The 57,671-nt window shown below is 69.4% G+C and carries 35 protein-coding genes, 2 pseudogenes and 2 CRISPR repeat arrays (1 of these 39 running past the window's edge); of the genes and pseudogenes, 10 read left to right on the top strand and 27 right to left on the bottom strand.

The window, feature by feature from the left end; translation table 11 throughout:
* Window positions 1–111 precede the first annotated feature (111 nt).
* Window positions 112–1,737 (bottom strand): ISAzo13 family transposase, encoded by a 1,626-nt coding sequence (locus ACH4VO_RS27375; protein WP_360993635.1) that lies wholly within the window; start codon window positions 1,735–1,737, stop codon window positions 112–114.
* 521 nt (window positions 1,738–2,258) lie between these two features.
* Window positions 2,259–2,471 (bottom strand): hypothetical protein, encoded by a 213-nt coding sequence (locus tag ACH4VO_RS27380; RefSeq protein ID WP_360993632.1) that lies wholly within the window; start codon window positions 2,469–2,471, stop codon window positions 2,259–2,261.
* Between the two features lie 184 nt (window positions 2,472–2,655).
* Here ACH4VO_RS27380 and ACH4VO_RS27385 point away from each other — a divergent pair, with 184 nt between their 5' ends.
* On the top strand, window positions 2,656–2,904 hold the full coding sequence (locus tag ACH4VO_RS27385) for a hypothetical protein (RefSeq protein ID WP_360993630.1): 249 nt from the start codon (window positions 2,656–2,658) through the stop codon (window positions 2,902–2,904).
* 22 nt (window positions 2,905–2,926) lie between these two features.
* Here ACH4VO_RS27385 and ACH4VO_RS27390 read toward each other — a convergent pair.
* Window positions 2,927–3,133 (bottom strand): annotated as a pseudogene (locus ACH4VO_RS27390) (transcriptional regulator); the annotation flags it as partial.
* Window positions 3,134–3,918: 785 nt separating this feature from the next.
* On the opposite strand from ACH4VO_RS27390, the gene ACH4VO_RS27395 reads away from it, so the two are divergent.
* Together ACH4VO_RS27395 and ACH4VO_RS27400 are read left to right on the top strand one after the other, a co-directional pair.
* Window positions 3,919–7,479 (top strand): LamG-like jellyroll fold domain-containing protein, encoded by a 3,561-nt coding sequence (locus ACH4VO_RS27395; RefSeq protein WP_360993628.1) that lies wholly within the window; start codon window positions 3,919–3,921, stop codon window positions 7,477–7,479.
* Window positions 7,480–7,738: 259 nt separating this feature from the next.
* The gene (locus tag ACH4VO_RS27400; RefSeq protein ID WP_360993647.1) at window positions 7,739–14,173 is read left to right on the top strand and encodes an RHS repeat-associated core domain-containing protein; all 6,435 of its coding nucleotides are present in this window, start codon (window positions 7,739–7,741) and stop codon (window positions 14,171–14,173) included.
* 410 nt (window positions 14,174–14,583) lie between these two features.
* Here ACH4VO_RS27400 and ACH4VO_RS27405 read toward each other — a convergent pair whose 3' ends face one another.
* Window positions 14,584–15,960, bottom strand: coding sequence for an IS1380 family transposase (locus ACH4VO_RS27405; protein WP_360993625.1), 1,377 nt, complete (start codon window positions 15,958–15,960; stop codon window positions 14,584–14,586).
* A gap of 203 nt (window positions 15,961–16,163) precedes the next feature.
* Here ACH4VO_RS27405 and ACH4VO_RS27410 point away from each other — a divergent pair, with 203 nt between their 5' ends.
* The 3 genes and pseudogenes from ACH4VO_RS27410 to ACH4VO_RS27420 all read left to right on the top strand — a co-directional run bounded on the left by ACH4VO_RS27410 (window position 16,164) and on the right by ACH4VO_RS27420 (window position 18,270).
* On the top strand, window positions 16,164–16,868 hold the full coding sequence (locus ACH4VO_RS27410; protein ID WP_360993622.1) for a DUF317 domain-containing protein: 705 nt from the start codon (window positions 16,164–16,166) through the stop codon (window positions 16,866–16,868).
* 233 nt (window positions 16,869–17,101) lie between these two features.
* A pseudogene (locus tag ACH4VO_RS27415) lies at window positions 17,102–17,266 on the top strand (hypothetical protein); the annotation flags it as partial.
* 153 nt (window positions 17,267–17,419) lie between these two features.
* A protein-coding gene (locus tag ACH4VO_RS27420) for an IS5 family transposase (protein WP_398441597.1) occupies window positions 17,420–18,270 on the top strand; the annotation gives its coding sequence in 2 pieces (ribosomal slippage) (window positions 17,420–17,759 and window positions 17,759–18,270; 852 coding nt in all).
* Window positions 18,271–18,318: 48 nt separating this feature from the next.
* Window positions 18,319–20,236: direct repeats of the CRISPR family, unit length 29 nt; unit sequence CGGAACACCCCCGCGTCGGCGGGGAGGAC.
* Window positions 20,237–20,253: 17 nt separating this feature from the next.
* Here ACH4VO_RS27420 and cas2e read toward each other — a convergent pair.
* The 11 genes from cas2e to ACH4VO_RS27475 all read right to left on the bottom strand — a co-directional run bounded on the left by cas2e (window position 20,254) and on the right by ACH4VO_RS27475 (window position 36,990).
* Entirely contained in the window at window positions 20,254–20,571 is a 318-nt protein-coding gene (cas2e, locus tag ACH4VO_RS27425; protein ID WP_360993618.1) for a type I-E CRISPR-associated endoribonuclease Cas2e, read from the bottom strand.
* On the bottom strand, window positions 20,571–21,509 hold the full coding sequence (gene cas1e / locus ACH4VO_RS27430) for a type I-E CRISPR-associated endonuclease Cas1e (RefSeq protein WP_360993615.1): 939 nt from the start codon (window positions 21,507–21,509) through the stop codon (window positions 20,571–20,573). The genes cas2e and cas1e overlap by 1 nt, the downstream gene beginning before the upstream one ends.
* Window positions 21,510–21,565: 56 nt before the next feature.
* Window positions 21,566–22,219: a type I-E CRISPR-associated protein Cas6/Cse3/CasE gene (locus ACH4VO_RS27435; RefSeq protein ID WP_360993612.1), complete on the bottom strand. Its 654-nt coding sequence runs from the start codon at window positions 22,217–22,219 to the stop codon at window positions 21,566–21,568.
* Window positions 22,216–22,992, bottom strand: a complete 777-nt coding sequence (cas5e, locus tag ACH4VO_RS27440) for a type I-E CRISPR-associated protein Cas5/CasD (RefSeq protein ID WP_360993609.1) — start codon at window positions 22,990–22,992, stop codon at window positions 22,216–22,218. The genes ACH4VO_RS27435 and cas5e overlap by 4 nt, the downstream gene beginning before the upstream one ends.
* Window positions 22,989–24,152: a type I-E CRISPR-associated protein Cas7/Cse4/CasC gene (cas7e, locus tag ACH4VO_RS27445; RefSeq protein WP_360993606.1), complete on the bottom strand. Its 1,164-nt coding sequence runs from the start codon at window positions 24,150–24,152 to the stop codon at window positions 22,989–22,991. Before cas7e ends, cas5e begins: the two co-directional genes overlap by 4 nt.
* A complete protein-coding gene (gene casB, locus ACH4VO_RS27450) occupies window positions 24,149–24,760 on the bottom strand; it encodes a type I-E CRISPR-associated protein Cse2/CasB (protein WP_360993603.1) in 612 nt (203 codons plus the stop codon). Before casB ends, cas7e begins: the two co-directional genes overlap by 4 nt.
* Window positions 24,761–24,833: 73 nt before the next feature.
* Window positions 24,834–26,420, bottom strand: a complete 1,587-nt coding sequence (gene casA / locus ACH4VO_RS27455; protein ID WP_360993600.1) for a type I-E CRISPR-associated protein Cse1/CasA — start codon at window positions 26,418–26,420, stop codon at window positions 24,834–24,836.
* 600 nt (window positions 26,421–27,020) lie between these two features.
* Window positions 27,021–29,861, bottom strand: a complete 2,841-nt coding sequence (gene cas3 / locus ACH4VO_RS27460) for a CRISPR-associated helicase Cas3' (RefSeq protein WP_360993597.1) — start codon at window positions 29,859–29,861, stop codon at window positions 27,021–27,023.
* A gap of 232 nt (window positions 29,862–30,093) precedes the next feature.
* A CRISPR array of direct repeats spans window positions 30,094–33,968; the repeat unit is 29 nt; unit sequence GTCCTCCCCGCCGACGCGGGGGTGTTCCG.
* A gap of 1,171 nt (window positions 33,969–35,139) precedes the next feature.
* On the bottom strand, window positions 35,140–35,649 hold the full coding sequence (locus ACH4VO_RS27465) for a hypothetical protein (RefSeq protein ID WP_360993594.1): 510 nt from the start codon (window positions 35,647–35,649) through the stop codon (window positions 35,140–35,142).
* A 125-nt stretch (window positions 35,650–35,774) separates the two neighbouring features.
* Window positions 35,775–36,368, bottom strand: a complete 594-nt coding sequence (locus tag ACH4VO_RS27470; protein WP_360993591.1) for a hypothetical protein — start codon at window positions 36,366–36,368, stop codon at window positions 35,775–35,777.
* A gap of 460 nt (window positions 36,369–36,828) precedes the next feature.
* Window positions 36,829–36,990, bottom strand: coding sequence for a hypothetical protein (locus tag ACH4VO_RS27475; protein WP_360993588.1), 162 nt, complete (start codon window positions 36,988–36,990; stop codon window positions 36,829–36,831).
* A 301-nt stretch (window positions 36,991–37,291) separates the two neighbouring features.
* Here ACH4VO_RS27475 and ACH4VO_RS27480 point away from each other — a divergent pair, with 301 nt between their 5' ends.
* Window positions 37,292–37,549: a DNA-binding protein gene (locus ACH4VO_RS27480; RefSeq protein WP_360993586.1), complete on the top strand. Its 258-nt coding sequence runs from the start codon at window positions 37,292–37,294 to the stop codon at window positions 37,547–37,549.
* A 25-nt stretch (window positions 37,550–37,574) separates the two neighbouring features.
* Here ACH4VO_RS27480 and ACH4VO_RS27485 read toward each other — a convergent pair whose 3' ends face one another.
* The 6 genes from ACH4VO_RS27485 to ACH4VO_RS27510 all read right to left on the bottom strand — a co-directional run bounded on the left by ACH4VO_RS27485 (window position 37,575) and on the right by ACH4VO_RS27510 (window position 43,403).
* A complete protein-coding gene (locus ACH4VO_RS27485; protein ID WP_360993583.1) occupies window positions 37,575–37,916 on the bottom strand; it encodes a DUF3140 domain-containing protein in 342 nt (113 codons plus the stop codon).
* On the bottom strand, window positions 37,913–38,140 hold the full coding sequence (locus ACH4VO_RS27490; RefSeq protein ID WP_360993580.1) for a DUF2945 domain-containing protein: 228 nt from the start codon (window positions 38,138–38,140) through the stop codon (window positions 37,913–37,915). Before ACH4VO_RS27490 ends, ACH4VO_RS27485 begins: the two co-directional genes overlap by 4 nt.
* Window positions 38,141–38,268: 128 nt before the next feature.
* Entirely contained in the window at window positions 38,269–40,092 is a 1,824-nt protein-coding gene (locus ACH4VO_RS27495) for a sugar-binding domain-containing protein (RefSeq protein WP_360993577.1), read from the bottom strand.
* A gap of 66 nt (window positions 40,093–40,158) precedes the next feature.
* Window positions 40,159–41,055: a carbohydrate ABC transporter permease gene (locus ACH4VO_RS27500; protein ID WP_360993574.1), complete on the bottom strand. Its 897-nt coding sequence runs from the start codon at window positions 41,053–41,055 to the stop codon at window positions 40,159–40,161.
* A 2-nt stretch (window positions 41,056–41,057) separates the two neighbouring features.
* Complete coding sequence (locus tag ACH4VO_RS27505) at window positions 41,058–42,008, bottom strand: sugar ABC transporter permease (RefSeq protein WP_360993571.1); 951 nt, start codon at window positions 42,006–42,008, stop codon at window positions 41,058–41,060.
* 24 nt (window positions 42,009–42,032) lie between these two features.
* Entirely contained in the window at window positions 42,033–43,403 is a 1,371-nt protein-coding gene (locus tag ACH4VO_RS27510; protein ID WP_360993568.1) for an extracellular solute-binding protein, read from the bottom strand.
* Window positions 43,404–43,649: 246 nt separating this feature from the next.
* On the opposite strand from ACH4VO_RS27510, the gene ACH4VO_RS27515 reads away from it, so the two are divergent.
* From ACH4VO_RS27515 to ACH4VO_RS27525, 3 genes are all read left to right on the top strand, one after another.
* Window positions 43,650–44,708, top strand: coding sequence for a LacI family DNA-binding transcriptional regulator (locus ACH4VO_RS27515; protein WP_360993565.1), 1,059 nt, complete (start codon window positions 43,650–43,652; stop codon window positions 44,706–44,708).
* Between the two features lie 181 nt (window positions 44,709–44,889).
* Window positions 44,890–45,954 (top strand): biotin/lipoate A/B protein ligase family protein, encoded by a 1,065-nt coding sequence (locus ACH4VO_RS27520; RefSeq protein ID WP_360993562.1) that lies wholly within the window; start codon window positions 44,890–44,892, stop codon window positions 45,952–45,954.
* A gap of 220 nt (window positions 45,955–46,174) precedes the next feature.
* Window positions 46,175–48,430, top strand: a complete 2,256-nt coding sequence (locus tag ACH4VO_RS27525) for a heavy metal translocating P-type ATPase (protein WP_360993559.1) — start codon at window positions 46,175–46,177, stop codon at window positions 48,428–48,430.
* Window positions 48,431–48,563: 133 nt separating this feature from the next.
* On the opposite strand, the gene ACH4VO_RS27530 is transcribed toward ACH4VO_RS27525, so the two are convergent.
* From ACH4VO_RS27530 to ACH4VO_RS27555, 6 genes are all read right to left on the bottom strand, one after another.
* Window positions 48,564–50,786 carry an NADP-dependent isocitrate dehydrogenase gene (locus ACH4VO_RS27530; RefSeq protein WP_360993555.1) on the bottom strand — a complete coding sequence of 741 codons (2,223 nt, stop codon included), beginning with the start codon at window positions 50,784–50,786 and terminating at the stop codon, window positions 48,564–48,566.
* Between the two features lie 296 nt (window positions 50,787–51,082).
* Complete coding sequence (locus ACH4VO_RS27535) at window positions 51,083–52,564, bottom strand: amidase (protein WP_360993552.1); 1,482 nt, start codon at window positions 52,562–52,564, stop codon at window positions 51,083–51,085.
* Window positions 52,565–52,744: 180 nt separating this feature from the next.
* Window positions 52,745–53,167, bottom strand: coding sequence for a hypothetical protein (locus ACH4VO_RS27540; RefSeq protein WP_360993549.1), 423 nt, complete (start codon window positions 53,165–53,167; stop codon window positions 52,745–52,747).
* Between the two features lie 582 nt (window positions 53,168–53,749).
* Window positions 53,750–54,751 carry a TIGR03842 family LLM class F420-dependent oxidoreductase gene (locus tag ACH4VO_RS27545; RefSeq protein WP_360993547.1) on the bottom strand — a complete coding sequence of 334 codons (1,002 nt, stop codon included), beginning with the start codon at window positions 54,749–54,751 and terminating at the stop codon, window positions 53,750–53,752.
* A 233-nt stretch (window positions 54,752–54,984) separates the two neighbouring features.
* The gene (hydA, locus tag ACH4VO_RS27550) at window positions 54,985–56,373 is read right to left on the bottom strand and encodes a dihydropyrimidinase (RefSeq protein ID WP_360993545.1); all 1,389 of its coding nucleotides are present in this window, start codon (window positions 56,371–56,373) and stop codon (window positions 54,985–54,987) included.
* A gap of 64 nt (window positions 56,374–56,437) precedes the next feature.
* A protein-coding gene (locus ACH4VO_RS27555; protein WP_360993542.1) for an aspartate aminotransferase family protein crosses the window boundary here: on the bottom strand, window positions 56,438–57,671 show its 3' portion. The gene runs 50 nt beyond the window's last position; the window shows 1,234 of its 1,284 coding nt (coding positions 51–1,284); its start codon lies beyond the right edge, outside the window — the gene reads right to left on this strand; the stop codon is at window positions 56,438–56,440.

Here is a 57,671-nt window from a genome sequence, read left to right on the forward strand (position 1 = left end):
GCTGGAACAACTCCCACAACTCGTCCGGCACCAGCCGCTCAACGATCCCCACCATGACTCACAGAATACCGAGTCACCCAAATGAGATGGCCTCTAAGGAATTGCAGATCATTAACACGTTGTTTTGATCTTGTTGTCCTCGCCGGTCTGTGCCTGGACACGGTGCTGAAGGGCGGTGAGGGCCGTGGGTGGGGTTGTCGCCGGTGGGATGGTGATGCCTTGTGCCTCGAGCAGTCGCCGGTTCTTCAGGAGGGTGCGGTGCATTGCGGTGCGGCTGGTGCCGAACAGCACGGCGAGGGGTTCTGCGGCCAGGGCGGCCCGCAGGTGGAGCACGGTGGCCAGGACCTGGTCGGCGAAGGCCAGCCGAGGCGGCCGACCGCGCCGGATATCCCCGTCCGGGGCCAGGGTCTCGGTGAGGTCGTTCAGTTGTTGGCGGGTCATCCCGGTCAGTGCTGGATCGGAGAGCAAGGCATGATCCCACTCCGGATCCGGCGTCTGCGGGGCCCGGGCCGCTGGGATTACGGGTGATGGGTGGGGGTGCAGTGCATAGTTCCAGGCGCCCTGGAACGCGTGCCGGGTCAGCGGAAGGGCGGCCATTGCCGCGTCTTTGATGCGGACTCCGGTCGGGTAGGTGTTGGTGTCGAGTTCGGCTCTCACACGCAGTCCGGTGCGGGTGGTGGTCGCGGCGATCGACTGCACGATGACTTCGTGGCTGGTCAGCGGGCGGCCGCTCCAGTTCATGGTGATGTGGGAGAAGAGCCGGTGCTCGATCTTGTTCCACTTCGATGTGCCTGGTGGTAGGTGACACACGGTGATCGTCAGCCCGGTTTCGGCTGCGAGTTGGGCCAGCTCGAGCTTCCAGGACCGGGTGCGGTAGCCGTTGGATCCGCCGGCGTCGGCGATGATCAGCAGTCGTGTCGCCCGCGGGTAGGCAGCCTGGCCCTGGCCGTGCCACCAGCGGCGGATCGATTCCACTGCGAAAGCGGCGGTGTCGTGATCGGTGCCGACGTTGACCCAGCCGGTGTTCGCGGTGAGATCGTAGATCCCGTAGGGGACGGCTTTGCCCAATTGCGGATCCGCGAAGTCGTGGACGCTGACCGGGACAGGCTCGCCGGCGGGACACCATTGGCGGCCGCTGTTCTTGAAGTCGCCGACGAGCTCCTTCTTCTTGGTGTCCACGCTGATGACCGGCTGGCCGGCGTCCCGGTAGGTGCGGGCCTGCTCGTTGAGGTAGCTGAACTGGGCGTCCCGGTCCGGATGCTGACTGCCCTCGAGCGTCTTCGCGTTGGCCTGAAGACTGAAGCCTTCCTCCCTCAGCAGGTCGCCCACGGTATCGGCGCTGATCCGGTGCCCGGCCCGGGCCAGCTCCGCCGCGAGCGTACGGGTCGATTTCACCGTCCACCGCAGCGGCGACATCGGGTCGCCTCTCTCGTCGGGCTCGACCAGCGCCAGTAGTGCCGGCCGCAGCCCCGGATCCAGATCGGCGACCCGTTTACGTCCTCCCCCGGGACGCCGGACCCGCCCCAACGGCTCCTCTCCGGATTCCAGCTCGAACACGCCATTGCGGACCGTCGTCTCGCTGACCTGGGCCGCCCGAGCGACAGCGCGGATGCCACCATGCCCCAGCAGCCGGGCCTCGGTCCCCATCAGCAGCCGTCGCTGCCGCTCGTCCAGATGTGGGAACAACACCGCGAACTTCGCAGCGAGTTGATCACGGGTCTCGTCCGGGATGCGCATACCAGACCAACGAGCCCCAGGTCGGGAAGCAACACCTTGATGATCTGCAATCCCTTAGGGACAACCGGGGAGAGAAGACCGTCTTGCAGGTTATCGACAGGGGAGGCGAGGTGGTCGCCGGTACGGCTTGTATCACCGAGACGAGCGTCGAGGACGAGGGCGCCTGCGCGCTGACATGATCGAGAAGCTTGGGTGGTCGCTCGCTCTGCGGGTGCGGTGCCGAACAGGGCCGCACCCGTGCGCCCGGACTGCCGCAGCGATGGACGACCTCTTCAAGACCGATCCAGAGCGCCAGTCACGCAGATAGTCACGCACAACGACAGAGGGCAAATCCTTGATTTTTTTGGGATGTGCCCTCTGACCTGCTACTCAGCTACCAGGTTCGCCCAGGCTCGGTAACCGGGTTTCGGGACGACCGTGGTGACCGGGATCACACAGTCATGCCCCGATCGGGTGCTCCGCGATCCAGTTTCTGGTCACCCGCAGAATCTGGACCTGCCGATCGGTCGGGGCGTCGGCTCTCATGCCGCCCTCGCTGCGCGACGGTCGCCGCGGGCCTGGCGGCGCAGCTCGGTCCGGTCTGCTGGCCTGCCGGCCAGTCGAGTGTTCCAGAAGGGGTGCCACCAGATGCGGGCGGACAGGAGGAGCAGCTGGCGGCGCAGTGCGATGTTGCTGTGCTGGTGGGGTGTGGCGAGCGCGTCGTACCGCAACGCACGGGCCCGCACCGGATCCACGCACCTCACCCAGGGCGTCGGCGCAGGTCAGGAGCGAAACGTGCAGGAGCGTTTCACCGGTCGCTTTTCACTGCCACATGCTGGCGTTGCACCTGTACGGGCTGCACAGCGGGCAGGAACTCTTCGTAGTGAAGGCGCACCGATTCCTGTCCTGGTGAACCCCGTGCCGCTCCAGACTGGTCACATGACACAGGGACCGAGGGCGTACGGCAGCGAGCGTGATGACCTGGAGCCTGGGCCACAGCCCGGCCGCGACTACCGCGAACTGATCGGTGGGCCGCTGGCCCGGCAGCTGATCGAGGTGACCGGCTGGACGGAGGAGGAGATCACCACCGGCGCGTTCTTGATCGGCGGCCGGGCCTCATACGGGCCTACCTTCAGCCGTCCTGGTGGCCCGTGGGTATGGGAGGGCCGACACACCCTGATCAGCTGAGGGCGCGGCAGACTGACCGGTTGCGGAAGCGGGTGATCTGCTGCATGAGGGCGGTCGCGAACGCCGGCGTCTGGAGAAAGCCCGGCGGCACATTGGAGAGGTACACGCGGCAGTGGCGGGTCTGCTCATGGAGGGCGAGCCAGTCCTCCTGGACTTGTCGCATCCCGTTGCGGTGCAGGCGGCGCCACTCCATGTACATCGAGTCGACCGCACGGGCGGCGGCGAACAACGTCGAGATCGCCTACACCCCGACTAACAGCTCCTGGCTCGACCGGATTGGACTCTACACTCGCAGGGCAGCGCAGTCCGAGGCCTGCCAAGTTCCCGCGAGCGCCAGCAAGATCGGCTGAAAACGGTTGCCCAGCCAATGCGCGACAGCCTCCCCAGCATCGACCCTCGTCCCCGCCTGTGACTCGCGGCAATACGGCCACTGAGTTCCATGGCGACCGGGGCAAGGCCGGCCGTCACATCTACGGGGATCGATTCATATTCGCAGCTGCTCCAGCTCGCCTATGGTCGTCGCAGATGCAGACAGAGGCGGCTGCCTTGAGTCAGCGTCGCATGCGCAGCACCCATCCCGCAGGCCGTCGTGAGGCCAAGCGCAGGACGCGGCTTTCGTCGGACGTCCGCCGCCCCGGCTGAACAGCTCACAGCCGATGCTCTCGCCGAGAGAGCTGAGCGAAGGCCGAAACTAGCTCTGACCTGCAGCACGGAAAGCGCATGTGACATGCGCCACCATTGACCGCCATGCCTGATCGACACATGATCCTCACAGATTCTTGTCATGCAGAACTAAGGGGTGCGTGGAGCGTGTTGACGCGAAGACGGCGGCGCAGCTGGCGTCAGGCGGTGCGGAGTGGGGCAGTAGCCCTCACGCTCCTCGGGGGTGCGGTTCCGGTAGTCGGGGCGGGGGCGCCGCCGGCATTCGCTGCTGATGATGGGGCAGCTTCGGCAGCGGCTGACAGGACTTCGGAGTCGGAGGCGAGTGCCCTCGCGGCAGAGACCGGCGAACGGGTGGTCGTGGATGAGGCGATCACCGAGACTTCCGAGGTCTTCGCCAATCCGGACGGCACCTTTACGCAGGAGATGAACGCGGCTCCAGTGCGGGCCCGGGACGGCGATGGGCTCTGGGCCCCCATCGACACCACCCTTGTGCGCGGGGCTGATGGCTCTGTGCGGGCGAAGAACACGACGACCAATCTCACTTTGTCGGGCGGCGGCAGCGGGGACGGACTGGTCGCGCTGGAGGACGAGGGGCACGAGCTGCAGTTCGGTTGGCCCACCACGCTCCCCGAGCCCCAGCTCGACGGCGACACCGCCACCTACGCTGGAGTCCTCCCGGACGTCGATCTGAAACTGACCGCGTTGAGTTCCGGTTACACCTCGGTGCTTGTGGTCAAGACCGCGGAGGCGGCAAAGAACCCGGCGCTCTCGACGATCTCAATGACCGTCTCCAAGGGCAGCCTCGACATCGCCCCGACCGCCGACGGCGGTTTCGTCGCCCGCGACAGAAACGGCACCCCAGTTTTCGAGAGCCCGGCAGGGCGGATGTGGGACTCGGCCGGCGACATCCCCGCACCTGACACCACCCCGGCCGGAGTCACCACGCAACTCTTCCGCACTACCTCACCCTCGGCAGAAGCAAAGGCCGAGAGCGAGCTGGAGACAACGAACACCGCCCCGCTGCCCGCTGCTGGAGGCGAGCCTGTTCCTACGGAGGGCCCCAGCAGCGGTGACGCGGTGGCCGAGCTCCCGCTCAAGGTCACCGATACCACGCTGGAGATCACACCAGACCCGGCCCTGAGCCGCGGCGCGGACACTGTTTTCCCGCTCTACATCGATCCGCCGACCAAGGGCATCACGCTCGGCGACTGGACGGCGCTTTCCTCAGACGGTGACAAGTTCTGGGAGTTCAAGGGGGACAAGGGTGTGGGGCGCTGCTCCAACTACGCCGGTTACCTCTGTTCCAACAGCCCCTACACCCAGCGCCTGTACTTCGAGTACCCGCTCTCCTCGATCCACGGCAAAAAGATCCTGGACGCGACGATGGAGGTGTACCAGGAGTGGACGTTCACCTGCGATCCGCACTGGTACGACCTGAGCCGTGTGGACAAGGGCATCTCCTCCAGCACCACCTGGTCGACCCGCCCCACCGGGGTGGACCTGATGGGCGACCGGAACGTGGCATACGGGCGGGGTGACCTGTGCAGCCCCTCTCAGCCGGCGAACTGGGTGCGCTTCAGCGACAATGTGGACGAGGAGACGAATGAGAACCTGACGACGACTCTCGCGTCCTACGCCGCGAACAAGACGTCGCAGATCACCTTCTCGCTGACCGCGCACGACGAGTCCGACGCTGGCGCTTGGGCGCGGTTCCGCAACGACGCAAAACTGTCGGTCACCTACGTCTCCTACCCGAGCACGCCCAGTCCGTACGGCGTCCAGCAAGGAACGACCGGGCGGGCCTGCAACACTTCCGCCTCGTTGCCCTTCGCCACCAGCGACACCACGCCGAAGATGCTGGCCACGGTGCAGTCGGCCGACGGGTCGAACTCCCAGCTGCGTGCCTTGTTCGAGGTGTGGAAGGCTGATGGCTCCAGCCGTGCCTGGTATGCGGCCTCGCCGGACGCCGCATGGGTGGCTGACAATGCCGTCCGCGACGCGTCCACCACCGCGCTGCCGGTGCAGACGGACTACCGCATGCGGGTGATGACGCAGGCGTACTACAAGACTGACCGGGGTGTCACCGGTGTCCTGAACTCGGCCTGGTCGTCCTGGTGCTACTTCCGAATCGACACCGACTCGCCGCCGCCGCCGGTGGTGACCAGCAACGACGGTATCTACAAGCCAGCCGAGACTGATCCGGCCGCGGGCGGCGTGGGAACGTCCGGCAAGTTCACCTTCACCCCCGCGGACACCAATCCCACCACGGCCGGCATTCAGTCGGATGTCGTCAGCTACAAGTGGAAGCTGAACAGCGGGGCCGTCTCCGGTCCAATCACTGTGGCCAAGGGTGCGGCCACCACTCAAACGATCACGCCGAACCAGGCTGGTGAGAACACCATCCAGGTTTGGGGCTACGACGCGGCCGGACACAGCTCGCTCACCGGCTACTACAGCTTTTTGGTCAAGGGTGCTGAGAAGCCGTCGGGCATCTGGCACCTGGACAACAACGGCAATGACAGCACCTCCGCGGTGCAACACCCGCTGACGCTGGGTGGCACGTCCGCCTACACCACGCTGGCACGCTCTGGTGCAGGGGCGCTGAAGCTCAACGGCACCAGCGACTACGCCGCCACCAGCAGTGCCGTGCTCGACACCAGCAAGTCCTTCGCCGTCTCCGCATGGGTACGTCCGGGCGACATCTCCCGGAGCCAGACGGTTCTCTCGCAGAAGGGAACCAACCTGTCCGGCTACGCCCTGCACTACTCCGCGACCGCCGGGAAGTGGGCATTCAGCAAGTACGCCAGTGATGCCGTGGGTAGCGCCGCAGTCCGTTCGTACTCCACCGCGAAGCCGGTAGCGAATGCCTGGACGCACCTGGCGGGTGTCTACAATGCTGCGGACCAGACCATCCAGCTCTTCGTCAACGGAGTGCCGCAGGGCCAGCCGGTGATCGGCGCCCCCTCCTGGAACGCTACCGGCCCGATGCAGTTCGGACGATTCCACTCCGCCGGCAGCTACGTCGAGAACCTGAACGGCAGCGTCGACGAGGTCCACGTCTGGTCCCGTGCTGTCACGGACACTGAGATTACGCAGGACGCCCGACTGGAGGACGAGGACATCAGCGACGGCACCGCGGGCGACCCGGTCCCCGCGCTCGTCGCCAAGTGGGACGCCACGGACATGGCCAACGCGACCGGCACCACCGTGAAGGACACCAGCGGCTTCGGCCGGAACCTCACGCTCAACGGAGCCGCACTCAGCAAATTCACCACCGGTGACCCGGACATCGGCGAAGAGGTCACGACCACACAGACGATGACCCTGAACGGCACCAGCGCGTATGCGACCGCCACCGGTCCGGTCGTCGATGACTCCGGCTCGTTCACCGCGACCGCCTGGGTGACGCTGGACCCCGCCAAGCTCGCCGACACCAGCAAGTCGTATGCAGTGCAGGTGTTGGGTCAGTCGGGGACGAGTCAGTCCTCCTGGGGTGTCTGGTACGAGCAGCCTGCCGGCAGCACTCAGGGACGGTGGACGTTCGGTCGACCCGACAAGGACGGCACCGGGGCAGCCTGGACCAAGAGCGCGTCCACCGCGTTCACCACGGCACAACTAGGCGTCCCCGTCATGCTGACGGTCGTCCACGATGCCCAAGCGGCTGCCGACCCCAACGACGCCTCCAAGCTCGGCGCGCTCAAGCTCCATGTCGACAGCGCCCTGATGGGCGAGGAAGACGGCGTTCCGTACTCAGCCCCCTGGCAAGGCGGCGGGGCATTCGAGATCGGCCGGGCGAAGGTCAACGGCGCTGCCGCCCGCTACTACCCCGGGAAGATCGACAGCGTTCGCGTGTGGGCCGGAGCCACCTCCACCGACACCATCGCTAACCGGTTCAACGCCGAACAGCAGTAGAACCGAACGGCAGGGCGAGTTCGCTCCACCGCCCTGCCGTACTGCTCGAGAACACCTATGCGTCTCCATGGACGCGCGCTACCGAGATCCAGCGTTCCGGGTACCGACGCCGCTGCCCGAACGCTTCCTGCCAAATTCCGAGAACCGGGACATCATCGTGTCTTCATCACCCTTCCGCAGGCGCGTGCCAGGGGCGGCAATACACCGCTGGCTCGGCCGTGGCGGGCTTATCCTCTCCCTTTGCCTTCTTCCGCAAATCATGGTGCCCACGGGCTACGACTTCGCGGCCCAGGCCCAATCCACCGCAGCCCGTAAGCAGTTGGAGGATCGGCCCCCCGCGAAGATCGACAAGGTAGGCGTACTCAAATCCGGCACATCCAAGGCCCCAAAGGACATGGCCGCCCCCGCTGCCCACAAAACCCGTGAGCGGTTGAAGAAGGCCACGTGGCCAAAGGCAGGCAGGGCCAAAGTCGCGGTCTCGGCTTCTGGCGAGGCCGTTGTTGACGTCGGCGGACTCGGCGTGGAGCTGGCTCAAGAGCCTGTCGCCCCGGTTCCCAAGCTGGCAAAGAGTGAGACGGCGTTGAAGGCCGCGGGCCCGGCCGAGGAGGTGGCGCTCAGTGTCCACTCCCAAGGGGCTGCAAAGAAGGCGGGCGTCAACGGCGTGCTGCTCACTGTCGATCCGGGAGGTACTGCATCCGGGGAAACCACCGGTGACACCGACAAGCTCCGGATCTCCTTGGATTACTCCTCATTCAGCGACGTTTACGGCGGCAACTTCGGCCCCCGTCTGAGCCTGGTGACGCTCCCGGCGTGTGCGCTGACCACGCCGGAGAAGAAGTCCTGCCGCACTCAGAGCCCGGTGGCGGGCGCGGACAACGACACGGGATCCCAGAGCCTGACGGGCACTGTCTCCGCCCGCACCCTCGCAGCTGGCACCCCGATGCTGCTGGCGGCCGCGGCCGGCAGCTCGGGCGGCGGGGGCGACTACGGCGCCACCCCGCTGTCGCCGACCGCGACCTGGGAGGCCGGCGGCAGCACGGGTGACTTCACCTGGAACTACCCGCTGCGGGTTCCCCCTGCAACGGCCGGCCCGTCCCCGAACCTGTCTATCTCTTACAACTCTGCCTCGGTGGACGGCCGCACGGCCGGTGAGAACAACCAAACCTCGGTAATCGGGGAAGGTTTCTCGATCACCGAGTCCTACATCGAGCGCAAGTACGGCTCCTGCAAGGAAGACGGCCAGTCCGGCAAGGGCGACCAGTGCTGGAAGTACGCCAACTCCACCCTGGTCCTCAACGGCAAGGCCGTCGAGCTGGTCAACACCTGTGCCGACAAGGCGGCCTGCGACACCGCAGCCCTCTCAGAGGCGTCCGGCGGCTCCTGGAAGACGAAGACCGAGGACGGCACCCGCGTCCAGCACCTGACCGGCGCCACCGCCAATGGCGACAACAACACCGAGTACTGGAAGGTCACCGACGCATCCGGCACTCAGTACTTCTTCGGCAAGCACCGAATGCCCGGCTGGAGCGACAAGGGCACCACCGACACCACCGATGACGACCCTGTCACCAATTCCGTATGGACCGCCCCGGTCTTCGGTGACGACTCCGGAGAGCCCTGCTACAAGTCCACCGGCTTCGCCGACTCCTCCTGCAACCAGGCATGGCGCTGGAACCTCGACTACGTCGAAGACACCCACGGCAACGCCTCCACCTACTGGTACGGCCGGGAGACGAACTACTACTCCAAGAACGCCGACACCACCGTCAACGGCACCGGCTACACCCGCGGCGGATACCTCAACCGCATCGACTACGGCCTGCGCAATGACCTGATCTACACCAAGCCCGCCGCCCAGCAGGTCCGCTTCACCTACGCCGAACGCTGCATCGTCTCGGGCGGCTGCACCAGCCTGACGGCGGACACGAAGGCCAACTGGCCAGACGTCCCCTACGACATGATCTGCGCATCCAGCACCAAGTGCACCACCCAAATCGGCCCTTCCTTCTTCACCCGCAAACGCCTCACCGACGTCACCACCTCGGTGTGGACCGGCACTGCCACCACCCAACGGAACGTGGACACCTGGCACCTCGAGCAGGACTTCCCCGACACCGGTGACGCCTCCTCGGCAAGCCTGTGGCTGAAGTCCATCCAGAACACCGGCAAGGCCAACACCACCGCAGCCGTCATGCCACCGGTCGTCTTCGGCGGCGTACAACTGTCCAACCACGTCGAGGGCAGCGGCCCGGACACCCTGCGCTACATCAAGTGGCGCGTGCGCACCATCAAGTCCGAGACCGGATCGACCATCACCGCCAACTACTCAGACCCCGACTGCATCTGGGGCTCAAGCATGCCGACGGCGGTCGACAAGAACACCCGCCGCTGCTACCCGGTCAAGTGGTCCCAATCCGGAGCCACCCCAGTCACCGACTGGTTCCACAAGTACGTCATCACCTCCGTCTTCCAGGATGACCCCTACGGCCACGGCGACACCGGCGAGACGTACTACGACTATCAAGGGGGCGCCGGCTGGGCCTACGCCGACGACGAGGGCCTGACCAAGGCATCCAACCGCACCTGGTCACAGTGGCGCGGCTACGGCAAGGTCGTGGAGACATCTGGCGACTCCGAGGGCCCACGCTCCAAGAAGTCCACGCTCTACATGCGCGGCCTGAACGGCGAGAAGGAACTCGACGGCACCGCACGAGTAGAGAAGGTCACCGACTCCACCGGCACCGCCATCGACGACTCCCGGCAATACGCCAGCTTCGTCCGCGAAACCATCGCCTACAACGGCACCGAAGAAATCAGCGGCACCATCAACACACCCTGGTCCCACAAGACCGGCAGCCACACCTACACATGGGGCACCACCGAGTCGTGGATCGTCCAGGCCGGTGAGACCACCACCCGCACCAAGACTTCTACCGGCACCCGCACGGTCAAGCAGAAGACCACGTACGACACCACGTACGGCATGCCGATCACCGTGGAGGACACTGGCGACACCGCCACGACCGGCGACGAGTCCTGCGTGCGGACCACCTACGCCCGCAACACCACCGCCTGGCTGGTGGATGCGGTCTCGCGCACCGAGAGCTACTCGGTCTCCTGCACGATCACCCCTTCCATTCCGGCCGATGTCGTCTCCGACATCACCCTGGCCTACGACGATCAGGCGGTCGGGGTGGCGCCCACAAAGGGCGAGAACACAGCCTCCTACAGGGTGACAAGTTACGGCGAGCTCGACAAGAAGCCCGTCTATCAGCAAGTCTCCAGCTCCACCTACGACAAGCTGGGCCGACCACTCACCGAGACCAACGCACTCAAGAGCACGGTCAAAACCACCTATATCCCGGACGATTCGGGCTACGGGCCGCTGACTTCCAGAACCTCGACCGACCCCAAGCTCTACACCTCCACCACTGAGGTGGACCCGGCCTGGGGCACAGCCACAAAGACGACTGATGCCAACGGCAACGTCACCGAGTGGTCCTTCGACGCGCTCGGCCGCCTAACGTCGCTCTGGAAGCCGGACCGCTCCCGCACGCTCGAGGACGCCGCCAGCGTCGCCTACGCCTACAGCGTCAACAACAACAAGGAGACCTGGGTCCGCACGGACATCCTCAAGGCCGACGGGAAGACTTACAACAGCGCCTACGAAATCTTCGACAGCCTGCTGCGTTCCCGCCAGACGCAAGTTCCCGCGCCAGACGGCGGCCGGGTAATCTCAGAAACGCTTTACGACGACCGTGGCCTTGCTCACATCATCAATACGCAGGTTCACGACAACAACGCACCTACCGGCACCCTCGCGAACACCTACCCTGGCTCCGTTCCGGCCTCCACCGAGACTGTCTTCGACGCCGTCGGCCAGGCCACCGAATCGATCTTCCGCGTCTACGACCAAGAAAAATGGCGCACCAAAACCGACGACCAGGGCGATCGCATCGCGGTCACTGCCGCCGAAGGCGGCACCGGCACCCTAACGATCACCGACGCCCGCGGTAGGACCACTGAACGCCGTGAATACGGCGGCCCCGTACCAACCGGCAGCAATTACACCCGCACCCTGTACGAGTACACCCCCGGGGGACAACTCACGAAGATGACAGGGCCGGACGGGGCGGTCTGGACGAACGGCTACGACCTGCGCGGCCGCAAGACCACTTCCACCGATCCCGACAAGGGACGTGTCGACACCACCTACAACGACGCTGACCAGCCGCTGACCGTCACCACGACCCTAGACGGCGCCTCCCGCACCCTGATCACCGACTACGACGAGCTCGGCCGCACGACCGGAACTTGGGACGGAGTGAAGGACAACGCCCACCAGCTGACCAAGTTCACCTTCGACTCGCTGGCCAAGGGACAGCCGACCGCCTCGATCCGCTATGTCGGCGGCACCACCGGCAAAATCTACTCGCAGTCCGTGACAGGCTACGACGCTCTCGGCCGCCCCAAGGGCACCAAGACCGTCATCGCAGCCACCGACCCGCTAGTCGTAGCCGGCGCGCCGCAGAGCTTCACCACTTCTGCCGTCTACAACATCGACGGCACAGTGCAGTCCACCTCAATGCCCGCAGTAGCCGGCCTGCCTGCCGAAACTGTCAAGAGCAATTACAACGGCCTGGGCATGCTCACCGGCACCGACGGCATGACCGACTACGTCCAGAACATCGGCTACTCGCCGTACGGCGAGATCGAGGAGACGCGCCTGGGCACCTCCACGGGTGCCAAACAACTGCAGATCCTCAACCGCTACGAGGACGGCACCCGCCGACTGGACAACACTCACACGGTCGACCAAACCAACACCGGCTACACCAGCGACGTCGACTACGGCTACGACGCCTCCGGAAACGTCAAGTCGATCGCAGACAAGACCAACGGCAAGGACACTCAGTGCTTCGCCTACGACGGGTACCGCCGACTAACCGAGGCGTGGACGCCGTTCTCCAACGACTGTTCCACCGCTCGCTCGGCATCCACCCTCGGAGGCCCTGCCCCCTACTGGACCAGCTGGACCTATAAGCCCGGCGGCCTGCGTGACACCCAGACCGAGCACAAAGCCAGCGGCAATATCCAAACCGTTTACGGATACCCCGCTGTCAACGCCGCTGGTGCCGGCCAGCCCCACATCATGACCTCCGTCACGGTGGGCGGCGCAACCACCAAGCCCCTCACCTACGACGAGCAGGGCAATACGAGCAAGCGCTACGGCCCCACCGGGACGACGCAGAGTCTCGTGTGGGACATCGAAGGACAACTCACCCGTCTCACCGAAGGCACCAAGACCACCGACTACCTGTACGACGCAACCGGTGAACTCCTGATCCGCCGCGGCCCCGTCAAAACCGTTCTCTATATGAGCGGCCAAGAACTGCACTACGACACGGCCGCCAAGAAGTTCACCGCTCAGCGCTACTACCCGGCAGGGGACGCCACTGCCGTCCGGACCGAGACCAGCCTGTCGTGGATGGTCGACGACCACCACGGCACCGCCTCAATGACCATCGATGCCACCACCCAGGCCATAACTCACCGCTACACCAAGCCCTTCGGCGAACCGCGAGGCGCCGTAGCGCCAACCTGGCCGGACGACAAGGGTTTCCTCGGCAAACCTACTGACGCCGACACAGGGCTCACTCACGTGGGCGCCCGCGAGTACGACCCGGGCAGCGGACGCTTCCTCTCCGTTGATCCCATCCTCGCCCCCGACGACCACGAGTCCCTCAATGGTTTCGCATACGCCAACAACACCCCCGTCACGCTGTCCGACCCCACCGGACTCCGCCCCGACGGTATGTGCGGCGGCTCCTCAAGCTCATGCAACGGTGGCACCGAGACTTTCACAAAGAAGAGCAACGGCGGGTGGAGCTGGAAATACACAAAGACATACACCAAAAAGATCACATTTAAGTACAGCAACGGCTCCATCGGCAGAGGCACCTTGAGCACCACGGTCACCAAGACCTCTGGCACGACTGCCGCGAAGATCGTCTTCAAAAAGGGACCTGACCCGAAACCCAAGACTGACGACGGCTACTGCAACGCCTGCTGGGCGATGGGAACCAACCCCCACTATGACCCGCACGCCAACGACCTGCCAGATACCGGGAAGCTCGCAACCTGGCAGAAGGTTCTCCTTGGCGTCGTCACGGTGGTGGGACTGGGGGTGGCCGTCGCGCCCGTTGTTGCAGCCTTGGGGTCAGGATGCCTGGCAACCGCCCCGGTGTGCGCTGCAACGATCGCGGAAACGGTGACCGGGGGTGCGTCCGGTGGAAGCGCAGTGGTCGGCAGTGGAGTAACTCTCGGAGCTGCAACCGCCCTCAAGGGAGCAAGCAATACAGCTGCCGATTCGATAGTCCCCTATAGCAGGGGATGGGCGCTCCGGCAGCAGGGAAACCTCCACATCCCTAAGCTGGTCACTCCAAAGGGTAGGACTCTGAGCGCCCATGCTGCCGAACGGGTTGCCGGAAGTGGGCCAGGCCGGCCCCCGACATCACTGAGCGCTCTCGACCATATCCTGGAGAACGGCAACAAGGTGAAATACGATCCGGTTCGCGAAACTCTCCAAGTCAGGGCGACTCAACTTCCAGGAAAGCCGTTCGTGGTTGTCTCTGGAAGTGATCCGAATCACATAGTTACCGCCATGATCCCGAAGGCATTCGATATCCCTTGAATCCAGTAACGGACATTCTAGAAATGGCACATAAATTCATTTCAGGCGAGGACAGGTCTATGGAACTAATCGCATCCATGGAGACTGTCGCCGTGAAATACCTAGCCGAGTCAGAGGAATTCGAGTTCCTCGCAGAAGGGATTTCCCTTTATCGCCCTTGGGCTGGTGCACCTTACTGGTCGGAGAGCGATATGGTGCAACTCTTGCAAGACTTCGTGAGAGAATTTGGAGGCTCTGAGGAATCCTAACCTCGAAGTTTCGTGACGGTCCGCCGACGGAGTCGGTGGACCGTTTTCGTGCCGTGAGCTGAGGGTGGGCAGGCCGAGGGCCCGAGTGTCGTCTCGGGGTGGCGCCGGGTTCCACTGCTCCGGGTGGTGAAGGGCTGTCGTAGGGATGGGTGAATCCGCTGGTCAGCCGGGGTTCGGCAGGAGTGCGAGCCGTGCGAGTGCGGCGGTGATGTGGCCGGTGAAGGGCCAGTGCCGGGCCAGGCGGAGGATCCGTCGGCGGCCGGTGGTGACGAGTTGTCCGGCCGCGGTGAACAGGCGGAGCCGCAGGCGGCGGGGCTCCCAGAGCCTGGCCTTGCCGGTCAGCGCGAGCATGGGCATCCAGGCCAGCAGGTCGAGGGCGATCTGGACGATCTCCAGCCAGATCCGGTTCTGGGCGGTGCGGTGCAGCGGCAGGTTGCGTAGGCCGGTGGCCCGGGCGGCTCGGATGCGGTCCTCGGCCCTCGCCCTCAGCCGGTGACGGAGCTCGAGTTCGGCGATCGGCCGGTCCACGGTGTTGGTGGCGAAACAGGTGAGCCGCATGCCGTCCGCGTCCGTGAGCCGCAACTGGGCCCCGGGGTGCGGCCGTTCCTTCCGGACGATCAGCCGCATTCTCTGGGGCCAGCCGTCCAGGACGTCGCCGGTGAGTTCGGTGACCCAGGCCCCGTCGCGGATCTCGCCGTCTGCCTCGACGGCCGCCGTCCAGGCCGAGGCCGGGACCTTCAGCACATGCTGGTGGACCTGCTCGGTGATCACCATGCCGACCGAGAAGGACAGCCACCGCCCTCGCTGGGCGAGCCAGGCGACGAAGTCGTGGGTGCCGCCCGCAGAGTCGGTGCGGATCAGGGTCTGACGTCCGCGCCGGTACTTCTTCGGCAGTTGAGCCAGCGCCATGCGGGTGGCGGTGATGTGGTCGGCCGCGGTGTTCGAGCCAGCGTTCCCGGGCCTGAGCAGGGCCGCGACCGGCTCACCGGTGCCGCCCGGTCCATGGTCGACGAACCCCATCAGCGGGTGGCGACCGTAGGTCCGCTTCCAGGTCGGGGCCGCGTCCTCCTTGTCGGAGTGCGCGACCACCAGGACCCCGTCGAGGTCAACGGTCACCGTCCCGCCTGCATCGGGCGCCGCCTGGCCGGCCAGTCGCCAGACCCGCTCGCGGGCCTCGGCCCGCGCGGCACGGATGGCCCGCAGGGCCTTCTCCCCGGTGGCCGCGAGGGTGTCGATGAGGCGGGAGACCGTCGGGTCGGAGGCCACCGACCCGAACACGGCCGGCTCGGCCCGCAGCGTGCCGACATCGGCGAGGCAGTCCCCGCCCAGCGCGACCGCCAGGGCCACATCCAGCAGGATCTTGCCCGGATCATGCACCGCCCGGGCCTTCCGCCACGGCGTCAGTGCCGCGGATATCGCGGTGTCCAGGCCGGCCTTGCGGACGGTCTCGACCAGCAGTACGCCCCCGGCCTGCGAGACCACTGCCCGGCCGCCGCCCTCGATGCGGACACGCGGGTAGGACCCGATACGCTTCTTCACCTGGAGAGTGCTTCTTTTCTTGCGGCGACATGGACCCTAGACAAGTCCCATCGTTGCAGGTCAGGAGCACTCTCCGCTTATTTGATCAAGCCTCGGACAGCCCACCTCACGAAAGCGCGAGGCTAAACTGGGCCGAGTGGGCAGCCGAGCAACTGGCCGCTGACGGCATCACCGTAGAGATCACCCCGAAGCTCAGGGAAGCCATGGACGAGGAATGGGCCTGGCCCAACTACCCGATGCGCTGGTGCACCCGCAGCGAGATCCGCCAGGTCTCCAACGAGGCCCAGAAAATGCACGACGACATCCGCCACGGCCATCTCCTCATCCACGCCCACGCCCACGACGGCCACACCACCGTGGCAGTCGGCACATACCTCCACCAGAGCGGCAAGTCCGTCTACCTCCACGGCGAGGACCACCTGCGCCAGGTCGCAGACACCTTTCAATCACCCGCCACAGCCCTGGTCGCCTTCGAAAACGCCCACGGCGTCGCCATGCGGCCCGGCCCGGCTTCCCTGACCGACACCGAGCAAGACACCGCCCAAGCCCGAACCTCACTCGACCCGCCTACCGCCGGGGCTGAACCTCCGCGCCCGGAACCGGAAACCGTCCCCGCATACGCGGCCGACGCCGACGACCACGACGTCCTCCTGGACACCTTCCTCAAAGATCACCGCGACTGGCAGAAGTGGCGCACCTGGTCCGACGACACGACGCACGCCATCCACGAGGACCAGACCCTGCGCATCGAGCACGTCCACGAAACAAACGCCCCCGAAACGGCGTGGACCGTGGCCGCTTACGAAACGCCCGTCTCCGACCTCATATGGGCCCTCACCGCGACCGGCACCACCCCCGCCCCGGTAATACAGCACCTACTGATCCACCTCGCCCAGGGCGACGGGTAGTCAGCACTTCGGTAAACGAGAAGATGGTCACCGCAGCTACCCAGCCCCTCACCGCTGCCGGATGGAAGTACGCCTTGAACGGGCATGGGATCCGCTGGACATCTCCCGACGGGGGCGCGGGCGTTCAATTTGACCCGCTGACCGCGCAGCATCCCCAGAACCTGGCCACCTGGACCGTCTAGGGCGGCCCGAACCCCGACCGCCCCGCCTGGACCCTCACCGCCTCGCCGTACACGCCCAGCTCGCTGCTGGCCGACCTCTCCGAAAACCTCGCATACGGAACCGGCACCCGCCAGAAGCCGGCCACGAGCCGCCAGCGTCAAACACGCCCCGTCACCACTTCACCGGCCGTACCTATCACCACCGGAGCCTTCCACCAACCCAGTCGTACACGCTGATGCTCAGAGACCAACCGACTCAACGTAACGCGGAAAAATGCCGCCCGTACAGGCCATCGACCGGATCCGTAGCCCGACCATCCGCAGAAGCGAACACTTGCACCCACTCATACGAGGCACTCGACCAACGTGCACCGCCTCCGTCGCCCGCCACTGCCCGGCGTGCACCGAACACATCGCGTAGCGCCTCCAGCGGGGACGCGCGCAGTCGATGACCGTGCAGCTCCACGGCGGTGGCGTGATCACCGGCAGATGATCGAGGCGATCGCGTGGAAGTACCGCACGGGCTCGCCCTGGGAGGACATGCCTTCCGAGTTCGGTTCGTGGAAGGGCGTCTATACCCGCTTGCGGAAATGGGCGCACGACGGCACCTGGGAGCGGGTGTTCACCTCTCTGCACGCCCAAGCGGACGCCGAGGGGGATCTAGGTTGGGTCGTCGCGGTCGATTCAACTATCGTCCGCGCCCATCAGCACGCTGCCGGCGCCCATAAAAAGGGGCTCTGGCCAGCGAGCCAGAGGACCATGCCCTCGGCCGGTCCCGAGGCGGGCTGACCACCAAGGTCCACTTGGCGGCGGACGACCACTGTCGGCCTCTTGCTTTCGTGCTGCCCCCCGGACAGGCAGGTGACGCACCCGCATTTGAACAGGGCATGGCCGCAATCCGGGTGCCTCGCACGCTCGGGCGTCCTCGGGTGAGACCGGCCATGGTCCTGGCGGACAAAGCCTATTCTTCTCGCGCGACCCGTGAACATCTCCGCAGGCGCGGCATCCGGGCGATCATCCCCCAGCCCTCGGACCAGATCGCCAACCGGAAGCGCAGAGGCCGTCACGGCGGAAGGCCGCCCGGCTTTGACAAGGCTTCCTACAGGCAGCGGAACACCGTCGAACGGTGTATCAACAAGCTCAAACAGTGGCGCGGCCTTGCCACCCGGTATGACAAGACCGCAACCATTTACCAAGCCGGCCTCCACCTAGCGGGCATCCTTCTCTGGGCCGCGCGGTGATCCGAAAGAGACGGCCTAGGCGTGCAGCCAGCACTGGCGGCACTCGCCCGGAACACCCCCGCGTCGGCGGGGAGGACCCACGCCGCGACCGGGACCGAATCGTCCGCGCCGGAACACCCCCGCGTCGGCGGGGAGGACCGGGCGGCGTTGCCGTGGAGCTTGTCGGCTTCCGGAACACCCCCGCGTCGGCGGGGAGGACGCGTCGAGGAGGCTCAACATCATGGCCGTGGTCGGAACACCCCCGCGTCGGCGGGGAGGACGATGTCGATGACGGGCCGGATCGCGGGCAGCACGGAACACCCCCGCGTCGGCGGGGAGGACGGGAGCGGATCCCGGCCGATGTCCGCGCGCGCGGAACACCCCCGCGTCGGCGGGGAGGACGTTGGCCGACCGGGTCGACCGGGTGCTGCGGCCGGAACACCCCCGCGTCGGCGGGGAGGACAGCAGCTCGCCGACGCGGTCGCGGTCGCCAGGCGGAACACCCCCGCGTCGGCGGGGAGGACGTAGGTCCGCGGGTCCAGGAACCCGCGGGGCGCGGAACACCCCCGCGTCGGCGGGGAGGACTGTGCCCGGCGCGAGTCCGGGACCCGGGCCAGCGGAACACCCCCGCGTCGGCGGGGAGGACGGCATGAACACCTTCACCTTCGAAGGCATCGACGGAACACCCCCGCGTCGGCGGGGAGGACGCGAGCCCTGGCCGTCGGCAGTTCCGTGCCGCCGGAACACCCCCGCGTCGGCGGGGAGGACGCGCTGTAGGTCGGGGCCGCGTTCGCGGTGCCCGGAACACCCCCGCGTCGGCGGGGAGGACTCACAGAAGACCGAGCCGGACACCTCAAGCGACGGAACACCCCCGCGTCGGCGGGGAGGACGCCTCCCCGGTGGGGGCTGTGACCTTGACGTTCGGAACACCCCCGCGTCGGCGGGGAGGACCTCATACGCCCATGCCAGGACCGCGGCGGACGCGGAACACCCCCGCGTCGGCGGGGAGGACGCACTCGTGTCTCCCCATGACGCCCCCTGACCCGGAACACCCCCGCGTCGGCGGGGAGGACGTGCGCTCACTGGTACTCAGGGCGGCTGCGAACGGAACACCCCCGCGTCGGCGGGGAGGACGAGAACCGGCAGGCGTACCGGCCGAACGGCTACGGAACACCCCCGCGTCGGCGGGGAGGACGCACTGCTCCGGTGGCTCACCGGCCTGATGACCGGAACACCCCCGCGTCGGCGGGGAGGACAGCGGCTGCGGTTGCGCGGGGGAATCGGTCGTCGGAACACCCCCGCGTCGGCGGGGAGGACCTCAGCAGGCCGAACGCGCCGTCCACCCACGCCGGAACACCCCCGCGTCGGCGGGGAGGACTGATGTCGCCATCACGCGATCCCGGGCGGTTGCGGAACACCCCCGCGTCGGCGGGGAGGACCCGCTCACGAGCCGTACGACGGCTGACCTTCCTGGAACACCCCCGCGTCGGCGGGGAGGACAGACACTGTGTCTGTGACGGGGCCGGTACCGACGGAACACCCCCGCGTCGGCGGGGAGGACTCCAGGCTGTCGCCCCAGTAGTCGAACGAGACCGGAACACCCCCGCGTCGGCGGGGAGGACGCTCGGCCGCCACCCCAAACTGGAAAAGCGACGGAACACCCCCGCGTCGGCGGGGAGGACGGCAGTGACCTACCACTCGGCCAAGACAGCAGCGGAACACCCCCGCGTCGGCGGGGAGGACGCCCAGCCCCTGCCCGACGCACTCGTTGACTACGGAACACCCCCGCGTCGGCGGGGAGGACAGCCGCACATGAGCGCTGGACCCTCCGGCCGCCGGAACACCCCCGCGTCGGCGGGGAGGACTACGTGCGCTGGCTCCAGCAGATGCAGACCGACGGAACACCCCCGCGTCGGCGGGGAGGACGGCGAGGCGCTCGGTGCGGGTCATCGGTGCTCCGGAACACCCCCGCGTCGGCGGGGAGGACACTTGCTGACCTGCACCTCAGAAAGGGCTTTGCATTTCCTTTACCTTTGGTGCGGCGGTCATACGGATCAGGGTAAGCCCGTCGAAGTCGGCGGGGACGCGGCGGCGGGTGCCGGCGGTTCGGATGGCGTAGCCCTGCTCGGTGGGGGCAGGGTGAACGAGTACGGCGGCGCCGTTGCCCACGGTCTCGGTGACCGCTTGCCAGAGTCGGTCGCGGATACGGGCGGAGACGCTCCCGACGAAGATGCCGGGGACGACCTCGCTGGTCCAGCGGCTGAGTGCTCCGCGAAGGTGGTCGGGAACGGCCGTGGTGGCGATCACGAGCATCGACGGCATCATTCACCTCGGGCCGCGTAGTTGACGCCGGCGGGAAGGGCACCGGCCTTGGGGTCCCAGAGGCGGACCAGCTGGACGTCGCGCTTCTCCTGTGGCTCGTCTTCATCGGTGGCGTCCTTGGAGCGTGGCGTCAGGAGGCTCTGGACGTCGTGAACGATGCGCGGGAGGAGCTTGAGGAGTCGTAGGTCTTCGCGGAAGCGGCGGCGCGCTTCCTGTTCGGGGTTGTCGGAGTTGTGGAGGGCGAAGGCCAGGGGAAGGGTGGTCTCGGCCTTGTAGAGGTCGGCGATGTCGTAGACGAAGGAGTGCTGCTTTCCGGTGTGAACGAATCCGAGGGCAGGAGAGAGGCCGAGCGCGAGCAGTGCGGCGTGGACGATGCCGTAAAGACAGGCGCTGGCCGCGGACAAGGCAAGGTTGACGGGGTCCTGGGATTCCCATTTGTCGGGATGGTAGTTGCGGCGGAAGCGGCCAATTCCGTGCTGCTGGGCGAGGATCTTGTAGAAGGCTTTCATCCGCTGCCCCTCGAGGCCACGCAGCTGGTCGAGGGTGACGGCCTCGGGAAGGTCGGCGTCCTGGAAGCGCATGCGGTACATGCGGATGGCGACGTCGAGGCGTCGTTCGGAGTCGGACCAGCAGGCGACCTGCTGTTCCAGCCAGTGGGTGGTGAGGGAGTCGGAGAGGATGCCGGCGTAGGCGCGTACTCCGCCGAATCCGACGGAGATGACGCTGGTGCCATGGCGGGCCAGGGTGTTCAGAGCGGGTGTGGTGATGGAGACGCCCGGGCCGAGGAGGAGGCACGATAGTGCCGCGGTGGGGATGTAGACGAGGTCGGTGCGCTGGGCGTCCACCTGGATCTGGGCGCAGACTCCGGTGTCATCCTGTACCACGCGGACCATGTCCAGGTAGAGGAATGACAGGGAGTCGGCCACGCGGGGCAGCATGGCGAGGGTAGGGGAGGCTAGGCGCCGCCGGGCGTCGCCTCCCCTTCTGGGTGCGCTCATGCGGCCGGTGCGGGGGCCAGGCTGAGCAGTCCGGCTCCGTACGGTTTCCCGCGTCCGATGCCGGTCAGGACGGCCCCGTGGAGGGCATCGGGGTCGGTGACGGTTGCGGTGCCGTCGTAGCGGATCAGGGTGTGCCGCATACCGTCGGGGTCCTGCCTGCGGGGGCGGATCGGCGGCATGTTGGTGGGCGTCATGACGTGGACTTGCAGGCCCGCGTCGGCCGCCCGGCGCAGCCACCACCGGTCGGCGTCCGCCCCGGACAGTGGCATGACCCGGCCGCGCTTGCCTTTTGCTTCTAGCGGGAGGCGTTCGCGCTTGGCGGGGTTGAGGACGATGCGGTAGCGAACGGCCAGTCCTCTGCGCAGGGCTGTGAACATGGGGGTGAGACTCTTGATGTCTGCCTGTCCGTAGCCTGCCGGGAGACGGGCGGGGTCAAGACGGTTCGCTGCTTGGACGAGGAGGGTGCTGGTGGTGTCGGTCTCGTCGAGGCGGTAGAGGAGGCCCGCCCGGCAGCGGGGGGAGTCGCCGAGGCCGTCGGGCACCATGCGCATCACTGTGCGGTGCATGTCGGTGGCGTCGCGAAGATCCCGCTGTACGTCGCGGCTGTGCGGGTTGAGGCGGATGCGGGCGAGCACCGGCTCGTCGTTCATGCGTGTTCCTCGGCGTAGGCGTAATCGATCAGACGCGTGAGCAGGGTTTTCTGAGGTCCTGCCAGAGTGCGGCTCACTGGCTCGACGGTGCGGTAAAGACGTCGGCCGGCATGGGCCCGTCCGTGTGGGTGGAAGCTGATAGGCATGTCGTTGACCTCGATGACGTCGGCCGCCGCGCCGGGACCGCCGTGGGGAAGGAGACGCTCTCGGAGGAACTGCACCGCGATCGTTTCCGCTGCACCATCCCGGGGTTCGGGGGAGGTGAGCGGTACGCCGGTCAGTAGTTCCGCCTCAGGATCGTCGACGTGCCGGCGCAGGAGGAACGGCTCGTCGGGTGCGCAGGAGCGTCGGCCGAGATAAGGCGCCCAGTGGGGGCGCCGCAGTGCGGCCGCGAGTTGCTCCGCCAGGTCGTCGGGGGCGGTGACGGCGACGACGAAGACCGCGTCGGTCAGGTACTGGCGGCGGGTGATGACGGCCGCGTCCTTGTTGCTGCCGCCGCTGGTGGCGGCGGTGCGTTCCTTGGGGAAGCCGCCGCCGACGGTGTGGTAGTCCTCCAGCAGCGTGCCCGGCCGGTCGACCCGGACCGTCAGCCGCACCTGCTCGTACGTCTTGAGGCCGGCGGTGTCGCCGCGGGTGATGCCCTGGGCCGCGGCGAACATTCCGACCAGTGCAGAACGGGTCGGGAAGGGGGCGGTCTCCCGCACGGGTGTGAACGCCGAGCGTTCGCCCCACGACTGCAGGGGACCGGCCAGCCTCAGCAGCAGTCCGCTCACTGCTGGTTTCCAGCAGCCGTGCTGTCGGCGGCGCTGAGCGCGGCCTCGACGGCGGCCTCCACGAGCGTGTAGTAGGACTCGTGGGTGGTGCCGAGCCCTTTGGGCTTCTCCTGCGGGTCGATGACCGTGTGCCCGTGGAAGGGGCGATTGCGGTCGCCGGTGAGCCGGTTGATGTTGACGGTGTAGGTGTCGAGCGCCTGGCGGGACGGCTTGGAGAAGCCCCCCTGCCGGTCGGCGGTGACCGGGGTTTCGAAGGCGGCGGCCAGCGACAGCGGCCGGTGCTCACGCACCGCCAGGTACGCGAGGTCCGGCAGCGTATGCGGAGCCGTCGAGTTCTTCTTAGCCTGCGGCAACGACATCAGGAAGTGCTCGGCGAACGAGGCCAGCACCGTACGGGCGGCGTTGACGTCCCCCTCAAGGTTCTTCAGCAGGTCGGTGACGTTGACGGTCCCGTACCGGTAGAAGACGCCGGCGGCGAATTCGGCGGTGTCCAGGTGTCCGCTGCCGGTCTCGGACTCCCCTAGCCAGTCGTCGACCGCGGTGAAGTAGTCCCGCTGCGGCTCCGCCGCGTGCGTGGTGAAGGCGTGCGCGACCTGCGCGGCGCCATCGACGTTGGCGTCCGGCAGCTCGGCGAGCATGCGCCCCAGCAGGCTGATGGATGCGGTGCGCCGCTTGAGGATGTCCTCGATCGTGTGCGGGGGCAGCGTCTGCGGGGCCTTGGTGTTCTTTTTGGCACTCGCCGATTTCCCCATGGCAGTCTCCAGGGCCTCGCGGTGTTCGGCACACACGGTGGCGAGTTCCTCGATGGCCGCCTCCGGCAGGAACAGCAGCACCGAGGTGTGGCCGGCGGCTTCCAGACCGATGCCCTTCTTGCCGGCGCTCACCGCCACCTGGGAGCCGGCGAACGCGGCCAGCTCGGTGGGCCAGCCGGCCCGCTCGAGTGACTGCTGCACCTTCACCGGAACGAGGCGGGTCCGGGCCGCCTTCTCCCCGAGGTCCTTCTCCACGCCGAGACGGATGGGCCGCTTCCAGGACTGGCTGGAGACCCGGATCCGCAGCGCGTCGCCGTAGCGCACCTGCTTCGGGGATCCGAGGTCGTCGCGGTTCAGGTTCGAGGCGGGCACCGACTGAAGGGCGTTCAGGTCCAGGTAGAGGGTCATCGCTCGTTCTCCTCGGGAAGTTCGGTGGTGGTGTCGGGGACGCCGGTGGGGATGGCGTGGCGGAAGTACTGGTCCAGCCAGCAGGTGGCGATGAAATCGCGGTCCTTGGTCCACCAGGACAGGTCCTGCAGCAAAATCGCCCAGTCGACGGTGATGCCCCCGCGCAGAAGCTGCCGGGTCAGGGAGGGAAGTGTCCGGTGAACGGCGTCACTGCCCTGCCGGGACATCAGGTGCAGAGCGCTGTCGGCCGTGCCCGGCTTCATGACGTCCCTCTTGACTGCCTCGCCGAGCGCGGACCCCAGATTCGGGCGCAGGTACCGGGCGGTGGCTGAGGCGTCTGGGGGTTCGGTCTGCCGGGCGACGCGCGGGCGCGCCGCAATCAGCGAGGTCACGCCGTAGTAGGCCCTGCGCGTGTCTGGATAGGTGACGTCGTCGTGCTGGTGAAGCCAGGGGACGAGGTAGCGGTGCATGTAGTTGCATCGCTCGACCGGCAGGCCCAGGCCCCGGCGCAGCTCAGCACGGGTGCGGTTGTCCTGGCAGAGGTCGTGGACGTAGGAGATGAACCTGTCGTTTTTCGGCGGCGCAGCGGCGGCCGTGGAATCGGTCATGAGGTATCCCTGGTACGGGGAATGGGTGAGAACGCCGACAGACAGTCGGCGTGTCAGGATGGTCGCAGCCGGCTCAGCCGGTTTTGGGGCTCAGGAGCGCGAGGAGCATCGAGCGGGCGCGGTGCCGGGCGCGCGCCACCCTGATGTCCGCCCGGCTGGACGGGCCGATCGCCTCGTCCAGCGCCGCCAAGGCGGCGTGGACGAACGGTTCCCGGGGTCGTTCTGCCCGCCGCTCCGATTTGGTCAGCAGCCAGAATTCGGTCTCGGCCTTTGGCCAGAACTGGGTCAGCGCGGCGGAGGTCCACGGGCCGGGCTTGCGGGCGTCGAGCTTGATCTTCGCTTTCGGCGAGGGGTCGACGTTGGAGTCCGTGGCGATCTTCCAGGCGACCCTGGCCGCGAAATCCAGCCGGTCGCCCACTTCTTCCGCGGAGCCGTGACAGCGCTTGATGTAGTGCGCCATCTCCGAGTCGTTCTCCTCCAGCCAGGTCAGGACCCGGGGGGTCGTCGTTGTGAACCAGACGCTGTCCTTCTGCTGGCCGTCCTGGTCGAAACCGTAGGCGCGCACCCGCAGAGTGGGCAGCAGCGTCTTGGGCAGTGCCCCGAAGGCGGGCGGCCGCTGGGTGTCCTGTCGGTCGTCCTTCATTAGCAGGGCGTCCAGGTCACGCCACAGCGCACGGGCACCGTCGGCCTCGCGGGGCTGGAATTTCGCGTCCTTGCGCGGGTCGAGGATCTGGTATGGGTCCCGCACCACAGGGGCCGGGGCGTGCGTGGCCCAGGTGAGGTACGCGTCCGTCACCTGCCGGCCGTCCGGCGACGGAACGAGCAGCACGGCGTGTCGGAACCGGCCGGTCAGCATCCGCCCCGGCCACGTCATCGGAGTAAGAGGCTTCAGCGGGTCGAGAAGCTCGCCCTCCCACGGGCAGGCATCCTCGTCCTCCCCAAGACCCTCGTCCTGCAGGCTCGGCACGGCCAGGACCAGCGAGGTGAACAGGTCACGGCCCCAGGGAAAGTAGGAGACCGACTTCCGTAGAGGTCCCGCGTCCCCACTTCCGGTCCGGTTCTCGGTGATGCGCCGGGGAGTGCACTGGCCGGACGGCCCGAAGTAAAGCTGGGCGATCAGATGCCAGGCAGCCTCCGCAGCCGGCACGGGAACAGGAGCGGTGTCGGTGAAGTGACCGAACAAGACCGCACCGTTGATGCCGGTCGGTCGGCCCATCACGAGCTTGTTCACCCCCGACGGATTCGGGGCACCCTTGGTGTCCACGCACTCGGTGCGAAGCCGCGGGTCCTGCAGGAACGGCCGCTCGACGTCGAACAGATCGAACCTGCCCGGCGGCACGTCCTTATCGAAGTATCTGTCCACGGCCTCGGAATCGAAGTGGCCGGCCCGCAGAACCCGCCGACGCAGATCGTCCCAGTCCTTGGCGTTCTCGGCGACATCGAGGTCGTCGAGACGGTCGCCCCCGTCGCTGGCGACCCTGGCCGTGATCGATGCCAGAATCCGCATCAGCCCCGCTGCTGCGGGCGGCACCGGCAGCTCCAGGTCCTCGATCTCATGCGCCTGCTTGAACGCCTGCCGCAGTCCCAGTCGTACCGACTCCCCAGTCAGTAGCCGCACCGGGATCCATGGCTCGTCCCGCAGGTCGAACCCCCTAGACATCAACCAGTCCCCTCCACGAGCATGGGCAGCGCGACGCAGCACGGCAAAGGCCCTCCAGCGGACCATTGCCTGAGTCGCGTTTCGCATTTAAGCAGCCACCACTGACAGAGGGTTGCTCCGTCTGCTGCCGAACCAGTAGAGCACCATCCGGTGGTGCGTGTGGCGGAATCACAGAAGGTTGGAGATCGAGGGGCGGAGTATGAGGAGGGGTGCATAGTCGACGTGCGCCCGTGGGGCAGGGTCCACTACAAACCCGTCTCGAGACAACGGAGTTACCCGAGGAGACATCGGTTACCGAGTCCCCGCCGCACCCGCATCCTGGGCTTCACCAGCACCCTGGGTGCTGGTGATCGCCATCATCGTGGTCGTCGTAGGCATGAGATCCGTCCCGCTCACCACCGGGTCGTGCCTGCTCCTGCTGGCAGGGGCTGGCAAGGTGTACCGCAGCCTCTCCCGCTAGCCTCAGGGGAGGCGGCCGCCGCACTTCGTGCGGCCGCCTCCCCGCCGCTGTGGGGGTGTTCCAGTTGGAGAGCGCGGGGCTGAGAACTGCTCAACGCCTTCCCCGCCGCTGTGGGGGTGCTCCATCTGCAGTCAAGTCCCTCAGATGCGGACGAGGCCCAGGTCTTGGTTCAGGCACAGCGTCATGTCGCCGACCTTCACGGCCTGGGCCACGCCTCGGCGGACCGGCTGACGAAGAACTCGGACATCTCCCAGCATGGGGTGCTCGACCCATGAGGAGGGCGGACTGAGGGCGTCAGGCCCGGCGTCACGGAACCAGTCGGCACGGACGGGGATCGTGCGGCTCATCACCTGCCGGACGGACGAGGCCGGCATCCTGCCGTCCGTAGTGGCGTCCGGCAGCTGCTGCGTACCCGCGACGTCGAGGGTGAGTTGCCCGTCCTGCTGGGCGTAGGCACACAACAGGCGTACCGAGTCCGCACCCAGACGCGTCGATACCTCCCACTCGTCTTCCTCACCCTCCAGGTGGTGCAGGTCGTGGAGCTCGCGAACCTGCCGGGCACGGGGCACAGCGATCAGCGCGGCCATGCTCCGCTCCGCGGTCTCCTTGCCCTGGTGCTTCGCCCAAGCCTTCGCCTCGCTGCTGCCGGGGACGTCCCACTCGAGATCCTCGCTGCCACCGTGGACCGCCTCGACCAATTCCTGCACGTCGTCCGGTATGGCGATGCCGCCCCCCTCGATCTCGGCCAGCTTCCGCGACGTCTTGCCGAGCAAGTGCTCGGAGTACACCTCCCCCCACTGCACCGGCATGCGCCCACCGCCCGCCACGGGATCGAGGACGACAAGACGTGGTCCGTCCGCCCATACGGGGCGGCCGCGACCGCCGGGGTACCCGTGCCTCTGCCAGTGTGTCTCATGCCGCCAGCAGCGGCCCGCCCGCTGCAGCAGCAACGACATGGGGGCGAGATCACTGATGATGATGTCCGCGTCCAGGTCCAAGGACTGCTCAACGACCTGCGTGGCCACCACGATCCGCCGGACCGGTCTCGGACCGCTCCGACCCAGCCCCGCAGTGACCTCGGCAGTACGCTCCTCCCGCATATCTCCGGGAAAGCGGGCATGCAGCAGATGCACGTCGCTCCCCTCTTCATGGGAACGATGGTCGATCTCCTCGCGGAGCTGCAGATAAGTCTCCTGCGCGTCACCCACTGTGTTGCACACCACCAAGGCGGTACCGCCGTCACCCGTCACGACCGGCTCCAGCAGCCTCTTGATCACCGCAATCCGGTCCCCCGCCCCGCCCTTCCCCCCGTGAACGACTCGCTCGACGTCTACCCCGAGCCGCATGTTCCGCGTGCGGGCCTGTTCCTTCTGGCGAACCTGGGACATCGGCGCGCTCCTGCCGGTCTCCCCGTCCACGTACAACCAGCCCGGATAGGGCGCGCGGAAGGTCTGCCGCTTCACCTGCGTCGGCTTGCGGCCTGCGCCCCGCAGGTACTCCTTGATCAAACGGTCGCCAACCGAGCCCGGCAAGGTCGCCGACAGCAGCACGACCGGCACTCCGTAGAAGCCCAGCCAGTTCAGCATCCGGCCCAACAGCACCTGCATGTACGGGTCGTAGGCGTGAGCCTCGTCCACGATGAACGTCTTGTTCGAGAGGGCCAGCAACCGCAGAGCGTTGTGCCGCACAGGCAGGACGGACATCAGCGCCTGGTCGATCGTCCCGACCGCGAACTGCGCCAGCAGCGGCCGCTTCGCTCCACGCAGCCATCGCCCCGGTCGCATGTCGGCCTCCCTGCGCCGGCGCCCGGCAGGAGCCTCGTCACCGTCGCAGGTCACCACCGCCCCGCCGTCCAAGTCATCATCGGCATACGCGCCGCTGAGCCACGCCATGCTGTGCACCAAGGTTAGCCCGGCATCCTCCCCGGACTGGTTCCACAAGGTCCTGGCGACCCGGCCGTGCATCTGGTCACTGGTCGCCATCGTCGGCAGCAGGAAGGCGTACCCGTGCGTACCGAAGACCTTCGACAGGATCCGCTCCGCCTCCAGCGCGGTCTCCGACTTGCCGTCACCGGGTGCAGCAGTGACCAGCATGATGCCGCCCCGCCTCCCAGCCCCCGCCGCGGCCGGCAGGTCGTCCATGACCGACTGCTGCAGGGGATTCGGCTCCCCCGCAATGCCGTACGCCTCGGCGAAGTCCTTACGCTCCAGTTCCACCGGAGCCAGCCCGGCATCCCGCAGCAATATGGCCGCGTCCGCCTGCGAACGCCGGAAATGAGCGGTGAGCGAAGGCTCGAGTGTCCGCTGGCGTTGCCGCAGGTACCCCTCCTGGCTCACCAGCCAGTCCGCGAGAATCACCACCCCCGTTACCAACACGGCAACGGGGGCATCGAACGACTCGGGCGCCGTCGGAGCCCCCAGCACGTCGTGCACCGCCGTGGCATGCGCGGCCCGCTGTCCGGCCCACGCTGCGCCGCCGAGAAACACCGACCCGACACCGTTCTCCAGACGGCGGAAACGGCCGTGATGACCGCCGATGATCTCCGCCACTCGGTCGGCAGCGCCCGTTCTTTCGTCGCCTTCGAAGCCCAGCACTTCCAGCACCTTGGCCGCGGCAGTCATGCCCGCCACGTCATGCCCGGCCCGCTCGGAACCCATCCGCTCACTGCCTGCCCCCAGCTCACTGCTGAGGAACTGTGCAGCTCGCCGTGAACAAAACTGGAACCCCGAAAGCTTCCCGATGTCGTGCAAGCCGGCACACAGCCCCACGAGCGCACGAGCACGATTTAGCTCCTCGGCCAGTCCCATGCCCTCGGCTATGCGCACTCTCTGGTTACCCGCCAGGAACACATCCCACAGATGAAGCGCCATCGCGGCCGTGTCAAGCAGATGCCTTACCAACGGGTAGGGAGGCAGCGCCGGATCCAGCCCACGGGACTTACCCCACACTGACTCATCCAGCACGCTCTGCCTGGGCAGCACGCCAACCCCCTCAACTCCGCCACTCGGCCCGGCAGCGGAAGCAATACCGCTGCGAATCGTATCCAACCACTCGGCACTGACAACGACCGCCGCGTGGGGCCTCCGTGCTCACCTCGGCAACTTTGTGAGCCCTAGCTGGATAAGGTGATGCCATGCGTCTGACTGAGCGCCTCACCCCCTGGAGAATGGCAAAGAGCACGCAAAGCCCTTCTTGAGACGCAGGTCAGGAAGTGTCCTCCCCGCCGACGCGGGGGTGTTCCGTCGTGGTCGACCCGGCCGCTGCTGGCGACCGCGTCCTCCCCGCCGACGCGGGGGTGTTCCGATCGGCCGGGCGTCGACCGCGCGACTGCGGCGTCCTCCCCGCCGACGCGGGGGTGTTCCGCCCAACCGCCTCGTGACCTTCCTCTACGGCCTGTCCTCCCCGCCGACGCGGGGGTGTTCCGCTGCTGCTGGATGTACGCCGGGTCGGGCGAGGGTCCTCCCCGCCGACGCGGGGGTGTTCCGAGGAACAGGCCGTCCTGCCCGGTCTCGTCGTCGTCCTCCCCGCCGACGCGGGGGTGTTCCGGAGGTGGGCGGTCCGTTGCGGGCGGTGGAGGAGTCCTCCCCGCCGACGCGGGGGTGTTCCGTGGTGGTGTGCGGTCATGGTGGGCTCCTGGGGGTCCTCCCCGCCGACGCGGGGGTGTTCCGCGTAGTGGCGGTTTGTGCCGTGACCTGCGGGTGTCCTCCCCGCCGACGCGGGGGTGTTCCGCGGTCTGAGAGCAGGCCGCGATGAGCCGTCTCGTCCTCCCCGCCGACGCGGGGGTGTTCCGGCGAACGCGGCGCAGACTGCGGCCATCTCCACGTCCTCCCCGCCGACGCGGGGGTGTTCCGACCACGTCCACGATCTCCGCCGGATTCCAGCAGTCCTCCCCGCCGACGCGGGGGTGTTCCGCATCGAGTAGGGAAGCAGAGCAAGCATGTAGTGTCCTCCCCGCCGACGCGGGGGTGTTCCGGGCCGCTGTCCGTCCTGCCGCCACCGGGCGGGGTCCTCCCCGCCGACGCGGGGGTGTTCCGCTGTCGCTGCTGTGGGCGCAGTCGCCCAGGGCGTCCTCCCCGCCGACGCGGGGGTGTTCCGTGGAACGTCCAGCCCGCCTTGACGACGAGGTTGTCCTCCCCGCCGACGCGGGGGTGTTCCGCCGTCGCCCCGGTAGTCGAACGAGAGCTTGTCGTCCTCCCCGCCGACGCGGGGGTGTTCCGCCGGCGCGCTGCAGTACCTCCTTGACTGCCTCGTCCTCCCCGCCGACGCGGGGGTGTTCCGACCGCCCGACGCCAGGACGCGCCGGCGGATGAGTCCTCCCCGCCGACGCGGGGGTGTTCCGCAGATGGCCGACGCGGAAGAAGCCACCAGTCGGTCCTCCCCGCCGACGCGGGGGTGTTCCGGTTCGTAATGAACCTTCTGCGGACTCTCATGCGTCCTCCCCGCCGACGCGGGGGTGTTCCGCCGAAGTCCTTGCGCTCCCCGCCATGGCCACCGTCCTCCCCGCCGACGCGGGGGTGTTCCGTCCCGGTACGACAAGGAGGTCGAGGACCTCAAGTCCTCCCCGCCGACGCGGGGGTGTTCCGCCGCCCTCGCCGGGGCCCTGCACCTCCCCAAGGTCCTCCCCGCCGACGCGGGGGTGTTCCGCACGCGGGGTCGCCCTTGACCGAGGTGGCCGAGTCCTCCCCGCCGACGCGGGGGTGTTCCGCAGCTCGGCGGCGTCTCCACTGTCCATCACTGAGTCCTCCCCGCCGACGCGGGGGTGTTCCGGCCGGGATCGCTGGAATTGCGGTCGGCGGCGCGTCCTCCCCGCCGACGCGGGGGTGTTCCGGCGGGGCCGGCGTGCCCGTGGTGCCGGGTGAAGTCCTCCCCGCCGACGCGGGGGTGTTCCGTGCCGCTGAAGGGCGGCAACCTTCTGGAGGTCGTCCTCCCCGCCGACGCGGGGGTGTTCCGCACCGGGCGGCCGTCGCCAAGGAGGGGTGGACGTCCTCCCCGCCGACGCGGGGGTGTTCCGTGCTGTGCGATCCCGTGCAACCTGACCGCCCCGTCCTCCCCGCCGACGCGGGGGTGTTCCGGACCCGAACGCCCTGGCCATCGGCCAGAAGCTGTCCTCCCCGCCGACGCGGGGGTGTTCCGGCCGCGGCCGCCGCCGACAGACAACTCACCACGTCCTCCCCGCCGACGCGGGGGTGTTCCGTGCACCGTGCCGAACGCGGCGGCGTCGGCGGCGTCCTCCCCGCCGACGCGGGGGTGTTCCGTTGTCCGTGCGCCCGACGTGGACGCCGGAGGCGTCCTCCCCGCCGACGCGGGGGTGTTCCGGGTCTCGGCATCGGCCCCGACTGCCGGGCCGGGTCCTCCCCGCCGACGCGGGGGTGTTCCGAACCACGGGTCCTACGTCGTCCGCCAGGAGCTGTCCTCGCCGCCGACGCGGGGGTGTTCCGTCGTCCTTCCCTCGGCCCGCGGCGGCCATGACGTCCTCCCCGCCGACGCGGGGGTGTTCCGGAGCACCCCCAGACATGACCGACATCAACTCGGTCCTCCCCGCCGACGCGGGGGTGTTCCGGTGGCCGAGTCGCCCGAGATGTACACGCTCGTGTCCTCCCCGCCGACGCGGGGGTGTTCCGGTCACGGACATGGCGTCCGGGGAGAGCCGTGTCGTCCTCCCCGCCGACGCGGGGGTGTTCCGATCGCCATGGAGCTGGCCGCCGGACAGCTCCTGTCCTCCCCGCCGACGCGGGGGTGTTCCGCCCGCGGCCTCACCCCCACCGCCCACCCAGGCGTCCTCCCCGCCGACGCGGGGGTGTTCCGGAATCCCATGCCCACGCCCACGCCTAACGGCGGTCCTCCCCGCCGACGCGGGGGTGTTCCGCCGCCGTGTGGCCCGCCGCTCTCAAGGGCGACGTCCTCCCCGCCGACGCGGGGGTGTTCCGCCGCGCCGTACCCTCCGCACCCGGATCCGTGCGTCCTCCCCGCCGACGCGGGGGTGTTCCGGCCGCAAGGCCCGGGGGAAGTACCTCCAGCGGGTCCTCCCCGCCGACGCGGGGGTGTTCCGCAACACGTCGTCGAGGCGATCCGTAACGGTGGGTCCTCCCCGCCGACGCGGGGGTGTTCCGTCGCGGCGTCGAACACACGTGCCAGACCGAACGTCCTCCCCGCCGACGCGGGGGTGTTCCGTCCGCGCACTTCTCGCGTCTGGCGCTCGCCTCGTCCTCCCCGCCGACGCGGGGGTGTTCCGTGCTTCATTGAGGCCGTGTCCTGGGCCTGGGCGTCCTCCCCGCCGACGCGGGGGTGTTCCGATCCCCGTCCGCGTCCCGCAGACTGTGGAGGAGTCCTCCCCGCCGACGCGGGGGTGTTCCGGGACGTGAGTCCGGGGGTTACCTCTCCGTCGTGTCCTCCCCGCCGACGCGGGGGTGTTCCGGCGTAGCGAAGGTCGTTCGGCTTGTCCGGGAGGTCCTCCCCGCCGACGCGGGGGTGTTCCGTACACGTGGCACTCCCGGGGGACGGGGACCCTGTCCTCCCCGCCGACGCGGGGGTGTTCCGCGGGATGGCCACGAGCGCAGCCGCCTGGACCGGTCCTCCCCGCCGACGCGGGGGTGTTCCGCACTGCGCACCCTGGAGCACGACTCAGGCGACGTCCTCCCCGCCGACGCGGGGGTGTTCCGCCGGCATGTCCGACCGTTCCTCCCGGCCGCGCGTCCTCCCCGCCGACGCGGGGGTGTTCCGCTCACCGCGGGCGCGCTCTACCCTGACGCCACGTCCTCCCCGCCGACGCGGGGGTGTTCCGCGATACAAGCTGTCCGAGGTCAAGGCCCGGTACGTCCTCCCCGCCGACGCGGGGGTGTTCCGATCGGGCCCGCCGGGGCCACGTCGTTGGTGAGGTCCTCCCCGCCGACGCGGGGGTGTTCCGCAATCCCCTGAATCTCGGGCCCGCGGACCCTGGTCCTCCCCGCCGACGCGGGGGTGTTCCGCTCCGCGGCCGGTTCGGTCGGGCCTGGCGCAGGTCCTCCCCGCCGACGCGGGGGTGTTCCGACGAGCCAGATCGGGGCGGGCCTGCACCGTCTGTCCTCCCCTGCCGACGCGGGGGTATTCCCTCGGCCGGTCTGTTCCCCACCCGCGACGACGCACCCCCCTACCGCTTAGCTACAGGGCGTCTGCCCACACCGCACGACGTGGCAAGAGCACCGGGCCTCCTCGGGAGTCCTGGGACTTTCGGCCGCATCAAGGGCATAGGCATGAAACAACCGAAAAGCCGTTTCCCCAGTTCAGAGGCTGTAATCAATCGATTCTTCAGGTCAGCCAAGCGACTTGCTACTTCCGCGACAACTGAACATGAGAGGCCAGCAGCTCCACTCAGAGCATCGCCCGCGCCGGCACTCCATTCATACACGCCCCCAGACACGGCTTGACCTGCCCAACAGATTGGCTGGCGCCCCATCAGGACGAGCATCGTACGAGCGTCAAGATATCGCCTGTAACGCCCACACTGCACGTAATGCGCATGAGAAAGACGGAAAGTCAGGTCAGGCGCTTTTCGTGACGGTTTCAAGGACCGCGACGCACTCCACGTGGTGCGCCACCGAAAGGCGTCGGCTTCCGACTGAAGGTGCGAACTTGAGTCCTGCGCAAGCAGAGGCGGACTCACGCCTGGTGCTCACCCGCTCGGCGCCAGGATTCTGCCCTGCCCTCGCAGGCAGTCGCTCAACGTACGCTTGGCAGCGCCTCCGGTGGCAAGACGTCCCGTGCCACCATGCCCGCTACAACGGCACTTCCTGGGGAGGATCTGGGGAGTATCAACGGTCCTGGGGAGCGCCTGGGGAGAATCGACCGCGTGAAGCAGCACGATCTCGAAAGAGCTGAAAGACTTATCCGCCCAGTTCAGAGGTGGGTGCAGCCGCATCGATGCAGGTCAGCGCCACCCGGTAGACAACTTCATGCCGAAGGTGCCCTGGAGGGTCGGTCTGGTCGTGAACATCGCGCGTCACCTTGCCCGTTGTAACGGTCGAGCGGACCGATCACGGCTCACGGCCGGACCTGAGGAGAATCTGGGGAGTGTCACCCTTCTTGCTCCCCTGGCACGGGGCAATCACACCGAACTCCGCGAGCATGCCCGCCCACAGCTGCGACCACAAGGGCCTCCCGTACGGACTCGGCACCCGCCTGCTCCCAGGAGGCCCTTCTTCCCTGCGCGCCCGACCGCCGGCCGACTCGATCCACGACGCTGTTCGGCCGAGCACGACCGCACGCCCGGAAAGAGAACGCTCCTCAGATGCCCAGGAGCTGCTCCCCGGCATCACGGTAGCGACGCAGGGCCAGCCGCAAGTCCTCGGTCCGGGCCTCGGTGCCCTGCCCATGCCAGCCGGCGCGCAGCTCGCGCCTGCGCTCCTCGAGCGCCGCCGTCACATCCGCCACGATCCGGTCGAAGGCGCTGTCGGCCTCCTCGACCGCACGGTGCGGATCCTCGACGAAGTCGGTGACGGCCTGGTGCATCCGCAGGGACAGAGCATCCCTCCCCTCGGGAGGCAGGAGGGGCGGGCCGCTGTGCCCACCCTCGGCCCGGGAGCCCGACGGATTCGTTCCGGAGGCGGAGGTGGCGCCCCGCCCGGTGGGTTCCGTGCCGGGCATCGGGGTCCCGCTCGGCGCCGGGCCCGCGGAGTGCCGCGCTCCTTGCGCGATCGTGTGCGGTGCGGGCTCGGTGGTGACCTGGGACGTGTGGAGTGCGGGATCGGCGACATGCGGCGCGCCCGGCCCCGTGCTCCTGGGCTGCTGTTCCACGGGGGCCTCCATGGGCGGCGTGTCGTGCTGGAACCCGTCGGCGGGGCTTGGCCGCCGCGTGTGCCGCGGTTCCGCGGACGGGGAGTTCCCGTCTGCGGGGAGTCCGTTACGTTCGGTGGGGTGTGTCATGCCGCCGTCCTTCCGTCGGTCCCGTGTCGGCCCGTCTTCCCGTGGTGGGGGCGGGCGTGCTCGGTGGGCGTGTCTCCCAGCAGTACGTCGAACAGCGCACGCGCCTCGACCAGCGCCTCCCGCAGTTCCTCCGTGCTGCTCCTGTCACGCACCGCGCTGTGCACCTTGCGATATCCGTCGACCTGCCCGGCGTGGTGCACGGAGAGCGCGGCCGTCTGCTCATCGAAGTCGGATCCGTCGGGGAAACCCCGGTCACGCGCCAGCCGTGCCAGCAGCGCGTCGGCCTGGGCGACGGCCTCCTGGGGCGAGTCGATGAACGTCTCCTGGACCGCCGTCCAGCGGCCGGCGTACGCCTCGCGTGCCTCGGGGCTCAGCGGCCGCTCGTGCAGCGAGCCGTGCAGCCGCACCCGCTCGGCGAGTTCTTGTTCAGCGGCCTTCGTGTCCCCGCCGTGCCGGGCGACCGTACGGTCGTACTCGGGGCCGAAGCGGCGGTGCAGGCCCTGGCCCCCGCCTCGCCGTGCGCGGACGAGGAAGTATGCGATCGCTGCCAGGAGGAGGACGGCAACGATGATCACCACGGTCGTCGTCATGTCGGACGCTCCTGTCGGTCGGCGGTCGATGCGTCGTGCAGTCCCACGTTCGTCAACTCCTTCTTCGTCAGGCCCATCCGGTGCTCCTGCCCGGCGGTGCGCAACCTGCGTGTACCCTCCTTTCTCCGTTTATGCCTGGTCTCCGGCCGAGGGCTGTCCCGCCCTTTCCCGGGGGAGATCGCGGGACCTCAGGGCGTGGTCGTCGTCATGAGTGACAACCTGGCTGTCGGGGAAGACGATGGTCCGCTCGGGGGCGGGCTCCGGACCGGCGAGGGGCCGGTCGCGCGGGATGTGACGACGCGGAGCGCCCCGGTGCTGTACATCCACAGCACCGGGGCCTTTGACGAACTGCTTCGCATCCCGCGCCGGTCAGCCGGGGCGGGGCCTGCCCGCACGGCACCGTCGCACACACGGGCACGCGCGGCGCCCTCGCGCACACGGCCCGCACGACGGGGTGCGGTCAGTGCCGCACGCCCTCCTTGGCGCCGCGGGCCTTGCCGCGGGTCTCCAGCGCGGCTCCCTTGAGCGCCGTGGTCTCGTTGCCCATCGCGTGGGCGACCTTCCGCACGGCCTTACCGACAACCTGCTCCGTCTTGGCCTTGGCCTTCTCTCCGGCACTCATGTCGGTCCTTTCGTAGGGGCTCACTGATCCGCCTGCCCCTGGCCCGGGAGCGGAAACACACGGCTCGCGGCGGCAGACCGCGGCGAGAGGTCGCGCCGCGCGTCCGTGCCACCGTCCCCGGCCTCGGCAACGACCTCGGCAGCCACCGGCTCTCCGGCGAACCGGTGAACATCCGCGCCACACTCCCCGGCAGCGGCGTGCCGCCCCGCCCGGGTGCTTGGCTTCGGGTGCGTGGGTTCACCTGCCCGGGCTCGACACGGGCGGGCAGCGCATCGGACATCGGGGAAGGAAGAAGATCACCATGGACAGGAACGCGCTCATCGAGGCAACCGTCCGCAAGACCGGCGGGGACGCCGGTCAGGTGTCGGCCCAGCACGTCGGACAGATCCTGGACGCGCTGTTCGGCACGGTGGACCGCCCCGGGACCATCGCCGAAGGGCTCAGGAACGGCGAGACGGTGTCGATCATGGGGTTCGGCGACTTCCACCTCGAAGGGGCACGCCCCACCTTGCGGCCGGGCCGTGCCCTCAACGAGTTCGTCGACGGTACGGTCGGCTGAGCCGCCGGGGCGCCGCCGCCCGCCGTCACTTCTTCGGATCGTGGCCCCAGTTCATGAGGGAGTGGCGCCAGCGCGTGTCGGTGATGTCGCCTTTCGGCCGCTGCTTCCCGTGCCGGTGCACGTATCCGGCGACCTTGCGCATGTGGGCGATGTCGTCGTCGGTGAGGTCGGCCTTCCTGGTCCGCAGCAGTTCGACGATCCGACGGCCGGAGGCGTGACCCACGCTCTCACCCGAGCCGTCGGACTGCCCGGCGTCACGTGACTCCGGCGTACCGAGCCACTTCTCCATCTCGCCCGCCGTCATGTTCACGGCTTCGCCGAAGCTCCGCACGCTCTCCTCGCGGTCCACGTCACCGACGCCGGTCACCCCTTCCCGCCCTTCTTGTGCAAGGACTCGGGCTTGTGGACCGCGTGCCCACCGGACGAGTCGCTCTCGACCTCGTACTGCGGTTCGTCCTTCGAGGCGTCGACGGTACGGCCGGCCGCCTCGGTACGCTCGGTGATCTTCTTGCGCACCGTGCCCGGAACGGTCTGTCCGTGACTCTTCCAGGTGACGTCGTCGCCCTTGCGCAGCTTCTTGTCCTTGGCCATGGGTTGCCCGTCCTCTCGATCGGGGCCGCCGTACGGGCGGGGGCCGGAGGCCGCACCTTCCATGATGGAGCCGGACGGCGCTTCGGTCATCCGCAGCCGCGCGCCCTCGGGCGGCCCGACCGGCTCCGTCAGGAGGCGCCCTGCTCCTCGATGGCCGCCGGGCGCGTCTGCGCGGCGCGGACGCGTGCGATGTCCAGCTTGGTGCCCCGGTCGAAGCGGTAGACGCCGTTCTGCTCCTGGAAGACGTCGGTCAGCTGGGTGTAGCAGTACCCGAACATGTTCGGGTCCTGGAGGAGGGCGCCGGTCAGTCCCTCGAAGCGTGCGTGGAACTCCTCCTCGTCGCGTACGCGCTCGCCGTAGCCCCAGGAGGCGGTGCGGTCCTCGCCGGACTGGGCTGCGGCCGCCTCGGGGTCCCACCAGATGCCGCCGAACTCGCTGACGAAGTAGGGCTGGCCCCGGTAGGGCTGGGAGTACGCAGCGCCGTTCTCGTAGGCGTTGACGAACGGCTCGCCCTTGGCGAGCCCGGCCATCAGCTGCCGGAAGGCGGCCGGGTCCTGCTCGTAGCTATGGGCGTCGTAGATGTCGGTCTCGGCGACCCGGTGGGCGTATCCGGAGGCGTCGATGACCGGCCGGGTGGTGTCCATCGCCTTCGTGGCGAGGAACATCGCCCGGGTTACGGAGTCCAGCTGGGTGATCCGGTCGTGCAGCTTCTGGTACGTCTCGTTGAGCGGACACCACCCGATGATCGAAGGGTGGGAGTAGTCGCGCTCCAGGGCTTCGAGCCACTGGCCGGTGTACGAGGCGTCCGGCTGCTGGTTGTCGCCCGAGGAACCACCGGTCTCGCAGCCCCAGTCCCCGAACTCGCCCCAGACCAGGTAGCCGAGGCGGTCGGCGTGGTACAGGAAGCGCTCCTCGAAGACCTTCTGGTGGAGCCGGGCCCCGTTGAAGCCGGCCGCCATGGCGATCTCGATGTCGTGGACCAGCGCCTCGTCGGTCGGCGCGGTCATCAGCCCGTCCGGGTACCACCCCTGGTCGAGCACGAGCCGCTGGAAGACCGGCTGCCCGTTCAGGGTGACGGCCCTGCCGCGCAGGCCGACGGCGCGCAGGCCGGCGTAGCTCTCGGCGCTGTCGGTCACCTCGCCCTCGTCGTCCAGCAGTTCGAGCCGCAGGCCGTACAGGTGCGGGTCGCCGGGTGCCCACGCGCGCCGCCTGGCCTGCGGCACGGGGAGGTGGAGCCGGGGTGCGAGGTCGAGGTCGGCGCGTACCTCCGCGCGGCAGACCTCACCGTCGGCGTCGGACAGGAGCGCTCGTACCCGGTGGCCGGGACGGTTGCCGGACAGGGGGAGTTCGAGGTGGAACGCGGAACCGCCGAGGTCGGGGGTGATGCGGGGACGGCGCAGGTGGAGTTCGGGGACGGGCTCCAGCCAGACGGTCTGCCAGATCCCGGTGACGCGGGTGTAGTTGCAGTCGTGGTTGGCGTACCGGACGGCCTGCTTGCCACGGGCCTGCGGACCGGAGCGGGGGTCGCGGGCCCGGACGGTGAGGGTGACCTCCTCTCCCGGTCGCGCGACGTCACCGAGGTCGGCCGTGAAAGGGGTGAACCCGCCCCGGTGGCGTGCCACTTCGGTGCCGTTGGCCCACACGGTGGTGTCATGGTCGACGGCCCCGAAGTGCAGCAGTACACGGCGTCCGGCCCATGCGGCGGGCAGGGTGAGCACCCGCCGGTACCAGACGGCTTCCAGGAAGTCCGTGTCGCCGATGCCCGACAGTTCCGACTCGGGCGGGAAGGGTACGAGGATCTCCCGGGCCAGGTCGCGGCCGAGGAGGCCGCGTTCCAGTCCGCTGTCCCCTCGGTCGGTCTCGAACTGCCAGGGGCCGTTGAGGCTGAGCCAGTCGCGACGGACGAACTGCGGTCGCGGGTACTCGGGACGGGGCAGGGCGGGGGTGGGCAACGCATGCTCCAGTGAGTGAGGGGTTCGTGTGCGTACGGGGAGGGGGACAGGGGTCGGGGCCTACGGTCAGGAGCCGCCGAGTCCCGTCGTCGCCACCGAGCGGACGATGCGCCGCTGGAAGAGCAGGAACACCACGATCAGCGGGAGCGCCGCCAGCAGCGCGGAGGCCATGGACTGCGCGTACTGGATGCCGTAGGCGTCCTTGACGGTGGCCAGGCCCACGGGCAGGGTCATCAGGCCGGGGTCGTTGGTGACGATGAAGGGCCACATGAAGTTGTTCCAGGCCCCGATGAAGACGAAGATCGACACGGCGGCCACGATCGGCCGGGACAACGGGAGAACGATCGACAGGAACACCCTGATCTCGGACGCACCGTCGATCCGGGCGGCCTCCTCCAGCTCCCGGGGGATGCTGTCGAAGAAGCGCTTGAGGATGAACACCATCATGGGTGCGACGACTTGGGGCAGGATCACGGCCGCGTAGGTGTCCACCAGGTCGAAGAGGAGCATCTGCTCGAACAGGGGCACGACGAGCAGTTGCGGCGGAACCATGACGGCCGCGACGGTCAGGGCGAACAGGGCCTTCCGGCCGCGGAACGTGCCCCGCGCGAATCCGTAGGCGGCCAGGGTGGAGACGGCCACGGTGAGCAGGGTGACCAGGCCGGCGACGAGGAAACTGTTGAAGGCCCACAGGAGCACGTTGCCGCGTTCGAGGATCTGTTCGTAGGACCCGAGGGTGAACTCACCTTTGAAAGGGGAGAGGCCCGGCTTCGCCACGTCCTGCTCGCTCTGGAAGGACGTGGCGACGGACCAGACGAACGGCAGCAGCCAGACCGCCGCGAGGACGCACAGCGCGGTGGCGGCCAGGACGCGCGGCAGCCGTCCGTGGCCCAGGAGCAGCGGCGAACCGGCCGCTTCACGAGGGTCCCGGCGCGGGCGGAGTGAGGGTGCGGTGGCGGACACGGTCAGTCCTCCTGGCGGAAGAAGCGGAGCTGCGCGACGGAGACGACGATCACCAGCGCGAAGAAGAGGTAGGAGACGGCCGAGGCGTAGCCCAGCCGGTAGCCCGTGAACCCGACGTCGTACACGTATTCGAGGATGGGCCGGGTGGATCCGTTGGGTCCGCCCTTGGTGAGGATGTAGATCTGGTCGAAGACCTTGAGCGAGGCGAGGACCTGGAGCATCCCCACGAGCACCGTGGTCCGGCGCAGTTGGGGCAGGGTGACCGACCACAGCCGCCGCCAGGCTCCGGCGCCGTCGAGCGCCGCGGCCTCGTCCAGGGCCGGGGGAAGGGCCTGGAGCGCGGCGAGGTAGAGGAGGAAGTTGAAACCGACCGTCCACCAGACGGTCAGGGCGGCGACGGACCACATCGCGACCGCTTCGTCCGAGAGCCAGCCGACGGGCTCCATGCCCAGGGAGGTGAGCAGTTGGTTGCCGAAGCCGATGTCGGGCTGGTAGAGCCACGTCCAGATGAGGGTGACCACAGTCACCGGCAGCAGGTACGGCGTGAAGAAGGCGAGCCGCCACACCCACTGGCCGGCCAGTCCGCTGTGGACGAGCAGCGCCATCGCGAGGGCGAGCAGGACCAGCGGAACACTGGATATGAGGGTGAAGACGACCGTGTTGCCGAGGCTGCTCCAGACGTCCGGGTCGCCGAAGGCCTCCGTGTAGTTGTCGAGGCCGACGAAGCTCGTCTCCCGCAGGGTGAGCGAGGCGTCGGTGAGGCTCATCCACAGCCCCTGCCCGACGGGCCAGACGAGGAAGAGGGCGAGGACGACCAGGAAGGGCAGGACGAAGATCAGACCGTTGCCGGTCGCGGCGCGGGCTCCCGTCCGGGCTGCCCGGCGGGATCCGCCGGGGCCGGCGCCGGGTGTGCCGGCCGGTGCGTCGGCACCCGGAGGTGCGGTGGTGGTCACGTCGGTAACTCCTTCTGGTCTCCGTCAGGCCACCGGGTCGGGCTGCCGCAGCAGCGCGTCCGCTTCCCGGACCATCTGCCGTACGGCCTTCTCCGCCGAGGTGGTGCCGAGCAGCGCCGACTGGAGCGGCTGGCACATGCGGTTCTGGAAGTTCGAGCCCGCTCCGGCGAACCAGTTGGGCGGGTCGAGCACCGCCACCTTCGCCGCGTCCGCGTAGGAGGACTGGGGCCTCAGCCGGGCGTACGCCGGCTCGGCGAGCACGGGCTGATAGGCGGGGATGTGTCCGGCGCTCGCCCAGGTGATGCTCTGCTGGAGCATCTGCGCGACATAGCGGTGGGCCTCCCGGCGCCGTGCGGGGTCGGGGTCCTCCTGGTGGGGCAGGACGAAGCTGTGTGAGTCGGTGTAGACCGCGGGCCGCTCGAAGACCTGCGGGAAGGGGGCCGCGCCCAGGTCGATGTCCGACTTCCGAAGCGTCGGCAGCTCCCACTCCCCCATCATGGCCATGCCGCCGCGGCCGCCGAGGAAGGCGGCCATCGCACTGTTGTAGTCGAGGTCGTTGGGGTTGGTCCTGCCGTCGAAGAGCTGCTGCATGAACGTCACGACGCGTACGGCTGCGTCGGTGTCGATCTCGGCCGGGCCGCCGTCGGGGAGCGTGAACGCGGCGCCGGTCTGCGCGTAGAGGGCCGCGAACTGCCGCCAGCTCTGCGCCGTGTCGGTGACGTGACCGAAGAGGACGCCCGCGCCCCCGGTCGCTTCGGCGAGCGCCCTGCCCGCGTCGAGGAACGCGTCCGGCGAGCCCATGGGAGCCAGTTCGCCCGCGGAGTCGAGGAGGCCCGCCTTGCCGGCGGCCCGGCGGTCGTAGAAGACGATGAAGGGATGGACGTCCAGGGGGATCGCGTACACGGTGCCCGCGTGCTGGGTCCGCTTCCACACGGCGGGCGTGAAGTCCGCGGCTGTGACGCCGAGTTCGGCGAGCAGGTCCAGGTCGAAGGGGTCGAGCAACCCGCCGGGGGCGTAGCCGGCCAGTCGTGACAGGTGCAGTACGGCGACGTCGGACGCCCGGCCCCCGGCGGCCGACATGGCGAGCTTCGTGTAGTAGGACGGGCCCCAGTCGAGGATGGTCCGGTCGACGGAGAAGTGGTCCGGGCCGTGGGAGACGGCCTTGATCATGTCGTCCATCAGCATGCCGTCACCGCCCTGGAAGAGGTCCCAGACGGTCAGGGAGGACGCCCCGGAGGACGCGGCCGGTGAGGCACACCCCGCCGACGCGCCTGCGGCGAGCAGCGCGCCCGCGCCCGCCATGCCGTAGCGCAGGAGCCCGCGGCGGCTGAGGCCGCCCGCCGGGAGGGACGCCGGGGCGGGCCCCGGTTCACGGGCGGGGGAAGAGGAACTCATCACGGACCTTTCGACGGCCGGACGCTCATGCCGAAGCGGCGGTGGACCGCCGTGCCGAGGGCGGTCCACCGGGACGCCAGGTGGTGTGCGCGCACCGGCTGAAGCGGTGCGGTGGCCCCTTTTTTACATCGATGTACATTCGCTGTAAAGAGGTGCGGCACCACCGGAGGGCCGGGATCGGGTCCCGCACGCGGGGCCGGGTGGCAGCACATAGACTCGGCAGCGCACGAGGGCGGGGAGGCAGCGGTGGCACGGCCCAGGATCAAGGACGTCGCACGGCACGCGGGGGTGTCGGAGAAGACGGTGTCCAACGTCATCAACGACTACGTCCACGTCTCCGACCGGACCAGACAGGTGGTGCGGGAGTCCATCGCGCATCTCGGATACCGGGTCAACCTCGCCGGCCGCCACCTGCGCAAGGGCCGGACCGGCATCATCGCGCTCGTCGTGCCCGAGCTGGACGTCCCGTACTTCGCCGAGCTGGCCCGCCATGTCATCCGTGAGGCCGAGCGGTGCTCCCTGACCGTGCTGATCCACCAGTCCGGGGCGGACCGTGAGCACGAGCTCGCGGCGCTGGCCGGGTTCGGCTCGGACTTCGTCGACGGCATCATCCTCAGCCCGCTCGCCCTGACCGCCGACGACCTGCGCGAACGCACCGGCGCGCCACCGACCGTGCTGCTCGGGGAGCTGCTGGAGGAGGGTGCCGACCATGTGGCCATCGACAACGAGAAGGCCGCCCGCGAGGCCACCGAGCACCTGATCGCCCTCGGGCGCCGCCGCGTTCTGGCCGTCGGCGGACGGGACGACGCGGGCCTCGGGACCGCCGAGGCCCGCACCCGCGGCTACCGGGCCGCCATGACGGCGGCCGGTCTCGCCTGCGGCCCGGACTCCCTGCTTCCCGTCGGCTCCTTCCGGATGCCGGACGGAGCCGAGGCGGTGGCACGGACACTGGCCGCCGGAACCCGTCCCGACGCCCTGCTGTGCTTCAACGACCAGCTCGCCCTCGGGGCGCTGCGCGCGCTCCACGAGCACGGACTGAGGGTTCCCGAGGACGTCGCCGTCGTGGGCTTCGACGATGTGGAGGGCGGCCGGTTCAGCGTGCCGACGCTGAGCACCGTCGCCCCGGACAAGGCGGCGGTGGCCAAGGTCGCGGTGGAACTCCTGCGCCGCCGCATCGCCGAGGCCGCCCAGGCTCCGGATCCGGGGGACCCCGTACGGTCCGCCGACGCGCCGCAGGACCGTGTCGTCGCCCATCGGCTGGTGCTGCGGGAGAGCACCGAAGGCTCCCCCACGGGCCGACCCTGACCGGGCGGCGACGCCCCCCTTCGGGCCGGGCCGGCCGGCCTCCCGGTCCGCGGCCCGGCACAGGCGGTGGCGGTGGCGGTGGCGGTGGCGGTGGATTAAAGGACGCCTCCGCCGCGTTGTGCCTGTTCAGGGCCGGATTCGGCCCGTTCGTGCGGAAACGTCGGCACATGCGGAGGCTGTGGTGCACGGTGAGTACAAGATCCCGGGCGGCAAGCTCGTGGTGGTCGACCTGGAGGTCCAGGGCGGCGCGCTGCGGAACGTGAGGGTGGCCGGGGACTTCTTCCTGGAACCCGACGAGGCCATCCTCGCCATCGACGCGGCCCTGGAAGGGGCTCCCGCCCACACCGGCACCAGCGCGCTCGCCGCCCGCATCGAAGCCGCCCTGCCCGCCGGAACGGTGATGCTCGGGCTGACCGTCGAGGGCGTCGCCGTGGCCACCCGGCGGGCCCTCTCGCAGGCCACCGAGTGGCGGGACTACGACTGGCAGCTCATCCGGGAGGCTCCGCAGTCCCCCGCGCTCCACATGGCACTGGACGAGGTCATCACCAGGGAGGTCGCCGCGGGCCGCAGGCCGCCCACCCTGCGGGTCTGGGAGTGGGCCTCCCCCGCGGTGATCATCGGCAGCTTCCAGTCCCTGCGCAATGAGGTCGACCCGCAGGGCGCCGCCCGCCACGGCGTCACCGTGGTGCGCCGCATCTCCGGGGGCGGGGCCATGTTCGTGGAGAGCGGCAACACCATCACGTACTCGCTGTCGGTCCCCGCTTCCCTGGTGGCCGGCCTCTCCTTCGCCGACTCCTACGCCCATCTCGACGCCTGGGTGCTGGAAGCGCTCGGCGACATGGGCATCAAGGCCTGGTACCAGCCCCTCAACGACATCGCCACCGAGGTCGGAAAGATCGCGGGAGCCGCCCAGAAGCGGATGATCGGCCCGGACGGCGGGCCCGGCGCCATCCTGCACCACGTCACGATGTCCTACGACATCGACGCCGACAAGATGCTGGACGTCCTGCGCATCGGCAAGGAGAAGATGTCGGACAAGGGCACCGCCTCCGCCAAGAAGCGGGTGGATCCCCTCCGGCGTCAGACCGGTCTGACCCGCGAGGCGGTCATCGACCGCATGGTGGAGTCCTTCCGCGACCGCTACGGACTCACCCGGGGGAGCGTCGGGCGCGAGGAGCTGGAGCGTGCGCAGGAGCTGGCCACCACGAAGTACAGCAGCCCGCAGTGGACGGCGCGTGTGCCGTGAGAGCACCCGGGCGGCCCCGGTGCTGCGGCGCCCGCACCGCCCACTCCCTGACAGCTGGGGCGGCGGCCTTCGCGCGAAGGCCGCCGAAGCCTGATCCGATCCGCGTGGGCGGCCCGCGCAATCAGCTTTCCGCGACTTGCATACCATACGGGCGGGGGGTATACATGAACCGTAGAGAGGTACCCCCTAGGGGTATGCCGCCCACCTGAGGAGCTACGTCATGGGTACGCCCACCACGACAGCAGCCGGCACGGCCGCGGTCGAGCTCGCCATCGGCGGGATGACCTGCGCCTCGTGCGCGGCCCGTATCGAGAAGAAGCTCAACCGTATGGAAGGCGTCGAGGCGTCCGTCAACTACGCGACCGAGAAGGCCAAGGTCACCTTCACCGGTGACGTCGAGGTGTCCGACCTCATCGCCACGGTCGAGGCGACGGGTTACACCGCCCAGCAGCCGGCGCCCCCCGCGGAGGCGGGGTCCGGCGAGGGGGACGGGCGGGAGAGCGACGAGCTCGCACCGCTGCGGCAGCGGCTGATCACCGCCACCGTTCTCGCCGTCCCGGTGATCGCGATGGCCATGATTCCGGCGCTCCAGATCGAGTACTGGCAGTGGCTCTCCCTGACCCTGGCCGCGCCGGTCGTCACGTACGCGGCCTGGCCCTTCCACCGGGCCGCCTTCACCAACGCCCGGCACGGCGCGGCCACCATGGACACCCTGATCTCGGTCGGCACGTCGGCGGCCTTCCTCTGGTCGCTGTGGGCCCTGTTCTTCGGCACCGCCGGCACTCCGGGCATGACGCACCCCTTCGAGTTCACGATCGCCCGCGGTGACGGCGCGGGGAACATCTACCTCGAAGCGGCCGCCGGCGTGACCGCGTTCATCCTGGCGGGGCGGTACTTCGAGGCCCGCTCGAAGCGCAAGGCCGGCGCCGCGCTCAGGGCCCTGCTGGAACTGGGCGCCAAGGAGGTCACCGTTCTCCGCGAAGGGCGTCAGGAGACCGTCCCGACCGCCGCCCTGCGGGTCGGGGACCGCTTCCTGGTACGGCCCGGCGAGAAGATCGCCACCGACGGCACAGTGGCCGAGGGCTCCTCGGCCGTGGACGCCTCCATGCTCACCGGTGAGTCCATGCCGGTGGAGGTCGGCGTCGGCGATGCCGTGACCGGTGCGACGCTGAACGTCGGCGGCCGTCTCGTCGTGGAGGCCACCCGCGTCGGCACGGACACCCAGCTGGCCCGGATGGCCCGGCTGGTCGAGGACGCGCAGAACGGCAAGGCCGCGGCCCAGCGCCTCGCGGACAGGATCTCCGCCGTCTTCGTCCCCGTCGTGATCGCGCTCGCGCTCGGCACCCTGGGCTTCTGGCTCGGCAACGGCTCCGGACTGACCGCCGCGTTCACCGCCGCCGTCGCCGTACTGATCATCGCCTGCCCCTGCGCCCTGGGCCTGGCCACGCCCACCGCGCTCATGGTGGGCACCGGACGCGGCGCCCAGCTCGGCATCCTCATCAAGGGTCCCGAGGTCCTGGAGACCACCCGCAGGGTCGACACGATCGTCCTGGACAAGACCGGCACCGTCACCACCGGGAAGATGACCCTGCTCGCCGTCCACACCGCCGAGGGGACCGCCAGGGCCGATGTCCTGCGGCTCGCGGGTGCCCTGGAGAACGCCTCCGAGCACCCGATCGCCCAGGCCGTCGCCACCGGGGCCACCGAGGAGACCGGCGCCCTGCCGGTCCCGGAGGACTTCGCGAACGTACCGGGACTGGGCGTGCAGGGCGTCGTCGAGGGACACGCGGTGCTCGTGGGCCGCGAGAAGCTGCTCGCCCAGTGGGCGATGGAACTACCCGCGGAGCTCGCCCTGGCCAAGCAGGACGCCGAGAGTGCCGGACGCACCGCCATCGCCGTCGCGTGGGACGGCGAGGCCCGCGCGGTCCTGGAGGTCGCCGACGCCGTCAAGGACACCAGCGCCGAGGCGATCCGGCGGCTGCGCGCCCTCGGTCTCACCCCGATCCTGCTGACCGGCGACAACCGGGCGGTCTCCGAGGCCGTCGCCGCGGAGGTCGGCATCGGCGAGGTGATCGCCGAGGTCATGCCCGAGGACAAGGTAGACGTCGTCAAGCGCCTCCAGGCGGAGGGGCGTTCGGTGGCCATGGTCGGCGACGGCGTCAACGACGCGGCCGCCCTGGCACAGGCCGACCTCGGTCTGGCCATGGGCACCGGGACCGATGCCGCCATCGAGGCCGGCGACCTCACCCTCGTACGCGGCGACCTCAACGCCGCCGCCGACGCCATCCGCCTCTCCCGCAGGACGCTCGGCACCATCAGGTCCAACCTGTTCTGGGCCTTCGCCTACAACGTCGCGGCCCTGCCGCTCGCCGCCGCCGGCCTGCTCAACCCGATGATCGCCGGAGCGGCCATGGCCTTCTCCTCGGTCTTCGTCGTCGGCAACTCCCTGCGGCTGCGCGGCTTCAAGGCCGTGTGAGAGAGGGCACGAGGGGGCACGCGGCGGGGCGTGCCGAGAACGGGCGGGTGGAGCACGACGTGGGCCGCCCCCGGCAGGCAGGTGCCTGCCGGGGGCGGCCCGGTGTGCGATGCGGCCGGCGCCGCGCCGGGGGTCAGCCCAGCGAGGCGATGGCCTTGTTGAAGGTCGCCGACGGGCGCATGGCAGCCTCCGCCTTCGCCGGGTCGGGCTGGTAGTAGCCTCCGAGGTCGACCGGCTTGCCCTGCACGGCGATCAGCTCGTCGACGATGGTCCGCTCCTGCTCGGCCAGCGTCCGGGCGAGCGGCGCGAACGCCTCGGCGAGCGCGGCGTCGTCGGTCTGCTTCGCCAGCTCCTGGGCCCAGTAGAGCGCCAGGTAGAAGTGGCTGCCGCGGTTGTCGATGCCACCGAGCTTGCGGCTCGGGGACTTGTCCTCGTTGAGGAACGTGCCGGTCGCCCGGTCCAGGGTGTCCGCGAGCACCTGGGCGCGCGCGTTGTCCGTGGTGGTGGCCAGGTGCTCGAAGCTGACCGCGAGGGCCAGGAACTCACCCAGGCTGTCCCAGCGGAGGTAGTCCTCCTTGACGAGCTGCTGGACGTGCTTGGGCGCGGAGCCGCCGGCCCCCGTCTCGAAGAGGCCGCCGCCGTTCATGAGCGGGACGACGGAGAGCATCTTCGCGCTGGTGCCCAGCTCGAGGATGGGGAAGAGGTCGGTGAGGTAGTCACGCAGCACGTTGCCGGTGACGGAGATGGTGTCCTCACCGCGGCGGATGCGCTCCAGGGAGAAAGCGGTCGCCTCCTCGGGCTTCCGGATGGAGATGTCCAGGCCGTCGGTGTCGTGGTCGGCCAGGTAGGTGGTGACCTTGGCGATGAGGTTGGCGTCGTGGGCGCGGCCCTCGTCGAGCCAGAACACGGCCGGGTTGCCGGTCGCGCGGGCGCGGGTGACGGCGAGTTTGACCCAGTCCTGGATCGGGGCGTCCTTGGTCTGGCACATCCGGAAGACGTCACCGGCGCCGACGGCCTGCTCCAGCACGACGTCGCCGTTGCCGTCGACGACCCGCACCGTGCCGGTGGTGGGAATCTCGAAGGTCTTGTCGTGGCTGCCGTACTCCTCGGCCTTCTGCGCCATCAGACCGACGTTGGGTACCGAGCCCATGGTCGACGGGTCGAAGGCGCCGTTGGCGCGGCAGTCGTCGATGACGACCTGGTAGACGCCCGCGTAGCTGCTGTCGGGAAGGACCGCGAGGGTGTCGGCCTCGTTGCCGTCCGGGCCCCACATGTGGCCCGAGGTGCGGATCATGGCCGGCATGGAGGCGTCGACGATGACGTCGCTGGGAACGTGGAGATTGGTGATGCCCTTGTCGGAGTCGACCATGGCGAGGGCCGGGCCCTCGGCGAGTTCGGCCTCGAAGGACGCCTTGATCTCGGCGCCGACGTCCGGCACGGAGTCCAGGCCCTTGAGGATGCCGCCGAGGCCGTCGTTGGGGGTGAGACCGGCCGCTGCGAGCACGTCACCGTACTTGGCGAAGGTGTTCGGGAAGAAGGCGCGGACCACGTGGCCGAAGATGATCGGGTCGGAGACCTTCATCATGGTGGCCTTCAGGTGTACGGAGAACAGCACACCCTCGGCCTTGGCGCGCGCGACCTGCGCGGTGAAGAACTCGCGCAGCGCGGCGACGCGCATGACGGCCGCGTCCACGACCTCGCCCGCCAGGACGGGGACGGACTCGCGCAGGACGGTGGTGGTGCCGTCGTCGCCCGCGAGTTCGATGCGCAGCGCGCCGTCCTCGGAGATGACCGCGGACTTCTCCGTCGAGCGGAAGTCGTCGACGCCCATGGTGGCGACGTTGGTCTTCGAGTCGGCCGACCAGGCGCCCATGCGGTGCGGGTGTGCCTTGGCGTAGTTCTTGACCGACGCGGGGGCGCGGCGGTCGGAGTTGCCCTCGCGCAGGACGGGGTTGACCGCGCTGCCCTTGACCTTGTCGTACCGCGCGCGGACGTCCTTGTCCTCGTCGGTCTGCGGGTCGTCCGGGTAGTCCGGAAGCGCGTAGCCCTGCTCCTGGAGCTCGGCGATCGCGGCCTTCAGCTGCGGGATCGAGGCCGAGATGTTGGGCAGCTTGATGATGTTCGCGCCGGGCGTCCTGGCCAGCTCACCGAGCTCGGCGAGTGCGTCATCGATACGCTGGTCGGCCCTCAGACGCTCCGGGAACCCGGCGATGATGCGCCCTGCCAGGGAGATGTCACGGCGCTCCACCGTGACTCCCGCGGTCGAGGCGTACGCCTCGACGACCGGCAGGAACGAGTACGTCGCCAGGGCAGGGGCCTCGTCGGTGTGCGTATAGATGATGGTCGAGTCAGTCACCGGGTGCTCCGCTCCACGTCTGCAACATTGCTTGACATCAAGATATCTCCTGACCGCCCCCCTCTCCACAGGGGCCCGTCCCCTCTTCGGCCGGGAACGGCCGGACGTCCCGGCCCCGGGGCACGACGGGCCCGAGGGGCGTCCGGCGCTGTGCGCGCTCCCACCAGCGGCGACCCGTGCGCGTGCACCCCGCACCGCGTCCGGAACCGCGCACGCGGCCGGGTCGGGCCGCGGCCGATATGCGCCCCGCACCGCGGCGGGACCGCCCCCCATGCGGACGGCGGCGGACGCGCGGGTCAGTTTCCGGACGGCCGGGCCGGGCCGGGGGCCGGCGGCCGGTGCTCGTACCAGCGCCGGTCGGCCTCCAGCTGGGCGGCGAGCGAGATGAGCCGCTCCTCGCTGCGGGAGGGTCCGAGCAGCTGGGCGCCGACCGGCAGGCCGTCGCCGGTGAAGCCCGCCGGGACGTTGACTCCGGGCCAGCCGAGGACGTTCCACGGCCAGGCATACGGACAGGCGGCTGTCATGGCGAGGTCGGTACGCCAGGCGCTCAGCCCGTCGAAGGCGCCGACCCGGGGCGGCGGGGCGGCGGTGGTCGGAGTCAGCAGCACGTCGTACCCCGACGCGGCCGGGTCGAAGAAGGCGCCGAGCCTGCGGTGCTGGCGCACCTCCCGTGCGCGGGCCGCCCGCACCACCCGGCCGCCGAGGCGGGTCCCCGTACGCAGGGCGCTGCGGGTGCGCGGGTCCAGGAGCCCTGGTTCCGGGTGCAGCGCGGCCAGTTCGGCGATGCCCGCGGTGGCGCGGGGCACGAAGGAGAGGCCGATCAGTCCGTAGCGCGGGCGGGCCTCCTCCACGTGGTGGCCGAGGCGCGCCAGGGCTTCGGCGAGTGCGGTGACGGCGCGCAGGACCTCGGGGTGGGGCGTGTGCCGGGTGAGGGTGAGCGGCGGGCCGAGCGCGAGGCCGATCCTGAGCCGGCCGGGGTCGCGGCGGGCCGCTGCCGAGGCGTCGACGGATGGCGGGCGGTGCGGGTCGCGGGGGTGCGCCCCCGCGGCGGCGTCCAGGAGCAGGGCCGCGTCGGCGACCGTACGGGCCAGGGGACCGTTGACGGTGAGCCCCTGGAACGCGTCGCTGTGGGGGTGGACGGAGATCCGTCCGCGCTGTGGCTTGATGCCGACGAGGTGGGTCCAGGCCGCCGGGATGCGGATGGATCCCGCCCCGTCCGAACCGAGCGCGGCGGGGACCAGTCCGGCGGCGACGGCCGCGGCCGAGCCGCCGGACGAACCGCCGGGTGTGTGGGCGGTGTTCCACGGGTTGCGGGTGGCGCCGAAGGCGCGCCCCTCGGTGAAGGCCCACTGGCCCAGTTCGCAGGAGTTGGTCTTGCCGACGATCACGGCCCCGGCGGCACGCAGCCGGCGCACCGCCTCGCTGTCGGTGGAGGCCGCCGGCAGGCGCCCGTCACAGCCGAAGTAGGTGGGCATACCGGCGACGTCGGTGTCGTCCTTGACCGCGACCGGTACGCCGAGCAAGGGCAGCCGCTCGCCCGCCGCGAGCCGCCGGTCGGCCTCGGCGGCCTCGGCGAGCGCCGCCTCGGTGCGTAGCTGCCGGAAGGCGTTGAGGGTGTGGCGGCTCGCCTCGATGCGGGCCAGCGCCGCGGCGACGAGCGCCTGGGAGGTCGTCGTACCGTCGGCGAGCCGGCGCGCGTCGGCCACCAGCCCCGGCTGCGGGGCCGTCTCGCGTGGCCTGTCCGGCCCGGTCCGTTCGGTGGGGTCTGCTGAGGACATCGCTGCCGCCTCCTCGCGTCCGCCGGAGCCCCGGCCCCCGGGGCCGCCCCGGAACCGCCCGCGCGGATCTACTGGAGAGTAACGAGGAGGGGGGGTCCACTCAAGCATGCCGCGGGGGAGCCGCCCGTCCCCGGCCCGGCCGGTTGCCGGGTCATGGGTGACGGGCGGAGCCCCGGGTCCCTACGGCCGTACCTGGATCTCGCCGATGCCCGTACCGAGGCCGGCGCAGTGGGCGGTCGACTGCCCGGAGCGGCCGGGGGCGAGCGTCACGCGCTCGCCGTCCACATCCGGGGACCACCCGCACACCAGGTGGACCCAGAACGTCTGCGTCGCACTCCCGTCGTTCCGGCACAGGGCGTACCCGGTGTAGTCGTCGTTGGCGTGCTTGCCCGTGTCGCAGGACAGGCCGGGCGGTACGGCGGTGGGCGCCGCGGCGGTCGCTGCGCTGGTCGGCACGGCCAGCGCGAGGGCCGCGCCGGTGACGGCGGCGGCACGCAGGAGGGCGCGGGAGGCCTTCCCCGCGGGCGGCCTCCGCACCTCCCCGCGGGCCCTCGCGTCCACGGTCGCGGTTCCCCCGTCGCCCCTGTCTCCCCTGGTGTTCATGTCACCCCTCCGGTGCCGGTCCTGGTGGTTCGAAGGCACCACTCCCCCACGTTCCGTAGCCGAAAACCCGACAGGGCATCACCCTGCGTGCTCGACCCCTCTGTGTGGCCCCCGCACCCCCCGACATACCTCCGAACGGACGACAGGCTGGAACGTGCATGCGGAGGCCCTTGAGTGGAGCACTGCCGGGTGCGGCTCACCGTGCGGCGCGGGAGGGCGGGCACGGCCGCGGACGTCTCACGCCTCGGCGTACCGGTGCCCACGACCGCTCCGCCCGGGACGTGCGAGGGGCGCGGGAGGGCGGGCACGGCCGCGGACGTCTCACGCCTCGGCGTACCGGTGCCCACGACCGCTCCGCCCGGGACGTGCGAGGACACGGGACGGGCGGGACGGTTGCGGTCACGGCGGCTGGACCCTTCGCTCGGGAGCGGTGCCGTGCGGGGCGCGGGGTGGTGCGGACAGCCGGTGCGCGTAAACAGCCGGTCGTGCGGGCGGGACGGGCTGCGGGCGGGACAGGGGTGCGGAAGGTACCGGTACGGCGGCGCGCACGGGCAGTGTGCGGGGTGGCGGGAGAGGAGCGGGTCAGGCGGACAGGGCGGGGATGACCGTGGAGCCGTAGGCGTCGATCGTCGCCTCTCTCGCGTCGTGCATGTCGTACACGGCGAACTGGTCGACCCCGAGGTCGCGCAGCACCGTCAGCTTCTCGATGTGCGCCTCGGCCGGCCCCAGCAGGCAGAACCGGTCCACGATCTCGTCGGGCACGAAGGCGGTGTCCGGGTTGCCGGCGCGACCGTGGTGGCTGTAGTCGTACCCGGACCGCCCGGCGATGTACGCCGTGAGCGCTTCGGGTACGAGGCCGGAGTGTTCGCCGTACCGGGAGACGAGGTCGGCGACGTGGTTGCCGACCATGCCGCCGAACCACCGGCACTGCCGTCGGGCGTGGTCCAGGTCGTCGCCCACGTAGGCGGGCGCGGCGACGCAGATGGTGACCGAGTCCGGGTCCCGGCCCGCGGCGGCGGCCGACTCGCGCACCGCCTTGACCATCCACTCGGTGAGGTACGGGTCGGCCAGCTGGAGGATGAAGCCGTCGGCCTTCTCCCCGGCCAGGGCGAGGGCCTTCGGCCCGTACGCCCCCATCCAGACAGGCAGCCTGCCGTCCTTCACCCAGGGAAGCCGGACCCGCTGCCCGTCGACGGAGGCCTCGCGCCCCTCGGCGAGGTCGCGGATCGCGTCGATGGCCTCGCCGAGCCGGGCCAGGGTGTTGGGCTTGCGGCCGGCCACCCGCATCGCCGAGTCGCCCCGCCCGATGCCGCAGACGGTGCGGTTCCCGTACATCTCGTTGAGGGTGGCGAAGGTGGAGGCGGTGACCTCCCAGGTGCGGGTGGACGGGTTGGTCACCATCGGGCCGACGATCAGCCGCTCGGTGTGCTCCAGGATGCGGCTGTAGATGACGAACGGCTCCTGCCAGAGCACGGTCGAGTCGAAGGTCCAGCCGTAGCGGAAGCCGTTGCGTTCGGCACGGCGCATCAGCCCCACGACGGCCGAGGCGGGCGGGTCGGTCTGGAGGACGAGTCCGAAGTCCATGGCTGCTCCTGGTGGCGGAACGGGCGGTCGGTGCGCGGGGGTGCGTGCCGCGTGCGGCGCGGCCGGTGGGTCGGGGGCGCTGCCTCCCTGGTGACGTGCTCGGCGGAGATCCTTCCCCGTCCGGGGAGAACCCGGACGGGATACGACGATGTCGCCCCGGAGGCGGGGCGAGGGATACGCGCCCGCGCCCTGCCGGAAGGTTTCCGCCGGCCGGTGAGCCGCGGGGCCGTGTCTCACACGTACTGACCGATCCCCCGTGGCAGGTACGTCCCGTGGCCCGCGTGGCCCACGTACTCCCGGTCCTCGATCACCGGGACACCGCGGGACAGGACCGTCTCCACCCGGCCCGTCACCCGCTTTCCCTCGTAGGCCGAGTAGTCGACGTTCATGTGGTGCGTCTCGGCGGAGATGACCTGTTGCGCCCCGGGGTCGTAGATGACGAGGTCGGCGTCCGAACCCGGCGCGATCGTGCCCTTCTTCGGATACAGGCCGAACATCCGGGCGGGGGTCGCGCAGGCGATCTCGATCCAGCGGCGCCGGCTGATCCGCCCGTCGACCACGGCCTGGTGCAGCAGGTCCATGCGGTTCTCGACGCCCGGCATGCCGTTCGGGATCTTGGAGAAGTCCCCGCGCCCCATCTCCTTCTGCCCCTTGAAGCAGAAGGGGCAGTGGTCCGTGGACACCACCTGCAGATCGTTCGTCCGCAGCCCGCGCCACAGCGCCGCCTGGTGTTCCTCGGGGCGGAGTGGAGTGGAGCAGACGTACTTCGCGCCCTCGAAGTCCGGTTCCGCAAGGTTGCCGGTCGACAGGAACAGGTACTGCGGGCACGTCTCACCGAAGACGGGGAGGCCCTCGTCGCGGGCCCGGGCCAGTTCGGCCAGTGCCTCCTGGGCCGAGACGTGCACCACGTACAGGGGTGCGCCCGCCACCTGGCTCAGCTTGATCACCCGGTGCGTGGCCTCCGCCTCCAGGAGGGCCTTGCGGACCTCGCCGTGGTGGCGCGGGTCCCTCTCGCCCCGTGCCAGTGCCTGTTCGACCAGCACGTCGATGGCGAGACCGTTCTCCGCGTGCGTCATCACCAGCCCGCCGTTCCCCGCGGCCTGCTGCATCGCCCGCAGGATCTGGCCGTCGTCGGAGAGGAAGACCCCGGGATAGGCGGTGAAGAGCTTGAACGAGGTGACGCCCGCCGAGACGAGCGTGTCCATCTCCCTGAGCGAGGACGGGTTCACGTCGGACATGATCATGTGGAATCCGTAGTCGACGGCGCACCGCCCGTCCGCCTTCGCGTGCCACGCGTCGAGGCCCTCGCCGAGCGACCCGCCCTTGGACTGGATGGCGAAATCGACGATGGTCGTCGTGCCGCCCCACGCCGCGGCCCGCGTCCCCGTCTCGAAGGTGTCGGAGGCGAAGGTCCCGCCGAAGGGCATCTCCATGTGCGTGTGGGCGTCGACCCCGCCGGGGATGACGTACTTCCCCCTGGCGTCGATCCTGTGCTCGGCGGTCCACCCGTGGCTGTCGTGCGTGGCCAGGGCCACCACGCGGCCGCCCTCGACGAGCACATCGGCGTGCAGTTCGTCCGAGGCGGTGACGACCAGACCGCCGGTGATCAGCGTACGTGTCATGGCTTCTGCTCCCCTCGCGGCGGATGCGGGACGCGTTCGGTCGGCGACCGTTCCGCGTGTGCCGTCACCCGGCCGCTCGCAGTGCGTCGGACAGGATTTCCGCGCCCTCCTCCGCCTCGGCGACGGTGAGCGACAGCGGCGGCGCGATCCGCAGGACGCTGGTGTCGTGACCGCCCCCCTTGCCGATGAGCAGCCCGCCGGCGCGGGCCGCTTCGAGCACGGCCGCCGCGGCCTCGGGGTCCGCCTCGTCGGTGCCCGGCCTGACGAGCTCGATACCGATCATGAGGCCGCGTCCCCGCACCTCACGTACGGCCGCGGAGGCCGCGCCGACGGCTCGGAGCCGCTCGATGAGCAGTCCGCCGACCCGTCGTGCGTTGCCCTGGAGGTCGTGGTCCAGCAGGTAGGTGAGGTTGGCCAGACCGGCCGCCATGGTGACCGGGGAACCGCCGAACGTCGAGATGGAGTTGGCGTCCAGGCAGTTCATGACGTCGGCGCGGGCGACGACGCCGCCGATGGACATGCCGTTGCCGATGCCCTTGGCGAACGTCAGGATGTCCGGCGGTCCGTTGTCCGCGTGGGCCTGCCAACCCCAGAAGTGGTCACCAGTACGCCCCCAGCCGGTCTGCACCTCGTCGGAGATCCAGAGGATGCCGTGCCGGGAGAGGACCTCCCGGAAGGCCGCGTACAACCCGTCGGGGGGTGCGGTGAAGCCGCCGACGCCCTGTACGGGTTCGGCGATCAGCGCGGCGGCTCCCCGCGTGTGGCCGAGCAGGTCCTCCAGGTCGGCCACACAGGCCTGGATGAACCGCTCGTCGCTCAGTTCGGCGTACGGCCCACGGCTGCGGACCCCGCCGTGGACGTACGTGGTCTGCAACGGAGACAGACTCGTGGGCGACCAGGCCCGGTTGCCCGTGACGGACACCGCCGAGAACGACCGGCCGTGGTAGCTGTTGCGCATCGCCAGGATCTGGTTCGACCCGCTGTACACCGTGGCGAGCAGCAGCGCGGTGTCGTTGGCCTCGGTGCCCGAGGTGGTGAAGAAGACCCGTGCGTCGGGGATGCCGGAGAGGTGGGCGACGCGCTCGGCGAGCTCGACCAGCGGGCGGTTGAGGTAGAGCGTCGAGGAGTGGATGATGCGGCCGGCCTGCTCGGAGACGGCTTTGGTCACCTCGGGAAGGGCGTGCGCGGTCATGGTGGTGAGGATGCCGCCGAAGAAGTCGAGGTAGCGGTTGCCGTCCGCGTCCCAGACGTGGCGCCCCTCACCGTGGGTGAGCTCCAGGGGCTGCCGGTAGTAGAGG

Source organism: Streptomyces sp. NPDC020780, assembly GCF_044334475.1.
GTDB lineage: Bacteria > Actinomycetota > Actinomycetes > Streptomycetales > Streptomycetaceae > Streptomyces.

Bases quoted from the DNA above. Each gene is read 5' to 3' on its own strand.
- ACH4VO_RS27480 (WP_360993586.1), top strand. From the start codon at position 37,292: ATGGACAGGAACGCGCTCATCGAGGCAACCGTCCGCAAGACCGGCGGG.
- hydA (WP_360993545.1), bottom strand. From the start codon at position 56,373: ATGACACGTACGCTGATCACCGGCGGTCTGGTCGTCACCGCCTCGGAC.
- ACH4VO_RS27375 (WP_360993635.1), bottom strand. From the start codon at position 1,737: ATGCGCATCCCGGACGAGACCCGTGATCAACTCGCTGCGAAGTTCGCG.
- casB (WP_360993603.1), bottom strand. From the start codon at position 24,760: ATGACCGATTCCACGGCCGCCGCTGCGCCGCCGAAAAACGACAGGTTC.
- cas1e (WP_360993615.1), bottom strand. From the start codon at position 21,509: ATGCTGCCCCGCGTGGCCGACTCCCTGTCATTCCTCTACCTGGACATG.
- ACH4VO_RS27540 (WP_360993549.1), bottom strand. From the start codon at position 53,167: ATGAACACCAGGGGAGACAGGGGCGACGGGGGAACCGCGACCGTGGAC.
- ACH4VO_RS27470 (WP_360993591.1), bottom strand. From the start codon at position 36,368: ATGACGACGACCGTGGTGATCATCGTTGCCGTCCTCCTCCTGGCAGCG.
- ACH4VO_RS27490 (WP_360993580.1), bottom strand. From the start codon at position 38,140: ATGGCCAAGGACAAGAAGCTGCGCAAGGGCGACGACGTCACCTGGAAG.
- ACH4VO_RS27385 (WP_360993630.1), top strand. From the start codon at position 2,656: ATGACACAGGGACCGAGGGCGTACGGCAGCGAGCGTGATGACCTGGAG.
- ACH4VO_RS27410 (WP_360993622.1), top strand. From the start codon at position 16,164: ATGGACGAGGAATGGGCCTGGCCCAACTACCCGATGCGCTGGTGCACC.
- casA (WP_360993600.1), bottom strand. From the start codon at position 26,420: ATGTCTAGGGGGTTCGACCTGCGGGACGAGCCATGGATCCCGGTGCGG.
- ACH4VO_RS27435 (WP_360993612.1), bottom strand. From the start codon at position 22,219: ATGAACGACGAGCCGGTGCTCGCCCGCATCCGCCTCAACCCGCACAGC.
- ACH4VO_RS27525 (WP_360993559.1), top strand. From the start codon at position 46,175: ATGGGTACGCCCACCACGACAGCAGCCGGCACGGCCGCGGTCGAGCTC.
- cas7e (WP_360993606.1), bottom strand. From the start codon at position 24,152: ATGACCCTCTACCTGGACCTGAACGCCCTTCAGTCGGTGCCCGCCTCG.
- ACH4VO_RS27535 (WP_360993552.1), bottom strand. From the start codon at position 52,564: ATGTCCTCAGCAGACCCCACCGAACGGACCGGGCCGGACAGGCCACGC.
- ACH4VO_RS27545 (WP_360993547.1), bottom strand. From the start codon at position 54,751: ATGGACTTCGGACTCGTCCTCCAGACCGACCCGCCCGCCTCGGCCGTC.
- ACH4VO_RS27475 (WP_360993588.1), bottom strand. From the start codon at position 36,990: ATGAGTGCCGGAGAGAAGGCCAAGGCCAAGACGGAGCAGGTTGTCGGT.
- ACH4VO_RS27400 (WP_360993647.1), top strand. From the start codon at position 7,739: ATGGTGCCCACGGGCTACGACTTCGCGGCCCAGGCCCAATCCACCGCA.
- ACH4VO_RS27510 (WP_360993568.1), bottom strand. From the start codon at position 43,403: ATGAGTTCCTCTTCCCCCGCCCGTGAACCGGGGCCCGCCCCGGCGTCC.
- cas2e (WP_360993618.1), bottom strand. From the start codon at position 20,571: ATGCCGTCGATGCTCGTGATCGCCACCACGGCCGTTCCCGACCACCTT.